Annotated in this window: 56 protein-coding genes, 1 pseudogene and 1 riboswitch; of the genes and pseudogenes, 3 read left to right on the top strand and 54 right to left on the bottom strand. The window is 44.6% G+C overall.

The annotated features are described in order from the left end of the window. The 19 genes and pseudogenes from G590_RS0114240 to G590_RS19700 form a co-directional block, all read right to left on the bottom strand. Positions 1-284 (bottom strand): annotated as a pseudogene (locus G590_RS0114240) (MFS transporter); the annotation flags it as partial. A gap of 132 nt (positions 285-416) precedes the next feature. After that, entirely contained in the window at positions 417-752 is a 336-nt protein-coding gene (locus G590_RS0114235) for a plasmid mobilization protein (RefSeq protein ID WP_022766332.1), read from the bottom strand. Between the two features lies 1 nt (position 753). Next, positions 754-1,515 (bottom strand): helix-turn-helix domain-containing protein, encoded by a 762-nt coding sequence (locus tag G590_RS21860; RefSeq protein ID WP_022766331.1) that lies wholly within the window; start codon positions 1,513-1,515, stop codon positions 754-756. A 7-nt stretch (positions 1,516-1,522) separates the two neighbouring features. After that, positions 1,523-1,936, bottom strand: a complete 414-nt coding sequence (locus G590_RS19725; RefSeq protein ID WP_035763376.1) for a hypothetical protein — start codon at positions 1,934-1,936, stop codon at positions 1,523-1,525. Then, positions 1,936-3,120, bottom strand: coding sequence for an ArdC-like ssDNA-binding domain-containing protein (locus G590_RS19720; RefSeq protein WP_022766330.1), 1,185 nt, complete (start codon positions 3,118-3,120; stop codon positions 1,936-1,938). Before G590_RS19720 ends, G590_RS19725 begins: the two co-directional genes overlap by 1 nt. Positions 3,121-3,248: 128 nt before the next feature. Further along, positions 3,249-4,049 (bottom strand): DUF4366 domain-containing protein, encoded by an 801-nt coding sequence (locus G590_RS19715; protein ID WP_022766328.1) that lies wholly within the window; start codon positions 4,047-4,049, stop codon positions 3,249-3,251. Further along, on the bottom strand, positions 4,036-4,377 hold the full coding sequence (locus G590_RS19710; RefSeq protein WP_022766327.1) for a hypothetical protein: 342 nt from the start codon (positions 4,375-4,377) through the stop codon (positions 4,036-4,038). Before G590_RS19710 ends, G590_RS19715 begins: the two co-directional genes overlap by 14 nt. A 12-nt stretch (positions 4,378-4,389) precedes the next feature. Further along, complete coding sequence (locus tag G590_RS19705; protein WP_022766326.1) at positions 4,390-6,144, bottom strand: C40 family peptidase; 1,755 nt, start codon at positions 6,142-6,144, stop codon at positions 4,390-4,392. Between the two features lie 18 nt (positions 6,145-6,162). Then, the gene (locus tag G590_RS0114195; RefSeq protein WP_026494174.1) at positions 6,163-8,550 is read right to left on the bottom strand and encodes a VirB4-like conjugal transfer ATPase, CD1110 family; all 2,388 of its coding nucleotides are present in this window, start codon (positions 8,548-8,550) and stop codon (positions 6,163-6,165) included. A 16-nt stretch (positions 8,551-8,566) separates the two neighbouring features. Beyond that, the gene (locus tag G590_RS0114190) at positions 8,567-8,956 is read right to left on the bottom strand and encodes a PrgI family protein (RefSeq protein ID WP_022762209.1); all 390 of its coding nucleotides are present in this window, start codon (positions 8,954-8,956) and stop codon (positions 8,567-8,569) included. Positions 8,957-8,974: 18 nt separating this feature from the next. Further along, entirely contained in the window at positions 8,975-9,841 is an 867-nt protein-coding gene (locus tag G590_RS0114185) for a VirB6/TrbL-like conjugal transfer protein, CD1112 family (RefSeq protein WP_022766324.1), read from the bottom strand. Between the two features lie 149 nt (positions 9,842-9,990). After that, positions 9,991-10,203, bottom strand: a complete 213-nt coding sequence (locus G590_RS0114180; protein ID WP_026494173.1) for a Maff2 family mobile element protein — start codon at positions 10,201-10,203, stop codon at positions 9,991-9,993. 228 nt (positions 10,204-10,431) lie between these two features. Then, entirely contained in the window at positions 10,432-12,195 is a 1,764-nt protein-coding gene (locus tag G590_RS0114175; protein WP_022766322.1) for a VirD4-like conjugal transfer protein, CD1115 family, read from the bottom strand. Then, on the bottom strand, positions 12,192-12,671 hold the full coding sequence (locus G590_RS0114170; RefSeq protein WP_022762214.1) for a PcfB family protein: 480 nt from the start codon (positions 12,669-12,671) through the stop codon (positions 12,192-12,194). Before G590_RS0114170 ends, G590_RS0114175 begins: the two co-directional genes overlap by 4 nt. A gap of 11 nt (positions 12,672-12,682) precedes the next feature. Beyond that, on the bottom strand, positions 12,683-13,129 hold the full coding sequence (locus G590_RS0114165) for a hypothetical protein (protein WP_022766321.1): 447 nt from the start codon (positions 13,127-13,129) through the stop codon (positions 12,683-12,685). 2 nt (positions 13,130-13,131) lie between these two features. Then, positions 13,132-13,359, bottom strand: a complete 228-nt coding sequence (locus tag G590_RS0114160) for a hypothetical protein (RefSeq protein WP_022766320.1) — start codon at positions 13,357-13,359, stop codon at positions 13,132-13,134. A 107-nt stretch (positions 13,360-13,466) separates the two neighbouring features. Then, positions 13,467-14,549: a DUF5688 family protein gene (locus G590_RS0114155; protein WP_022766319.1), complete on the bottom strand. Its 1,083-nt coding sequence runs from the start codon at positions 14,547-14,549 to the stop codon at positions 13,467-13,469. Positions 14,550-14,989: 440 nt separating this feature from the next. Continuing rightward, entirely contained in the window at positions 14,990-15,562 is a 573-nt protein-coding gene (locus G590_RS0114150; protein WP_022766318.1) for a hypothetical protein, read from the bottom strand. Positions 15,563-15,666: 104 nt separating this feature from the next. Then, positions 15,667-17,154 carry a radical SAM protein gene (locus G590_RS19700; protein ID WP_022766317.1) on the bottom strand — a complete coding sequence of 496 codons (1,488 nt, stop codon included), beginning with the start codon at positions 17,152-17,154 and terminating at the stop codon, positions 15,667-15,669. Between the two features lie 215 nt (positions 17,155-17,369). On the opposite strand from G590_RS19700, the gene G590_RS0114140 reads away from it, so the two are divergent. Both G590_RS0114140 and G590_RS0114135 read left to right on the top strand, forming a co-directional pair. Beyond that, entirely contained in the window at positions 17,370-17,900 is a 531-nt protein-coding gene (locus G590_RS0114140; protein WP_196802503.1) for a TetR/AcrR family transcriptional regulator, read from the top strand. Positions 17,901-17,986: 86 nt separating this feature from the next. Next, entirely contained in the window at positions 17,987-18,940 is a 954-nt protein-coding gene (locus G590_RS0114135) for a M14 family metallopeptidase (RefSeq protein WP_022766315.1), read from the top strand. 18 nt (positions 18,941-18,958) lie between these two features. Here the strand turns inward: G590_RS0114135 and G590_RS0114130 are convergent, their stop codons facing one another. The 34 genes from G590_RS0114130 to pfkA all read right to left on the bottom strand — a co-directional run bounded on the left by G590_RS0114130 (position 18,959) and on the right by pfkA (position 51,258). After that, positions 18,959-19,699, bottom strand: coding sequence for a DUF4198 domain-containing protein (locus tag G590_RS0114130; RefSeq protein ID WP_022766314.1), 741 nt, complete (start codon positions 19,697-19,699; stop codon positions 18,959-18,961). A 56-nt stretch (positions 19,700-19,755) separates the two neighbouring features. Next, entirely contained in the window at positions 19,756-20,592 is an 837-nt protein-coding gene (locus tag G590_RS0114125) for a class I SAM-dependent methyltransferase (protein WP_255344700.1), read from the bottom strand. A gap of 28 nt (positions 20,593-20,620) precedes the next feature. After that, the gene (locus tag G590_RS0114120; RefSeq protein WP_022766312.1) at positions 20,621-22,252 is read right to left on the bottom strand and encodes an ABC transporter substrate-binding protein; all 1,632 of its coding nucleotides are present in this window, start codon (positions 22,250-22,252) and stop codon (positions 20,621-20,623) included. 32 nt (positions 22,253-22,284) lie between these two features. Beyond that, a complete protein-coding gene (locus G590_RS0114115) occupies positions 22,285-23,049 on the bottom strand; it encodes an ABC transporter ATP-binding protein (RefSeq protein WP_022766311.1) in 765 nt (254 codons plus the stop codon). Next, positions 23,050-23,835, bottom strand: coding sequence for an ABC transporter ATP-binding protein (locus G590_RS0114110; RefSeq protein ID WP_022766310.1), 786 nt, complete (start codon positions 23,833-23,835; stop codon positions 23,050-23,052). It lies immediately after the preceding gene. Then, positions 23,836-24,690 carry a nickel transporter permease gene (nikC, locus tag G590_RS0114105; RefSeq protein WP_022766309.1) on the bottom strand — a complete coding sequence of 285 codons (855 nt, stop codon included), beginning with the start codon at positions 24,688-24,690 and terminating at the stop codon, positions 23,836-23,838. Next, the gene (gene nikB, locus G590_RS0114100) at positions 24,683-25,627 is read right to left on the bottom strand and encodes a nickel ABC transporter permease (RefSeq protein ID WP_022766308.1); all 945 of its coding nucleotides are present in this window, start codon (positions 25,625-25,627) and stop codon (positions 24,683-24,685) included. Before nikB ends, nikC begins: the two co-directional genes overlap by 8 nt. Before the next feature lie 433 nt (positions 25,628-26,060). Continuing rightward, on the bottom strand, positions 26,061-26,198 hold the full coding sequence (locus tag G590_RS0114095; RefSeq protein ID WP_022766307.1) for a helix-turn-helix transcriptional regulator: 138 nt from the start codon (positions 26,196-26,198) through the stop codon (positions 26,061-26,063). Between the two features lie 176 nt (positions 26,199-26,374). After that, a complete protein-coding gene (locus tag G590_RS20835) occupies positions 26,375-26,887 on the bottom strand; it encodes a hypothetical protein (RefSeq protein ID WP_022766306.1) in 513 nt (170 codons plus the stop codon). A gap of 19 nt (positions 26,888-26,906) precedes the next feature. After that, entirely contained in the window at positions 26,907-27,200 is a 294-nt protein-coding gene (locus tag G590_RS0114085) for a hypothetical protein (RefSeq protein WP_022766305.1), read from the bottom strand. A 2-nt stretch (positions 27,201-27,202) separates the two neighbouring features. Further along, entirely contained in the window at positions 27,203-28,252 is a 1,050-nt protein-coding gene (locus tag G590_RS0114080) for a replication initiator protein A (RefSeq protein WP_022766304.1), read from the bottom strand. A gap of 21 nt (positions 28,253-28,273) precedes the next feature. Then, positions 28,274-28,669, bottom strand: coding sequence for a replication initiator protein A (locus G590_RS19690; protein ID WP_022766303.1), 396 nt, complete (start codon positions 28,667-28,669; stop codon positions 28,274-28,276). Continuing rightward, positions 28,659-29,579, bottom strand: a complete 921-nt coding sequence (locus G590_RS0114070; protein ID WP_022766302.1) for a ParB/RepB/Spo0J family partition protein — start codon at positions 29,577-29,579, stop codon at positions 28,659-28,661. Before G590_RS0114070 ends, G590_RS19690 begins: the two co-directional genes overlap by 11 nt. Positions 29,580-29,594: 15 nt before the next feature. After that, complete coding sequence (locus G590_RS0114065; RefSeq protein WP_022766301.1) at positions 29,595-30,377, bottom strand: ParA family protein; 783 nt, start codon at positions 30,375-30,377, stop codon at positions 29,595-29,597. Further along, positions 30,365-30,616: a DUF6462 family protein gene (locus tag G590_RS0114060; protein WP_022762244.1), complete on the bottom strand. Its 252-nt coding sequence runs from the start codon at positions 30,614-30,616 to the stop codon at positions 30,365-30,367. The genes G590_RS0114065 and G590_RS0114060 overlap by 13 nt, the downstream gene beginning before the upstream one ends. A gap of 2 nt (positions 30,617-30,618) precedes the next feature. Next, on the bottom strand, positions 30,619-30,984 hold the full coding sequence (locus G590_RS19685) for a DUF6462 family protein (protein WP_022766300.1): 366 nt from the start codon (positions 30,982-30,984) through the stop codon (positions 30,619-30,621). A gap of 255 nt (positions 30,985-31,239) precedes the next feature. After that, positions 31,240-32,808 (bottom strand): lysine--tRNA ligase, encoded by a 1,569-nt coding sequence (gene lysS / locus G590_RS0114050; protein WP_022766299.1) that lies wholly within the window; start codon positions 32,806-32,808, stop codon positions 31,240-31,242. 87 nt (positions 32,809-32,895) lie between these two features. Further along, the gene (gene greA, locus G590_RS0114045) at positions 32,896-33,381 is read right to left on the bottom strand and encodes a transcription elongation factor GreA (RefSeq protein WP_022766298.1); all 486 of its coding nucleotides are present in this window, start codon (positions 33,379-33,381) and stop codon (positions 32,896-32,898) included. 88 nt (positions 33,382-33,469) lie between these two features. After that, positions 33,470-34,462 (bottom strand): tRNA dihydrouridine synthase DusB, encoded by a 993-nt coding sequence (gene dusB, locus G590_RS0114040; protein WP_022766297.1) that lies wholly within the window; start codon positions 34,460-34,462, stop codon positions 33,470-33,472. Positions 34,463-34,475: 13 nt separating this feature from the next. Next, positions 34,476-34,946 (bottom strand): DUF6145 family protein, encoded by a 471-nt coding sequence (locus G590_RS0114035; RefSeq protein WP_022766296.1) that lies wholly within the window; start codon positions 34,944-34,946, stop codon positions 34,476-34,478. Between the two features lie 11 nt (positions 34,947-34,957). Continuing rightward, positions 34,958-35,773, bottom strand: coding sequence for a type III pantothenate kinase (locus tag G590_RS0114030; protein WP_022766295.1), 816 nt, complete (start codon positions 35,771-35,773; stop codon positions 34,958-34,960). 16 nt (positions 35,774-35,789) lie between these two features. Next, positions 35,790-36,665 carry a biotin--[acetyl-CoA-carboxylase] ligase gene (locus G590_RS19680; protein ID WP_022766294.1) on the bottom strand — a complete coding sequence of 292 codons (876 nt, stop codon included), beginning with the start codon at positions 36,663-36,665 and terminating at the stop codon, positions 35,790-35,792. Continuing rightward, positions 36,665-37,654 (bottom strand): ornithine carbamoyltransferase, encoded by a 990-nt coding sequence (gene argF, locus G590_RS0114020; RefSeq protein WP_022766293.1) that lies wholly within the window; start codon positions 37,652-37,654, stop codon positions 36,665-36,667. The genes G590_RS19680 and argF overlap by 1 nt, the downstream gene beginning before the upstream one ends. Before the next feature lie 133 nt (positions 37,655-37,787). Next, entirely contained in the window at positions 37,788-38,903 is a 1,116-nt protein-coding gene (locus G590_RS0114015) for a cell wall hydrolase (protein WP_022766292.1), read from the bottom strand. Positions 38,904-39,045: 142 nt separating this feature from the next. Continuing rightward, the gene (gene proC, locus G590_RS0114010) at positions 39,046-39,840 is read right to left on the bottom strand and encodes a pyrroline-5-carboxylate reductase (RefSeq protein WP_022766291.1); all 795 of its coding nucleotides are present in this window, start codon (positions 39,838-39,840) and stop codon (positions 39,046-39,048) included. Between the two features lie 5 nt (positions 39,841-39,845). Further along, positions 39,846-40,661: a TrmH family RNA methyltransferase gene (locus G590_RS0114005; RefSeq protein WP_022766290.1), complete on the bottom strand. Its 816-nt coding sequence runs from the start codon at positions 40,659-40,661 to the stop codon at positions 39,846-39,848. A 108-nt stretch (positions 40,662-40,769) separates the two neighbouring features. Then, positions 40,770-41,963, bottom strand: a complete 1,194-nt coding sequence (gene mmsB, locus G590_RS0114000) for a multiple monosaccharide ABC transporter permease (protein WP_035763368.1) — start codon at positions 41,961-41,963, stop codon at positions 40,770-40,772. Continuing rightward, positions 41,953-43,506: a multiple monosaccharide ABC transporter ATP-binding protein gene (gene mmsA / locus G590_RS0113995; protein WP_022766288.1), complete on the bottom strand. Its 1,554-nt coding sequence runs from the start codon at positions 43,504-43,506 to the stop codon at positions 41,953-41,955. Before mmsA ends, mmsB begins: the two co-directional genes overlap by 11 nt. 113 nt (positions 43,507-43,619) lie before the next feature. Next, complete coding sequence (gene chvE, locus G590_RS0113990) at positions 43,620-44,774, bottom strand: multiple monosaccharide ABC transporter substrate-binding protein (protein WP_022766287.1); 1,155 nt, start codon at positions 44,772-44,774, stop codon at positions 43,620-43,622. 216 nt (positions 44,775-44,990) lie between these two features. Further along, a complete protein-coding gene (locus tag G590_RS0113985; protein ID WP_022766286.1) occupies positions 44,991-46,046 on the bottom strand; it encodes a sugar ABC transporter substrate-binding protein in 1,056 nt (351 codons plus the stop codon). Further along, a complete protein-coding gene (locus G590_RS0113980; RefSeq protein WP_022766285.1) occupies positions 46,030-47,640 on the bottom strand; it encodes a helix-turn-helix domain-containing protein in 1,611 nt (536 codons plus the stop codon). The genes G590_RS0113985 and G590_RS0113980 overlap by 17 nt, the downstream gene beginning before the upstream one ends. Then, positions 47,628-49,115, bottom strand: coding sequence for a sensor histidine kinase (locus G590_RS0113975; RefSeq protein ID WP_022766284.1), 1,488 nt, complete (start codon positions 49,113-49,115; stop codon positions 47,628-47,630). Before G590_RS0113975 ends, G590_RS0113980 begins: the two co-directional genes overlap by 13 nt. Then, positions 49,108-50,193 carry a sugar ABC transporter substrate-binding protein gene (locus tag G590_RS0113970; RefSeq protein ID WP_081641099.1) on the bottom strand — a complete coding sequence of 362 codons (1,086 nt, stop codon included), beginning with the start codon at positions 50,191-50,193 and terminating at the stop codon, positions 49,108-49,110. Before G590_RS0113970 ends, G590_RS0113975 begins: the two co-directional genes overlap by 8 nt. A gap of 96 nt (positions 50,194-50,289) precedes the next feature. Beyond that, complete coding sequence (gene pfkA / locus G590_RS0113965; protein ID WP_022766282.1) at positions 50,290-51,258, bottom strand: 6-phosphofructokinase; 969 nt, start codon at positions 51,256-51,258, stop codon at positions 50,290-50,292. A 179-nt stretch (positions 51,259-51,437) separates the two neighbouring features. On the opposite strand from pfkA, the gene G590_RS0113960 reads away from it, so the two are divergent. Further along, a complete protein-coding gene (locus G590_RS0113960) occupies positions 51,438-54,977 on the top strand; it encodes a DNA polymerase III subunit alpha (protein WP_022766281.1) in 3,540 nt (1,179 codons plus the stop codon). Positions 54,978-55,054: 77 nt separating this feature from the next. Here the strand turns inward: G590_RS0113960 and metK are convergent, their stop codons facing one another. Beyond that, positions 55,055-56,245, bottom strand: a complete 1,191-nt coding sequence (gene metK / locus G590_RS0113955) for a methionine adenosyltransferase (protein ID WP_022766280.1) — start codon at positions 56,243-56,245, stop codon at positions 55,055-55,057. A 120-nt stretch (positions 56,246-56,365) separates the two neighbouring features. After that, positions 56,366-56,497: riboswitch (SAM riboswitch) on the bottom strand. Positions 56,498-56,662 lie beyond the last annotated feature (165 nt).

Below are 56,662 nucleotides of genomic sequence, written 5' to 3'. Positions count from 1 at the left end.
AGTGCAGGAATCGCCAGAGCCTGTATTACATAGCCTGTGATAACAAATGTCCAGTATTTCTTCGTTTTATCTGCTATAAATCCGGATATGAGCCTTAGTGAATACCCGCACAATTCTCCTATACCGGACACAAATCCGATGGTTGTAGCGGATGCCCCTGCGAGGTTCAGATATTCGCCCAATATGCTTCTGGCGCCTTCATGAGTCATGTCCGAAAACAGACTTACGATTCCCATCAGGGTTATAAATATTATGGCGCCAGACAAAGCCCTTTTTTTATCCATGTTCTACTCCACTAATCCCGATTTGCTTATTTCATTATCTGGAATATAAATTCATCCACCATTATACCATCAAACAGAATCAGAAAAGCGGCCACGAGAAAAGAAATAATTCCTTTCCCATGGCCGCATAACTCAGCTTATGTTCGCCAATCTTTCAAGTATTCCTCTTACCGCTTCCCAGATTTCATCAAGCTGCGACTGGACTTCTTTAATATCATACTGATATATGTTTCCGGTTTCATTAGCTTTCTTTGCAATCTGGTTTATATTATTGCTGTTGATACGAAGGAGTCTGATTACCTCTTTTATATCCGAGAGATCCAGGTTGATGATATATCCATCCCTTGCCATCTTTCTGATATAAGCGCTCCGGTTCTTAATCCCAGCCAGTTCCATCTTGGCTTCTATGGCCTTGATGTCTTCAGGAGTCATTTTGATAAGGATGCTCTCGCCATAACTTACTGCCATGTCACAGTACCAGTTCGGGATGCAATGATCTGTGAGAACGTTCCGAAGGTTCTGGTTTCAGCTCATGAAGCTGATCCAGAAGAGATTTTTTCTCGGCATTCACGCTAACAGATTCCATTTTTTGTTGTTCATGCAGTCCCTCAATCTTTGCATCGAGTGCTTCAATTTCTTGCCTCATTGCAATGATATCATCAACCATGCCATCAGAATAATCACTTTCTCCACCTCTACTGAGCATATACATATCGACACTACTTTCATATTCGTATAGCTCTTTTGTGAGGTTGTCGCGCTCAGCTTCAAGTTCTTCTATGGATTTCTCTTGTTCATCAGGAATTCCGTTGGCATTGTCATCCTTCATATTCTCCACAGGATTCTGAGGAGCAACATTGTTGATCACACCATCACCGATCATATTGTCGTTCTGCTCCAGCTGATCCTCAAGACCTCTTCTGACATTACCGATTGTGTTAGGATCAAGTTCCTGCGGAACTCTTAAGCCAAACTCAGCAGTAACCTTATACTCGATGAGAGCGAAAACATAGTTTGGCATGGTACGCGCATCACGTTCCCAGTCCTGCATTGTTCTGTAAGGAATACCGAGATAATCTGCAAACTCTGTTCTGTTCATACCTGTACTCTCACGAAGCTGTATAAACCTCTCGCCCTGTGACAGGTCATTTACAGAAACAGCGGTTGCATCTGTAGTCTTACCATTAACATCATCCCACTTTTCAATGGGTGTTCCTGTTCTTCTTTCCATAACGATATCACTCCCTTCTGCGCCCGCCTTTGGGAAATCGGATCTCGAAATGAGCTTTTCCCTCCTCGTCAGTTGTAAGATCAACATAGCAGCTAAATATATTTCCTGTTCTCTGAGACCTACAGTCAACGAGCTTGACTGTTCCACCATTCACAAGGTCATCCGCAACTTCTCTGGTCATCTCCTTGCCTATAGCCTGGAAAAATCTGTTATTCTTCCAGAGTGCAAAGTTGCAGTCCATATTGTTACAGAAGAATCCCTTTTCACGTTCTACAACATGCGTACCACACACAGGGCAGTTACCGACAATATCATCGGCTTCATAAGCCTGTGTTGTACCACTGCCATCTTCAAAATTACCGAAAGGAAGCTCATCTGCAAAATCGGATGCATCCTTCCAGCCATCATCTACTGTTCCCATCAACACACCTCCCTATCTTTTTTTACCGGCTTAGCCGCAGGATCATTTTTTATCTGGTTCTTCCGAAGGCTTAGATTATCAAGAAGCGACTGCTTCATGCCTCCCCATCCATCCGGCAAGATCCTTACAGTTCCAAGTATTCGCCTCTCGGCAACTACCTTTTCCGGATTTTCCACAGGCTCTCTCAAAGGAGTATCCTTTGCTGTTTTCACCGCCTTACTATCCGCAACTTTCACAGGCTCATTATCAGCTACAATCTCAGGATTTCTCTCCTTGTAGATCTCTCCCAGCTTATCCTCAATCTTCTTGATGATCCTAGATGAAGTCTGTCTGATTGTTCCAAGCGAAGCCTTGAGTTCTTTCATATCCGCATCGGATGTATATCCACAAAGATACGGATAACTGTAATCATCTGTGTTATAGCCCATGAAAGATAACACAATACTTGCTGTGCCTTCAGCCTCAAGTTCCTTGCGGTTCTTGCTGATATTCTCAGTTGTATCTCCGTGAAGCATCGCATGAGTTATCTCATGAATACAGGTCTTAAGAGTCTGCAGCTCACTCATTCCCTGCTGAACCGCGATCCTCTTATCTTTTATGTGATAATATCCCTTAGCTCCACTCCTGATATCCTCAAAACCGATTGGAACAGGACTTATATCCTTAAGAACTCCCATAAGGAACTCATACTTATCAATGCTGCCCTTAAGCTCATCAACTCCGACTCTCGGAAGCTCTTTTCCTTCCGTCTGTGAAATATCAAAGGTTGTCTCTGCCTTGAATCCCATGAGATTGAGTTCCTTTGTCTGTTTCACAGGCTCCCCGTCCTGATCAAGAACAGGGCGACCTTTTGAATCCAGCACATCCACTTCCTTTTGGATTGTATAAGGGCTTGGCGCTATGACCTTTATGCCTTTCTCGCCTTTTCTTACATAGCGCCCCATCTTTTTCCAGGCATTATAGCCCTGACATAAAGTAGCATCGGGCTTCTGCATCGCTATGAGCATGCAGTTGTTCAGGGAATAATGCGGAAACTTTGCCATTGTTGCAAGCAGCTTTTTGTATTCTGTACTGTCACGGACTGCCTTTACACCATCCTGTAACTTGTCCGTCAGCTCTTTCAGCTTTTCTTCATTGGATGGGCGCTGGTATTCATTGCCGTTTTTTGCATTTTTTTCATCCATAAGCTTCTCCTCTTACTTTCTTTCGCCCTTAACTCCAGCAGGAGCCTTTACCGGCTCCTGCTTCTTTACACCTTTCACGCCGCCTTTTGCTTTCTTTGCATATGCAACATATCTTGACTTTCTTGCCATCACTCATCACCTCCGTCACCTGAAGACTCATCAGCCTGCTCACTATCAAGCTGGATCTCATCATCGTCATCATCTGAACTCATGCTCTTAAGATAGTCCTCGTCTTCATAGTCCTGATCCGGATCCTCACCGCTGGACTTCTTCTTTGAATTCTTTGTTGATGTGTAATACATGAATCCACCTACACCACCAAGTGCAATAATAAGGATGATCGCCATGATTCCTGTTACATTCACAGGCTCTTTCTCTGGCTTTTCTTCAACTGGTTCAGGTTCCGGCTCAGGTTCGGGCTGTGGTTCGGGTTTAACAACCTCAGGCTCTTTTTCCTCTTCCTTACCTATTCCTGTAACTTTGATATATTCACTGACCTGGTCATCATCCATCAGAGATAAAAGATCTGACTCATCAACCATGTTGAGGAAGTGAACCTTCTCATTACCGTCATCATCACGGTCAATAATGATGTAAAAGTAGTTGCCGTTCTTGGTCATAACAGTAATGAACTGCTTGCCACCGGCTTCAAGACTTCCGTAATCATCAACAAGTTCCATGTTTCCATCCGGAGTAAGTGGTCCCCACTTTTCCTCTATCTCAGGCTCCTTGCCCTCGCAGTTACGATAGTCCTGCTTGCAAAGTTTGCAGTTTTCATCAACATGATCCTCAGTACACTTGGTCTCACAGGTGCAGTCATATCCACCTGCAAATGCAGTTACCGGTGTAAAACAAAAAAGTGACCCCATAAGAGCCACTGAGCAGCCAAGTACCTTTGCCTTGGCAGTTATTAACTTAAAAGCTTTCATTTAAGATATCCTCCATAATTCCATCATTTTCAGTATCACGAGCATCTGTATCATCTGTAAAAGGCAGTGGCTCGGCATCTTCATCCTTCGTAGGCTTTGCTTCTTTTTTCTTACTCTTGGATGAAGCAGTCTTTTCCTTATCAGCTACGCCAAGGTGCTCTGCAAGCTGTTCCGGTGTGAAGTCTTTTCGTGCAACCACATCAAGTATGCTTGTAGCCAGCTCTGCATTTAGCTTTTCTTCTGTTTCCTCATACTTTGCCTTGGCTTCTTCTAACCTTGCCTTGGCCTTTTCATGCTCAGTTCTTAGTTTATTCAGTTTCTCAAACATATCTGTCCTCCCTTAACCGCCAATCCTGCCAAATTCAAGGAAATGGCTCTGCCAATATGGCGTGTTGATTGATGAGTATTTCACAGGATTACCTGCATGGATCATCATTCCGTTGCCGACATATATTCCGACATGACTCGCCCCGGCTGTATCATATGTGCCCTGGAAAAAGATAAGATCTCCTGGCTTTGCTTCTGAAGCTGGAACATAGTCTGTTCTTGCCCTGAGTCCGTTTGCAGTAAGTCTTCCAAAGTTCCATCCGTTACCACAGTGATTTATTACCCAGCTCACAAATCCTGAGCAGTCAAATCCCGAAGGACTGTAACCGCCCCAGACATAAGGTGTTCCAAGATGACTCTCAGCTTCATGGAGCATCCTTGCAAACTGCTCATCTGTAAGGTATTCCCCCGGCACATGATAGTCGTCTCTGTCTCCGGGATGATCATCGGGGATGTTGTAATAATCTTCCTCGCCAAAGAGATACTTCTTGTTACCATAGGTCTCAAGCAGCACTTCGTAACGTGCCATCTCATCATCAGTGAAGCCAAGCTCTTCAACCACTTCATCAAGGGTGTGATTTACAAGATAGACATTCAGGATGTAGTACTCATATTCTTCGGTATAGGTATACTCTTCCCAATAGCCGCCGTCTTCGTAGGAATCATCCTCAACCCACCTTACGTCTTCGACCTCTCTTTCTCTGGTCTCAACAACTTCTTCCGTAGTGATCTCATACTGAAGTTCAAAGATTTCCTGTAGTTTAGCCTGGACCTCATCCCTTGTATAAGCCTCAAAAATCACAGTAAGTATCGCTGCAAGCTGATATGGATTGTGCCCTACTTCATCAAGATAGTAATTAACTTCGTCATATCCATCCGTATCAATCTCATCTATCTCGTCTTGAAGCCCTGCTTCCAGTTCCTTGTAATCATCCTCTACAGCTAAGATATCCTCATCCTTTGCAGTATAAGAGGTTACTATGGTCACATCGCCCACTCCGGATCCGATTGCTGCACAGGAATTAAGAAATCCAGCGCATACAAGCACTACAAGAAGTATCAGAACCACGATTATGCTGATCACGGGATGCTCTTCGGCAAAGTTCTTCATCCACTCACCGATTGCACTTACTACATCTCTGGCTTTTTCTCCTACCTTTTCACCAAACTTGGCACCGCCTTCTGCAGCCTTGGCCTGCTTCTGTATCATTTTCCTCTGAAGTTCTTTCCTTGCTCTTTCCTTTGCAGCATCTGTACTTCCGCCTGAAAGTTCTCTTTTCCCATGTACTTTCTTGCTGTACTTACCGCTTTTTACCTTCGAAGTAACGTGACTGACTGCACCGCTGGCAACATATCCGCCAATATCAAAAACTTCCTCGGCAACAGCACTCTCTCCTTTGCCATCATCCGTAGAGTTCACAACATCTGACATGACTCCGACTCCAGCTGCGGTTTTCGATGCTGCATCCGAAAGATTTCCCGAGCTTTTACTCACATTTCGGTCCTTCTTTTTTGCTTCCTCTGCTTTCCTTGTCTTCTCGACCTCTGCAGCCTTCTTCTGTGTCTGTTTCTTTATTTTGTCCCTGTGCTGTTTCTCCTCAGGTGTCATGCTGTTATCAGCTTTACCGGTACGGAGCTTCTGTTCGTAATATCTTCTGGCAGAATCCTTATTCTTTAATTTGTTTCCATGCACTCTCGGAGCCTTATCCTCCGGAGATGCAGAATCCTCCTCACCCGGAGGATTCCTTGTGTATAATCCTTCTTCCATAACTCATCTCCTGTCTGTTTAAGCAGCTTTATCCTCAGAAGATTCTGAGAACTTGGTGGAAATCGCCTTATAGATCTTGGTGTCCTTAGGGAACCTGTCTATAAATGGCAGAATGACATTTCCATAAAAAATAAGTCCTTCACCTTCTCCCGAATGTGTTACATACGAAAGCTGGTGTGGACTTATGTTGAGCTGCTTGGCAAGAAGTTGTCTGTCACCAATGGCCTGATTAAGCATGATTATGAAGTCTGAGTTCTCGAAAATGTTGGAAACTTCAGCACTTGCGAGAAAGTCTTTGACGTTCTGTGTAACGCCTGTCGGGATACCTCCCCACTTACGGAACCTCTTCCAGATTTCCACTGTGTAGGCTGCAGTCTGTTCCTCACGTAATAACAAGTGCATCTCATCCATGATGTACCTTGTGGATCTTCCCATTTCTCTGTTGGCTGAGACCCTGCCCCATACCTGGTCCTGAATAATAAGCATTCCTATCTTCTTAAGCTGCTTACCAAGATCCTTGATGTCGTAGCAAACGAGTCTGCTATTGATGTCAACGTTTGTTCTGTGGTTGAACACGCTAAGCGAACCACTTACATAGATTTCAAGAGCAGTTGCAACATACTTGGCTTCAGGCTCATCCTGTTTTAAAAGCTCATTGTAAAGATCTTCCAATATCGGGATGTTCTCAGGCACAGGATTTTCAAGATATTTCCTGTAAACCGCCCTTGTACATCTGTCGATGACTGTTCTTTCCGTAGGCTGCAGACCATCCCTTGAACCCATGATAAGCTCCATGAGTGAAAGGATGAAATCTACCTTCAGCATGACCGGGTTATCATCATCAGAATAGTTCATGTTGATATCCATGGGATTTACATACTGCGTGGATGTAGGACTGATCCTTATCACCTGACCGCCAAGGTAATCCACCAGAGCTTTGTACTCCTGCTCAGGATCCGAAATGATGATGTCATCGTCTGTTACAAGGAAAGAATTTACAATCTCCCTCTTTGCAGCGAAAGACTTACCGGAACCTGGTGTACCAAGGATAAGTCCGTTAGGATTCTTAAGCATCTTTCTGTCTACCATGATAAGGTTGTTTGAAAGTGCATTAAGTCCATAATACAGAGCACCCCTGTGATCCTGGAATAGCTCCTGTGTAGTGAAAGGCACGAAAATAGCTGTGCTTGAAGTTGTCATACCACGCTGGATATCCACTTCGTTATATGCAAGCGGCAGTGTGCTTACAAAGCCCTGCTCCTGCTGGAAATCAAGTCTTATCAGATTACAGGAATGCTTCTGTGCTATGGATGAAGCCTGGAATAAGTTATTATCCAGCTCTTCCTTTGTCTTTCCTGTATTCATGATAAGGAAAGTCAGAAGGAACATTCTCTCATTCTGTGACTGCAATTCCTTAAGAAGTGCCTTTGCATCCTTGCCATAAGTCGCAAGATCACTTGGTATGATCTCCATATCATATCCGGCTCTTACTGCCTTTTTCTGTTCCTCAATCTTGCTTCTGTCAAGCTCGGTGATTGTATGCTTTACAGTCTTAATAGCCTCGTTCTGGTCTACTGACTTAAGATGCATTGTGACGATCTGACTGGATTCCATTCCAAGAAAATCTGCAAGCATCCTGTCGCTCACATCGGAAGCATCGATTGAAAGAAAGCTCATGGCACACCATGTATCTCCCATCTTGAAATATCTTCCATTAGGGAACTCAAATGAGCTTGGTGCCACAAAGTCTTTTACTGAAAGACCGCTGCCAGCAAGATACTTCCAGTCGAAATGGAACTTTGCATTATCTCCCATATGAGTCTGTCTGTGCATGAGTTCAAGTCGCTGTGCTCCGTTAAGAGTCTCAGCTATTACTCCCAGACGTTTGAAATTGTTAAGGATATCCATTTCAATATGGATCAGCCTTGGTTTAGCGGACTTCATTGAATCCGCATGGATACCGAAAGTAATATACTTTACTTTTGTAAGTCCGTTATTACCTGCCTGCATGTTCTTTAAGAGTATTCCAGAATACTCATCCCTTACATCGTTGAACCCGTCTTCCTGATGGGGAATTGCTATCTTTTTCTCAAAATCCCCTATCTCTGTTGCGAAGTTCATGAATGAAAGCTGGAACTGAACCGAACTGTCAAAGAAGTTCAGAAATCCACACCATTCCTCAAATATCTCTGTTTTATCCTCCTGCTGTGCAAGCTGGTAGTTGATGTCCTGGAACTGTATCGTCTTTGTGTAGAAATCCCCTCCTACTCTGCAGATACCATCCGGGAACATTCTCTCAAAAGGAAGTGTCTGCTGGGCTGATCTTGGAGTCCCATCGTCCTTCCTTGCATTTTTTATGATTACTTTTACTTCTTCCTGTTGTTTTCGTGATAATCCTTCGGGCATTTTAAATTCCCTGGAATTATCTTTTTTCTTCCATGGAAGCACGAACAATTTTCTCCACCTCCTTCTGCGTAGCAGCACATCTCTCCAGTGCTGCATAATAGTTATCCGTCTTGTACGGACGTTTCTTTGGCCTTATGAAAACGGCCTGTATAAAATGGCCAAGATAAACTTCCAAAGGTCTTCCGTTCTTTTCATACATGGCAAAAAAGAATATCGGCATCATAAGTACCATCATTCCCATTACTGCCACATTGACCGCAGCCACGCTCTTAATAAGAAAAAATGACGGTACTCCTATGAGTGCCGCCACTGTAAAACATATGAGCTGTCTTTTGGTCAGATTCAAGAACACCTTGCTTTTGACCTTCGTTAAGTCTCTTGGCACGCTTATGTACGAAGCTGCCATATCTGTTACTCCTTTCCCTTAAATACACTGTAATACCGACTTTGCAACTGTGCTTGTCTTAAATAGGGACAATGCAAGCAGAAGCGTATAGCCCACAACTCCCCAGAGGGATCCGACTATATCTCCTGTAAATGCTATGGACTGTATGAGCACCGCATAGATGCCTACACAAATCATGATGAGAAATCCCTGGAAACCAAGGGCAAATAGACTCTTCACGTAGTTCATTCCCATAGCACTCTGCTCCCTGTTACCGAATGTTGCAAATGGGATTGGAGCCATGGAAACGTACATATAGATCTCTATCATCCTCACATAAATGATCACAAATATTATCTTGGATAATATAAGGGTTGTTATGAAGATGATGGATACCTGAAAATACAGTCCGAAAAGTTCAAAAATATTCATGGCTTCAAGCGTTGACTGCAGTGATGAAAGTGCCGAGGAATCTATTGCTGTGGAAGCAGCTATGACTCCACCCGCGCTTGATATCACATGATTAGCCACATCAAATACTGCCATTGCAAAATCAAATGTATGTGTAATGATTTCCACCGCAATAGCTGTCTTGAATATCCACTTAAAAATAAACCATGTCTCGAAGTTCGCCAGATTGTTGTAACTGATGATAAGCTGTATCAGCTCATAACACGCAACAAATGTCAGTATTATGCCCGCAATCGGCATTATCACATTTTCTGAAACATTCCTTACCATGCCAAAGACCGATGGCGAAAAAGCCGATGGTGTCATTGCAACATCAGAAGCAATACCACTGACTTCATCATTCACATATCCAAACATGGTCTGGAACAGCGTCATAAGGGAAGGGATTATGTACTCTTTGAGATGTTCTTCCAGTTCCTGCCATACTCTTTCCAAAATATCCCTCCTGTTTCTTCTGCCAGCTTACCGCTGGACTTTTAGTTGTTTGTTGAATCAAAAAAGGACTGGCTATGGGATTTCCCATATGACCAGTCCACAAAAGTTACTTTCCAATATTCAGTTGTAATTATCCTGCAGGATCTAAATCAAAGAAGTCCTGCAAGAAGAGGAACTACTGTTGTTCCGATAAGAGCAACACCGCCACCAGCCATCAGCTGCTTCATTCCCTGTGACTTAGCCCCGGGATTGTCATTTCCATAACCTTCAAGAAGGTTAATACCGCCCCATACTCCAAGGCCTGCGCCAAGGGCAATTACGATTGTCTGCAATGTTGTGATTGAACTCTGAAAAAATGCCATGATTTTGAAAACCAAAAACGCAGCATAGCTTTATATTACTGCGTTTTTGGCATCCTCCTTCCAATATTTTTTGTTGGTTAGCGACACTCTCCTTTTTGAGTGCCGGTTGATAGTTGCTGCAGAAAATCCGTCGACTGATTTCCTGCGTGTGGCCACACCTGCCTGTTTAAAGGCTTTTATAGGAAAAGACCTTTAGAGCCATGCCCTTTATCGACATAGCAATGGATCTTAGTCCTCATCAGTTACCTCGATGACTTCATATTCATCATCAGGTTTAAGAACTACTCTGTGGCTAAGGAACTTCTCCACATCAAACCAGTTCTTTTTATCTGCATCCGCTGTGTACTTGTAGTTCGGATGCTGCGTAAGATCATATTTGTCTGACAGGAAAGGTCTTATGCCCCTTACCTGCACAATACATTTTGAGCCATCCATTACAGAAAGCTCATCAATGCTCATAAGGTCATGACCAAGTTTCTGGTAATTCATGTTGTAGCTTGGCTGACTTCCCCTGGACTCACCTGTGTTATACATATCAATGGTCTCTTTTCCGAGAGTAGCGTTTATATCTTTAAGCGTTGACTGCTCGGATCCGCCAAGGAATATCTGCGAATCGCAGTTTGCACAGATGGTCTCTGCATTATCCTTGTATATCGCCTTCAGCTGTGACTTTGCCTGCAGAACCAGCGCGGCTGATATCTCACGGCTTCGTATGGTAGCCATGAGCTTCTCCAGGTTAGGTATCTGGCCGATGTTCGCCGCCTCATCAATGAGGCAGCGTACATGCACAGGGAGCTTTCCACCGTACACATCATCGGCCTTTTCACAAAGAAGGTTGAACAATTGGCTGTAGATGATACTGATAAGAAAATTAAAAGTACTGTCCGTATCTGACATGATAAGGAACAGTATCGTCTTCTTATCCCCAAGCGTATCAAGCTCCAGCTCGTCATAACTCATCACTTCACGAACCTGCTCAATGTCAAAGCAGGCAAGCCTTGCACCGCATGAAACCAAAATAGATTTCGCAGTCTTTCCGGCAGCTAATTTGTATTTGTTATACTGCCTCACTGCGAAGTGATCAGGATTCTTTTTCTCAAGCCTTGAAAACAGGATATCCACTGCATTCTGGAATGATTCATCATCCTCTCTTACCTCCATGGAATTGATCATTTCAACAAGTGTATTAAAATTTCTCTCTTCCTCAGGAGCCTCATAATAGATCATGCCGATAAGTGCTGTATAAAGCAGCTTCTCGGCTTTCTCCCAGAAAGGATCTCCGGGAGTGCCCTCACCCTTGGTATTTGCCATGAGTGTTGTTACAAGCTTCAATATGTCAGACTCCGAATGGATATATTGGAACGGATTGAAATGCATGCTCTTCTTGAAATTCACAGTATTAAATATCTTTATCCTGTAGCCAGCCTGCACAAAAGCATTTCCTACTTCATTGATTACAGTTCCCTTGGGATCAGTCAATACATAGGAACTGTGGAACTGTAAGAGATTCGGTTTTATGAAAAACCTTGTCTTACCGGAACCAGAACCACCTACCACAAGGACGTTCTTATTCCTTGCAAGTTTGGGATCCTTTGGCCGGTTGTTCATGGTAATGCGTTCTGTCTGTGACAGTATCACATTATTTGCAAACACCGGGTCCTCAAATGGCTCTATGTCCTCCTGTTTCCCCCAGCGTGCTGATCCATACTCTTTTCCGTGACGAAAGTTTTTGGCATTCTTGCTTTTGATATAGACTGCAAGCCGCAACCCTGCTCCAAAAGCTATGCCAACGCAAAGGTCAAACGGATGAAGACTTGGAAGCATATTTGCAAATGCCTTACTTAATCCGCCATACAGGACAAGTCCCTGGACTTTCTCAGACATATTGCTTCCCCATGCTATTCTCCATGCTTCACCAAGGTTGGTACAGAAAAGTCCCACAGCAACATACGGGATATTAAGGATAATTTTCTTCTTCAGCTTTCTGTTCATCTGACTTTCTCCTTATATCTCGTCTTTTCCTTGCGGGGCTTCTTTGAGATTTCTTCCTTAAGCTTACGGAGCTGCTGCACAAGACTGGGTTTTTCTTTCTTCTGTCCTCTTTTCACAATCTCTGCAGAATACTCTTTTACCACAGCTGTAATGGCATCCATGTCCTTAGCCTTGAAAAAACACATATAACGAGGCGGATCCGCTGTTTTGTCTTTTACAATCGCAAAATCCACTCCGTATTTATTAGCAATCTTCTTGAAAGTACCGATGCTCTCACCGCTTACTTCCATGCTTGAAGCACCCTGCCCCTGTTTAATAAGTTCCTTTACCGTCTGCTTACCTTCTTTCGGAGCATTATGTCTCTTTTCATGGTTCCTCATATAGATCTTTATTCCCTTTATGAGGCCACTCCCGGAAACTCTGGCAACATTTATCACAAACCTTATGGCTTCCTTTGAAGTCTCACCATTATTCATAGGCAGTTACCTCATGCAGCTTCGCCATAGTCATGTTCAAGCGGAAATGCTTTAAAGCTGACTGATGCGCAGCTCAGCTTTACAAGACTCCTCTCAAACAGAGTTCTTATCGCCTTTATGTCCAAATCTGAAAGTTCCTTTATCCTGGAATCTCTGCCCGTCTTCATAAACACGGCACTTCCCACAAGGTAGTTTCCAAACTCCGTATATACTATGGCTTTGCTTGAAAATACCATTGCATAATCATCACAAAGCGAATATGCCAATCCATCATCACCCAGAGCCTCCAGCATCCTGTCCAACTCTCTGGTACTCACTGTACGAAAATTACTGTCCGTTCCTACCACAAGAGCCATTGGATTACTGATATCGCTCTTTATTTTTCTTGCGTTCCCCGGAAACTGGATTATCTTGTCATTGACCGGATCCAGCTCTATCTGTATTTTTAGCTCTTCCATCTTTAAGCCGCCTTTCTTGAGTTTCTGTGTTCGTCCATGATCTTAGCCATGCATGGATAGCAGAATGGTTTTCCTGTTCCATAGGAACAAGGCGTTTTACAATTCTGCGGCTTGATCCCTCCCTGCGGAATTGGATTCAAATCCCTGCAGCTAAACCTTGAACAGTTCAGCGCTTTTCGCTCCTGAGCCTTCCTTTTGTTGGCTCTCTGACGTTCTCTGCCTTTACTCATCCTCTTCTCTCCCCGTTCTTAGAAAATGTCTTTAAAAACAGCGCCAGGCTTAGTGTGCACATCAGCCCGGCGCCGTTATCTTATTCCCATATTAGTGAAGGGTTTTATCAGAGTGTTGCTTCACCCTTTGTCTTAGTGCCGATCTCAGCAGCATCCTTGTGAGGTGTCTTTGCCGCCTCATCCTTGGCTGCCTTAAGGTCTCCAAGAAGTGACTTCTTCTCAGAAGCTTCGTGAATCTTTGTCTCCTTTTCAGCCTGACGCTCTACAAACTTCTCACCAAGCTCAAATACCTTGTCCTGAGCATCGTAGTGATATACGTTGTCTGTGAGCTGGTCTGCAGGATCCACAGTTGTGGCATTTACCTCTTTTACCATGTTCTCAAGGCTCTTGAGGTCAAAGTTGCCATTGTCAGGGATGATCAAAAGCTCATGTATAGAGCTGGGTAAGATGAAGAAGCTCTGACCTCCAACTCTTTCAGAAGCCTTGTCCATGAAATCCTCATAAGCCAGAACTCCGGCTCCGTGAACGTTTCCTTCTACAGATGCAACAAACATCTGCTCCTGCTCAGGTGGAATGTTAAGACCAAGCATCTCAAGGTCCTCAACTCCCATCTGCTTGGCAAGTACTTCTGCCATGCCCTCGATAACAAGAGGTCTGATCTCAGGAGCATTCTTCACAGCATCCTCATGGAGCTGGTCTGCAGTGATTCCGTAATTATCAATCATCTGATTTGTCACAAGGATTGTTCCTGTACCCTGGGCTGTATCTCCGATCACGAAGCGATAAACCACTGACATGTCCTCAATATCCTTATGAGGAACAGTCTCAAGCAGGTCCGCATTTCTGTCTTTGGAAACAACCTCCATGGCAAGTGAATCCTTCATCTTGCTGTAATCACTGAATGCATCCACATCAAACTCAGGTCTGGACTTAAGAGCGTTGTCCGCCATATCAGCAGCTCCCTCTACAATAGAATCGTAAGATCTTCCGTCCTCATACTCCTTGTAAAGAGCTGTTGCGTTAAGATTTACTCCGATGATGCTGTCCTCCGGCTTTACAGTGATTGCCTCGTAGGTCTCGTTCATCTTATCTACAGTTCTGGTCTCTACCAGTGTGTCTCCACCGTTTCTTGCATCAAGCGCTTCCTTAACGTCCCTTACCAGATTCTCTTTAAATGTTTCAAAATCCATGTTGTTTTCCTCTCTCTTTTCAAATAATTATTGGCACGAAAAAAGCACCGGTCATGACGTATTCATCACAACACAGTGCCAGAACAAAAAAATATTCTTTTGCAAAAGAAAAACGCCTCATGGTTCGGACTTCATTTCTGCAATCCGTATCACTTGGCGCATTATAATAATATCATGCCTAAAATCGATTGAAAAGTGACGAGAGGGGTAAACTTGGGGTAAAGTCGAGGTAATGTTGGGGTAAAGTCAGGGTAAACTTTTTCAAATTACTCCAAATCTAGATTTGTGTTCCTAATCTATCGTGAAATATAAAGTATATTCCAGTAGTTTTTACCTATCCAGCACAAACTCGGCCTTCTCCTGATTCCATGTGCCATTACCATTTAGAGTCAGATGCATAATAACATAGCCAAGAGTAGCGTATAGCTGCTCCTCCCTTTTTATTTACAGCAACAGATAAGTAAGGCTACAACATATGCAACAATGCCCCCAAATAAAACTATTCCGTTTTGAGGTAACCGAGCCAGTTCATAGACAACCAAAAGGCCTTGAACAATCATTCCCAAGATTCCCGAAAAACACACTATTTTACGCAACTTAGCTTGTGTTATTTGTGAATGGTCCCCATCTTTAACACCTGCAAATGCGCTAAAATCTCCGGTCGCGTTAGCAACTTTCCATGTGAACAGCATAGACGCATAACACAGACATATTACAGCACATACAATGAGGAGAGCTAACCACTTTCTTTCAGTTATCTTATATGTTGTCACTCCGACAAATATCGATAGAGCCATATTCAATGAGAGCATCATTGCAAGCCCTCTGTTTCTCTCTATTTTCCGCTGATATTCTACAACATCAATCACATTTGCAATTGCATCTGATGCATTTTCTTTAGAAACATCAGGTGTTACGGCTTTCTCCGATTGCATTATTTCCAGAATACTGACCCCCAACGCCTCTGATAAAGGTTCTATCAGCTTTATGTCCGGGAATCCCACGCCATTCAACAGCCGTTCCGCTCATGCCTGCGATACTGTATCGCATTATTCCATATAAAGTTTTGCTACTCTTTTTGTGTAAGGTTTTATTATTTACCAAATACATGATATTTTTACGCTCTTTTATGTATAGACCATTGATGTCTGGGTCTGTGCCTAAACGCAACGATATTTAGAGGCTTTTCGTCCTTTTTAGCATAATTCTCATACGCCTTCTTATAGTGTTTCTGACCAGCCCAGATATCATCTGCAACAGCCCCCCACTCTTTAGCGTAATTATCGCATTTAGCACAAAGATGTTCAACGGTTTCCTCTGATTCTTCGTTTGTGCCATGGGCACCGGATCTTTCAACCATCTCCCTTAAAAGCTTAGGGTTTTCAAGCATAGGGCAAGGTCTTAAATGGTTCTTATTAAACGGCTGACCTTTGTGATACTCCATGAAAAGAGGGCTTTGAAGTATCCCAAGTATTGAATGAGTATGTATATTTGCATTGGAGAAGTGGATAAATACGCAAGGCTCAGCATCTCCATTTGAATTGATATGGAAGTAGTTTCTTCCTCCGGCTATGCAGCCGCCAACAGCTTCCCCATCGTTCTGGAAGTCCATAGGGAAGAAGCCAATGTCACACTTATCGCTTCTAAGGAATCGTATCTGATCCACCATTTTCCTTCTCTGTTCTACAGTAGGCATAAGCTCAGGAACAGCGTTATTTCCAACCGGCATATAGTGGAAGAAGAATCCGAATCTTGCACCTTTTTCGGATATAAACTTTATAAACTCAGGATCTGTGACTGCTTCAATATTCTGTCTTGTGTAGCAGATAGAAGTTCCATAGACAATTCCATACTTCTTGAACAGATCCATGGCATTCATTACAGCATCATAATGTCCCAGACCACGCCTTGCGTCATTAGTCTCAGGAGTTCCCTCAATAGAAAGCTGGAATGTGAGATTTCCAAGTCTTACAACTTCTTTACAGAAATCCTCGTCAACAAGTGTTGAGTTGGTATAGATAGAAAACTCAACATCATTGTGCTTTTCAGCCAGTTTCAATATATCTTTCTTCCTTACAAGAGGCTCTCCTCCTGTCATCATGTAAAGATATATTCCCAACTCTTTTCCCTGAGTAACGATCTTGTCCATATCTTCAAAAGACAGATTGTGCTTAGGGCCATAAGTACCTGACCAACATCCGGCACAGTGCATGTTACAAGCACTTGTAGGGTCAAAGAGAATAAGCCAGGGGATATTACATCCGTACTTTTCCCTATTCGCTCTGATCATTTTTGTACCTCTGAAAAATGCCTCATAGCCGAGATTGAGCATCATCATCTTTGCAACATGAGGATCTGTCTCATCTATTACTTGGTTCAGGAATTTCACCCATCTGTTATCAGGATTCTTAAATGCATTCCTTACCTTATCAAGGCTTTCTTTCCTGGCTCCATCTTTTCCCCAGAATTTTTCTGCCTGATCTACCAGTTTTAGATAAGTTGCTGTTCTGTTCTCTGATTTATCGAGGTTTGCAAGAAACTTGTCTATAAGCATACTGAACGCCTGCCTTTGTACTTTGTGAGAAATGTTTTTTGCCAATTCCATACTTGTTATACCTCCTCATGTGATGTTATAATTGTTCTGTTGTTACAAGTGTAACACCACAGTATAAAAGCTACAATGCCCATAGCATCGGACATTACAATAATACGTTTACGTGAAATGATGTTACATACTTGTTTTTTTTGTAACGTCAAAGGGGGAAAGTGAAAAATTCAAAAGATTTATTAACAGAAATGCAGAAAAAAGAAGTTCTGAGAATGAATAACAAAGAGTCCAATCAGCTGACAAGAGAGTGTCTGCAGCTTTCACTTATGCATCTCATGAGTGAGCATCCGTACGAAAAGATTACAGTCAGTGATATCGTGCGCCGTGCCGGAGTATCCAGAACGGCATTCTATCGCAACTATACTGATAAACAAGATATTTTACATGAGCTTGGCGATAAAATGATAAGGCGCATAGCAGACATTAGTTCAAAACCGGAATTGCATGCGAACCCACACCAGTGGTTTGAAGATGTATTCCGTACTGTCCGCGAGGATAAGGATATACTCGCCCTGTTTGACCAGGCCGGAATCCTGCAGAGTGAGCTTTTTTCCGGCAAATCAATTTCAAAGCTTCTTTATCCTACAGCGGATACGGAGATCAATTATATCAGAATCGCCTCCGAAGCTGCATTTTTCCAAATACTAATCAGCTGGTTCAGGGATGGGATGAAGGAGGATGAAAAACAAATGGCTGATATCTGTGTGGATTTCTTTGAGAACAACATGAACAGGCTGCCATAAATAGTTTCCGCACTCAAATATCCCCCCTAGGGGCTTGTGAAGAGGTCTTTGTCATGCTAACCTTGCCAATGAAAAGAGGTATCAGCATGAATAACATTACCATCGCCGGCCATACTCTTGAGCCGGGCAAAACCATAAAGGACCACATTCACGTTGTCGGGACAGAGATACATATCCCCCACGTCATAATCTGCGGTGAAAAACCGGGTAAGACGGTCCTTATTACCGCCGGGATACACAATGCTGAATACGTAGGGATACAGGCAGCCATAGAGCTCTCCAATGAGATAGCTCCTGCTGACCTTACCGGCAATGTGATCATAATCCCCCTGGCCAACAGGTCCGGGTTCGAGAACAGAACCATGTCTTTAGTATTTGAAGATGGCAAGAACCTGAACAGGGTTTTCCCGGGAGACAAGGAAGGTACTGAAGCAGATCGCCTTGCTCATCTTCTGTTTGAGACTTTTATCAAGAATGTGGATGCCTACATTGACCTCCACAGCGGAGACGGATACGAGGCTCTCATCCCCTACGCATACTATGTCGGAGAAGCTCCTGCACATAAAGTGTCAAAAGAGATGATAGACTGTATCAACACTTCCTACTATGTAAGATCCACCTGTACTACCGGTGGTGCCTACAACCTGGCTTCCATGGCAGGAATCCCCAGCGTGCTTATAGAGCGTGGGCAGCTCAGTCTTTGCCCTCCCGAAGAAGTCCAGGCCGACAAAGAGGATGTTTACAATATTCTGAGATGCTTAGGATTACTTGAAGGAGAATATAAGACATACCCAAAGACAGAGCTTCGGGAATTAAGCGACATCGCCCCATGTACCGGCTGCTGGTATCCTTACAAAAAAGTTGGCGATAAGTTTAAAAAGGGAGAAAAGCTCGGAGAAATCCGGGACTATTTTGGAAAGACGATCCACACTGCCATCGCGGAAAACGACGGTGTTCTTACCTATCAGACAGCATCCTTAAGCATCATCAAGGATGGTCCGATGGTAACATACGGTGTAATACAAAAGGATGCAGGCTGACTGCATCCTTTTAGATTTTTACCTTTTTACATAAGTGAAGGTTGAGGCAACTCCCTTGCCCTCGTAAATACCTTCGATACCTTCATCAAGATCTTTTCTTGTTACTGCCATGTAGATTCCCTTTTTCTCAACGTTAAAGAAGATCTTTCCATTCTCATCAGTATTCAAAAATCTTTCAAAATACTCTTTTCCATCGTAGTGGACTACGATGCAGGAAGCACTCTTAACAGGGAACTTGTCAAAGATCAGTGTGAGATGAAGCACATCTGTGTCGCTCTCCCAGGGGTCAGGAATGAAGCTCACTCTGGACTCGTGGATGAAATCTATTGTGCCGCTCTTCTCTCCTACAGTGATGCAGGTCTCGTAAATCTGTGGATAGTTCTTGGCTTCAAGGATGTCAGGGTATGTTCGCCTGTCGCCTTCAAAATACTCGTCCTTCTCATTCCTTACATAGTTGTTGTCGTAGATGCACATCAGAGTATAAATCCCCGTAGATGTGGGAGTAAAACGAAGCTCATAGTAATCTCCCTGCTCATCAACCGGGCCCTTTACAGGGGTGATAGCAATCCTGTTGCCCTTTTCATCTGTGGCAAAGGCCCTTATCTCATCAAGGCGGAAGAACCCGTCAGGTCTCATATTGTGGCCCCACCTCATTATTCCGCAGACTTCTTCTCCCAGCTCATATACTGATTTATCTGTTACGATCCAGGCCTCATGCCCGTATACCATCATATCTGTTGTATCTATTCCGCGTCTCATATCTATATACCTCTTCCGATTTTAATATTCATCCATGCCATTTAGCACAGGCAATATCAATTCTCCCCAGACTTCTGTGCCTTTATAAGGAACATCCGATCCGGCATATAGAACTCATCCTTCTCGCCGTAGAGCCTGTCCCCTGCGCCAAGGTCAGTTTCTATATTCTCGAAACCAAGCCCTGCAAGAACTTCCTTATCCCACTGTGGTCTGTCCAGTGAACTGATAGTGAGCATGTGATAGATCTCATGGCACTCTCTGTCCATTGATTCGCTGACCTTTTTGTGGGCCAGGTTATCCTCCTGATTGTAATGATGGAACCCCTTGGCATATTCCGCGTCATAAATCAGCAAAATTCCCCCGGGCTTTAGAACCCTCTGCCATTCCTTATAAGCTTCTATCGGATGTGGCAGAGTCCAGGTGAGATTCCTGCTGACTACTACGTCAAAGCTCTCATCCGGAAAATCAGGGTGTTCCGCGTCCATGACCATGAGTTTAGCGCTAGAGTCATGCCTTTTCAAAAGATCCCTGCCCCGTTCTATCATGTCCGGAGTAAGGTCAATCCCTGTCACCTGGCAGGCAAAATCAGACAGAACCATTTCAAAATATCCTGTTCCGCAACCCACATCCAAGACAGAAAGCTTGTCCTCTTTAGAAAAGTATCTCAAAAACTCCGCCTGCCAGAGCTGCCTCTTATAGCTGTGGATCTCGTCATGCCTCTGCTCCGAAAAGCTCTCAGACCTTTTTGTCCAATATGATATTACTTTATCCTTGATCTCCTCTGATTCTTCTTCAAAAGAGATTTTTTCTAATTCACTCATATATACAGTTTCCTGTCTATCACAAATCGCATAAACATTGCAAATTTTAATAGAAAAAACAGAGGATGGCAAATGCTATCCCCTGTTTTTCAAACCATCATTAGTTAATATCAAGGTCTGCTGTTACTTCATAGTAGTCACATGCATGTGCTGTCCATCCTGTAACGTTTGACTTGGATATCATGTTCATCTGAAGGAATGAGCAGAATACATAAGCATTTTCGTCAAGAATTGCCTGCTGAAGATCAATTGCAAGCTGAGCACGCTTCGCAGTATCAAACTCTGTTGAAAGCTCTTCGATCATAGCACTTACTTCTTTATTCTCATATGCACCGAAATTATAGCTCATTTCCGGCAGGCAGCTTGTTGTAAAGAAGTACTGAGGATCTCCTGAAGGTGCTGTTACAAGTGCAGATGCGTAGATATCCCAGCTTGTCATATCTGCAAGGAATTCACGCCTGTTCGCTGTACAGTTGATATCAACCTCTATTCCAATATCCTTAAGAGAAGCCTGTGCTGACTCTGCAAGAAGCGGAAGCTCCTGGCGGCTAGGATATGTGAGCCATCTAATAGTAAGCTTTGTACCATTCTTTTCACGAATGCCATCTCCGTCAGAATCAACCCAGCCGGCTTTCTCAAGCACAGCTTTTGCTCCTTCTGGATCATAATCTTCTGTTGTGATCTTATCACCACCGAAGGTTGAGAAACCATCAGGGAAAGCACCATGGCCTACAACACCGTGTCCGTCAAGCAGATTGTCAACAAAGCCCTGCTTGTTGATGCCCATTGCGATTGCTTTTCTTACCGCATCATCCTTTATAATGTCACTTGTCATGTTCATTGAGCCAAAGAAAGCTCTTGATGTCTGGATACTTGAGAACTGATAATTACCATTTTCGAAATTAGGATATGCCTCATAAGCCATACCATAAGCAGCATCAATATCACCTGCCTGAAGAGCTGCAGAAAGTGTGTCACCATCTGAAAGAGTACGGATGGTAAGCTGACTGAGCTTAGGCGTTCCATTCCAATAATACTGGTTGGGTTCAAGTGTGAGGTGATCATCTGTTACCATATCCACAGCAACATAAGGGCCGGTTCCAACAGCCACTCCGGCATCAAAATCAGAAGCATCAACATCAATGATACATCCGTAAGGATCACCAAGATAGTTCATAAGTGCAGGATTAGGTTCTGATGTTGTGATTGTAAGAATCTGTCCCTCTGCCTTAATGTCAGCGATCTTTGTATCACTGGGTGCACGATCGTGGTTCTCAAGAAGGTGTTCAAAGCACTGCTTTACAGCTTCTGCATCCATATCACGTCCACTGGAAAACTTTACTCCATCCCTGAGTGTGATGGTCCAGGTGAGATTTCCATCGTTTTCCCATGCAGTAGCAAGCCAGGGCTCAAGCTCCATGGTATCGGTATAGTGTACCAGTGTCTCGCCTACACCATAACGAATGCATGGCCATCCATTGTAGGTCCTGTGAGGATCTATCGTCTCCTCCCAGTTCTCAGCGTTAAATGTTGTGTCACCTATGACCATAGTCTTGGCAACATCAGATGTCGTCTCTGAAGTGTTTGCAGAGGTATCTGCTGCCACCTCTGTCTGAGCATTTGTGTCAGTGGAAGTAGTGCTCTCCACAGCCGTTGGGGTGCTCTTGCCACAGCCAATGAGCATTGTCATAGTCAGTGTCAGTGTCAAAAACACAGATAAAGTTTTTTTCATCCTTTCTTCCTTTCTTCACTTTTTCATAATATTTACAAAACGCTATCAATAAGTCGTCTTGTATACGCATCCTTCGGGTTCCGGATTATCTCATCCGGCGTTCCCTGCTCTACTAACCTTCCCTTGTAAAAAACAAGTACCCTGTCGCAGAATTGCTGAACCAGCGCAATATCATGACAGATAAATAAAATAGAAAGCTCCTCCCCGTGCTCCATTCTGAGCTTATTCAAAAGCTCAAGTATTTCTTTTTGTATAGTTACATCAAGAGCTGATGTAGCTTCATCGCATATAAGCAGACTCGGCTTTATTGCAAGAGCTCTTGCTATTGCAGCCCTCTGACACTGTCCACCGCTGACCTGATGTGGATAACGGTCCGCAAACTCCTCGGACAGGCCACACTCAGAAAGTAGTTCAATAACTCTTTTTCTGGCATCCCTTTTGGAAAAGTCGTTATTTCTGAGGCTCTCACCTATGCCATCACCAAGTCTGCATCTTGGGTCGAAGGACTCTTGCGGGGTCTGAAAAACCATCTGCATCTTTTTATAAACCTTCCGCAGCTCTCTTCCTGACGCCTTTGTAATATCCTCGTTATCAAGAATAATGGTGCCCTCCGTCGGATCGAGAAGTCTTGATATCATATTTACGATAGTTGTCTTTCCGCTACCACTCTCACCGATTATTCCAAGGCACTCGCCTCTCATGAGCTCAAAGCTGGCATGATCAACTGCCACAAAATCGTCTTTCCCATTGCCGGAAAAAACTTTGGTGAGATTATCAACCTTTAGAATAGGATCCATCTATGCTCTCCTCAACCTGGGTACTGCATCCATCAATTTTCTTGTATATTCTTCCTTTGGATCTGTGATGACCTGTGAGGTATCTCCGTATTCCACCATTTTTCCATCCTTCATAACAAGAACCTTGTCGGCCATAGCTCCTATAACACCGATATTATGTGTCACCAGCACAATCGTTGTTCCAAAGTTATTCCGAGCCATAAGCATTTCGTCAACAACCTGCTTCTGAACAGACACGTCAAGAGCAGAGGTTGGCTCGTCAGCAAAAATAATACCGGGATTTGAAAGCAGGGCAACTGCGATCCCGACACGCTGCTGCATACCACCCGACAATTCAAAAGGATAACTTTCCAGTATCCTGTCTCCATCCTCAAATCCTATCTTGCTGAATACATTGATAGCTCTTTTCCTGAATTCTTCCTTAGTTATGCTCTTGTGTTCAGTCATACTCTCATACAACTGAGCTCCTACTGTTCTGATTGGGCAAAAAGCACTTCCTGAGTTTTGGAATATCATCCCCAGTTCCTGACCATTTAGCTTGCGTATTTCAGCCTGAGAAAGATCTGCCAGATTTATATCCTTATAATAGATATCTCCACGGGTAACAAGGCCTGCATCTCCCAATAGTCCCATAGCCGCTTTGATCAGTGTAGACTTGCCTGAGCCGCTTTCTCCTACAATACCAAGAATCTCTCCCTGATTCACAGAAAAGCTGATATCACTTACAGCCTGCATGCCGTTATAAGAAATATCCACATGTTCGTATCTTAAGATCGGATCACTCATTTATCTACCTCCCCTGCTTCTGGGGTCTGCATAATCTCTGATGGTATCACCAAGAAGATTGAAGACCATAACGGAGATAAAAATAGCAAATCCGGGTGATAGAGTAACCCATGGGGCTGTTGTCAGAAGGCTTCTGGTATCGCTCATCATACTACCCCATTCAGCTGTAGGAGGCTTCGCTCCAAGTCCCAAAAAGCTTAGTCCTGCAAGCTCCATCATCATTGTTCCTATATCAAGCATGGAGGTTACAAGTATGGGACCGATAATATTGGGCAAAATATGTTTAAAGATTATCTTTACGGTACTGCTTCCTGACAGCTTGGCCGCCTTAAGGTATGGCGTTTCTTTTTGCGCCAGCGTCTGGCTCCTGGCTATTCTGGCATACTTAGGCCACGATATCGCAGCAAGGGCAATAATGGCATTTTGCAGACCACCGCCAAGTACACCTGCAACAGCAAGTGCAAAAACCAGTCCCGGAAATGCCAGGAACATATCAGAAATACGCATGAGCACAACATCAATAAATTTGCCATGCCAACCACAGAAAACTCCAACGCAGGTTCCAATGGCTGTTATGATGGCAACCAAAAGAAGTGTTGAATAAATGCTGGCTCTGCTCCCGACGATAACTCTTGAAAGCATATCTCTTCCATAACGGTCAGTTCCAAATAAATGCGCAGGAGTGGGTGCTGCCTTGGCATTGTTAAGATCCTGAATGTATGGATCATAAGGAGTCAGATACTCTGCGAAAATGGAAGCAAGCAATAGAAGTAATGCCAGCACGCCAAATATGATCAGGCGGGTTCGCACTGAGTTTTTTCTGATTTTCTGTTTTCTTACTGTTACTTCAGGCATCTTCACTCACCCCCAGTCTTATACGTGGATCAAGGGCATGATAGAGAAGATCCGTAATAAGGTTTACGCAAACATAAATAATTGCCATCCAGACAACATAAGCCTGAATCAGCGGGTAATCACGCATTGTAATGGAGTCAACTGCCAGCTTTCCAACTCCGTCCCACATGAAAATGCTCTCTATTATTGCAGTACCTCCAAGAAGACTGCCTATAGAAAGTGCCAGAAGCGTAATGATTGTAAGCATCGATGATTTAATGACGCTCTTCCAAAGGATTACATGATTTCTTACACCACGGGCTTTGGCTCCCGTAACGTAGTCTTTGTTCAGTTCCTCAAGAACCGTTGCCCTTACCTGCCTCATATACTTGGCGGACATAGCTATGGCCAGTGTCAGCGTCGGCATGATGGCGCTTCTTAAGGTAGTGCCGTTGGATATAACAGGAAGCCATCCCAGTTTAATCGAAAGCAGCTGCATAAGCAGTAACGCCACAAAGAAATTGGGAAGTGAATTACCTATAAAACTTAAGAATCTGAGAATATAATCAACTATTCTGTCATGATTGACCGCTGCCAATACTCCCAGCGGAATGGAAATAAGAATTGTAGCAATAATTGACAGTAACGTTAAAAGAAGCGTTGCCGGAAGCTTGGCTACAAAAGTGTCAAACACGTTCTTTCCGGACACGTAACTGACACCCATATCTCCCCTAAGCATTCCGGTAAGCCACGAGAAATACTGCTCAATAAAGGGCCTGTCCAGTCCCAGTTCAGCCCTCTTTGCATCGATGATCTCCTGCGCAACCGCGCCTTTATCGCCATACAATTCAGTTATTGCATCGCTTCCTGCAATTCTCATCATAGCGAAGGAAAGCAGAGTAATACCAAACAACACAGGTATAAGTTGAATCAATCGATGAATCACGTATTTTTTCACTATATAATCTCCCTCTGACCATAAATAATCAGCCCATTATGATTATATAATCTCAAAACACTAGCTGTAACCCCGTAGGGGGGTTTTATTGTATTAACAAAATATTAACTTAACATAAACGATATATTATTCCTTAACACATCGCAGAACAAATTAAGTTTGCTGTAATCTTCTCACTCTCAGTCAGCGGTTTAAATGTTCAATTAGCATAAAGCTTGTCCATTACCATCATCGGTATCTTTTCGGATAAGAATCATTCATAATCCGCCATGACCAGATTAGTGCCAGCTTAATACCCCTTAACATATTATTCATTTCATCCTCTAGTAAGGATACAGATTTTTCAGAATGCCAGCTGAAAAATCACGTTGATTGTCACCATTAAGAGAATACCCAAGCATATTGCTGTAAGTGTGGGCTGTAGTCTGCATCTTTAACTATGTGAAACTCCCTTCTCCCACCGGGACACAGCCTTGTTAGTTACTCCCAGCAAATCTCCTAATTCAGTTTGTGTATAACCCTTTCGGATCCGAGCCTCTTTAATGAGCTTTCCAGTTTTCTCTTTGTCCACAGATTAGCCCTCCTATAACAAAGATGCTATATTTCTCTTAAAAGCGCAATCTATTGTAGCGAGAATCCACATTTTAAGCATGATTGGTGTGTTAGATTTAACTCAACAATTCATTAAATATATGCTATCATTTTCGATTTGCGTTTGGTGCAAATTTTATAAATATCCTGTAAATTTTATGCTGCCATTGGCACCTGCCTCTTATGGACGAGCTCATACAGTTCAAATGCCAGCGCCTCTGCAGCCTTGAAGTCCTTTATCTTCTGTCCTCTGACCTGCCATAATCTATAATTGTCACAATATATCCCCCAGCTGTCATATCTCCCTCTCACAAGAGTAATGTATGTCCCCTTGTATTTTTTGCTGTATGTGCCCTTTGCCGGATTATATTTCCAGGGCTTTTTCAGAAAATTCTTCTTGCGAAGAAGCTTGTTCTTAAGGGCATTTTCATTTTTCCTTGGGCTCTCATAATCTCCAGACATCTTCTCCGCACATACACAGCCCACCCTAAGTTCTCTGAAATAACTTTCATGCCTCATGATGTGAACATACCGGATTTTCTCATTTCCGCACATTTCACACTGCTCATAATCAATTTCATCGCTGGACGAAGCTCCATCCCCAACATCAATTACTCCTTCACACTTCCAGCCACTGTGCGGTACTCCCTTAACATCCCATAAATTCATCGCTATCTCCCCCTCTTCTTCAAGACGCTAGTATATTGCTGAGTTTGTCTGTAATATCCTCAATCGCAACACCCACTGCAACCGCGCCAAAAGTCACAAGGAATGCCGCAAAAGAGAATGCAACTCCCATAAACACTGCATCCCACATTTTCATACTAATGTACATCACGATTATTCCCAGCATCAGCAAGTAAAACAGACCAAGAATCAAACAGCCGATCTTGGACAGAACACCTACCCAACTCTTGATAAAGCACATGATCAAAAATACCGGAAACAATGCAATTTTCAGTAAAAGCTTTAAGATAAGCATAATCAACCCTCCATCAATTCTTGATTTTCAGTTACGCCGAAGCCATATCTCATACCATGATTGACTTCAGCAGTTATCTGTGCAACGTGTGTTGTAGACACGTTATACAGCATCGTCAGCAAATATGCTCTCGGATTCTTTGGCACCTCAGTAAGGTTTTTCCAGCTTGCTACAACATCCTCGATGAGCATGTTGTCAAGCTTCATGAATCTCCCCTTTACCGAGTTGGTTTCCCTTTCTTCACTTCCAACCCATATCTTTGGGCGGTTTGAAGTGAGAACGTCAACCAAAAGGTCCTCTATGCCCCTTATTATCCCTTCATCGTCAGGGAATCTCTCACACAGTACATCAGTCCCAATATCCTCTCTGACATAAGCTCTTGTTGCCTTTTCTTCATCCTCTGATTCCATCCCATCCATCTGCGAAGCCATACTGTTACTGGGATAGATACGGATAAGATTATTATTATAATTATTTTTATTAATATTATTTTTATTAATATTATTTTTATTACGTCCCAATTCCTGGTACTCTGGAGAACCAAGACCAGTGACTTCCAAGTCCCGGTTCTGACCTCGGCGGTTCAATTCCTGGTATTCAGAAACATCCTCTTTTTGGCTTGAATCACAAATTGTGAACTTATGGGCTTTTTCCAATTTTTGGTTTTCAGACTCATTTGCATCCACGTTATGTTCTGCTTCAACTATTCTCATGACATAAATACGTGATGGCTTTCCCTGTCCCATCTTCACACGCTCTATCAAACCAATCCCTTTTTCAGAATCCAGTTCGTCAAAAAGCTTATATACTGTATTCTTACTTAATCCCGTTGCCTCATGAACATCTTCCCAATCGTAGAAAACATAGGTTTTTCCTTCCTTATCCACCATGTTATTGATTGCAGAAAGCTTCATTCTGTCCAATAGTAACGCATACAGATATCTTGCATTGACCGATACCTTGTTCAGCACAGGATCACTGTGAAAACATTTGGGAATTGCCATATAGCTGTTTGATATCGGTTCCCTCCCATTAAAATACTCAAATTTCATTTTATTTATTCTCCCCCTTCCCTATTCCAGAGATGCAATTTTTGCACCTCTGGAACAGCTTTCATCATCCTTGTAAATAAAGTTCTTCACGTAGTACAGATTAGGTTTTCCCTGACCTCTTATACAGATATCAATAATTCCGATATCTTCCAATTGCTTCAGTGCTGTGCTGATTGTTCTTGTTGAAAGTCCAATATCTTTATGCATCTGTTCAAGTGGATATACCACGTAAAGCCTACCTTCTTCATCCCGCCAGCCGTTTCTATTTGCCAGCCTTATCCTTTGTAGTAGGATTCCATATACAACCTTTGCTTCTATAGACAGTGGTTCAAACGCATCGTCAATAAACATAAGCAGTGGAATTTCTACCATGGCATACTGAAATGCCTGTCGTCCATAATGATAATCAAGTTTCATCTGCCATTTCCTCCTGTTCTTCCTTCCATTTTGCAAGAAGCTCAAGGATAACCTTTTCACGCTCCCTTGAAGACATATGGGAAGGGAAATACTTATTTAATTTTCTTTCTGACAATGAGACCTTTCCGTTTGTTTTAGGCTCAGGCAACGCACTGTTCAAAACCTGTATAACTGGGTACTGTTGCATATTTTCAAGATTCTTCTGCGCCTTAAGCGCTTCTATCTGTTCTGGTCTGAGAATGCCATTTTCTTTTCGGTATTCATAGATCCACTTCTGGACTTCCTTATCAAAGAAAGAAATATCATATCCCATTCCTATTGAAATTACTTTTTCATCAACCATCTGCATCAGTTCAGGAATCAGATCTGTGAGCTTTACATATTTTCTGACCTGCCTATCTCTAAGACCAAATTCTTCACCGACGGCATCGCCAGTCAACTTTCGGCACTCAGTACCAGAAGTATCTTCGAGGTCAGTTCTTCTTCCCTGTCGCTTAACAACATCCATCTTCATTTTCAGTGAGTATGCTCTCTCACTAGGCAAAATCTCTTCTCTTTGTACATTGGAATCAACCATAACTATTACCGATTCATCATCTGTCATTTCCTTTACAATTGCCGGCACAACCTCAAGCCCCACTAATTTAGCAGCATGCATCCTTCTGTGACCTGAAACCATTTCATAACCGCCCTGGTTGTCCGGTCTTACAAGAACCGGAGACAAAATACCATTAGCCTTGATACTCTCTACAAGTTCCGCCATCTTATCATCATCAACCACCTTAAAAGGGTGATCTTTAAATGGATGTATCTTTTCAATCCTTATTTCTTCTGTACCATCTTTAATTGAAGGAGCTCCAAGAAGCTCATCTACTGATTCAAAATGTATCTTTTCTCTTTTAGCAGCCATATCTGATTACCCCCTTCATGAATTATCTGCGACAAACTCTGTAAGTTCACTATAGGCACTTGCCACCTTGCCTTTTGGATCATATTCATATATGCTTTTACTCATAGCAGATGTTTCACTTGCTCTGATTGATAGCGGAATCTCCGTAGGAAGGACTCGGAGGCTTTTTCCATATACTTCATTAACCTCTGCAATAATTTCCTTAGCATAGTTGGTTCTCTTATCAACCATAGTTAATAGAATTCCTTCAATCTCAAGCTTTGAATTAAGTCTGCGCTTTACTGTATAGATGGTCTTAAGCAGTGCCTGAAGACCCTTTACAGGAAGAAACGCTGCGGCACAGGGTATGAGGCAAGTGTCAGCGCAAGCAAGAGCATTTACGGTCATAACACCCAGAGATGGCATGCAATCAATGATGATGTATGAATACTGGTCCTTTATCTGTTCCACATAATCCCTAAGTACCAGCTCTCTGCTCATTACGTTTACAAGTGATACCTCTGCAGCGGATAATCCGATATTTGAAGGAAGAAGATCTACGTTCTCACTGTGGTGCATGATAGCGAAACCTTCCGGAATATCTTCCTCATTAACAATCTTCTCGATAACATCAACGATAGTGAGTTCAAGGCTGTCCGGATCCTTATATCCCATGCAGATAGAAAGGCTCCCTTGTGGATCGTTATCAATTAAAAGTACCTTATGCCCCTTGTTTGCAAGTCCTATTCCAAGATTCATAGCAGTTGTGGTTTTAGCTACGCCACCTTTCTGATTTGCGATTGCGATTACTTTGCACATACTTTTTTCCTCCCATCTTTTCCATTTTTTCTTAAGTAGTCCTCAAAGATTGCCCTGTTTATGAGAACCTTTTTATGAAGTTTGTAAAAGGCACCGGACCTGTCTGCCACACGAGTAACTGCCCTGTAGCTCATCTTGTAGTAATCAATGGCCATGTTGTAGGTGATAAAACTTCTCTGGGCAAACAGAATATCTTCATCATCAATCTGATCCGAGAACATCCATATTGTTCCGAACATATTCAGCCCTCCCTCTCTTCCAAAACTTTTTTCTCCCGATTACCATTTGTTTGATACATTCCCGCAGGCTGGTGGAATCTCTCAAGATACTCATCAAAGATGTCTCTGTTGATCAGAACGGTTCCTTCTCTTCTGTAAATCGCTCCTGCCTGGTCTGCCATCTCAAGAATTTTCTTATGCTCAAGGCTGTAAACAATTTCTGCATCCCTATATCTGAGCCACTTTTTCCTCAAGGTACGCATCACTACTTTTTCCTGGACTATAACTTCCCGGTTAAATGGACTGTTTTTCTCATTCTCATTTTCAAGTTCGCCAACGTAATCACGGTTATCATCAAAATACGGTCTGTCTTCTTTTTTTCTTTTCATGTATGATGTCCTCCTTATTTTTTATGTGCTGAAGAACCATCCATGAATCAGCCAACAAAAAGAGCTACTTCTTAGAATTTTGTTTTCTAAAAAGTAGCTCTTATAACCTTTTGTAAAGTTATCGAAAAAAAGTTTTCTGTTTTTAACGGTGCGCCTCTGAGCGCATCTACAAACCTCTAAATTCATCTCCCGTTTGTCAGGAGTTTGTCAAAATGCCATTCCTTATCTCAAAAACCCTCATGAATACTGGGCTTATCACTTCATGGACTTAAGTGTCGGGAAGAGCAAAACATCTCTTATGGTTGCACTGTCAGTTAACAGCATGCAGAGTCTGTCGATACCGTATCCGATACCACCTGTAGGAGCCATACCAACTTCGAGGGCGTTGAGGAAGTCCTCGTCTGTGTGCTCAGCCTCTTCGTCGCCGGCTGCTGCGTTGGCATCCTGAGCTGCGAAACGCTCACGCTGATCGATAGGATCGTTGAGCTCTGAGTATGCGTTGCACATCTCCCATGTGTTGATGAAGAGCTCGAAACGCTCAACCTTCTCAGGATCTGTAGGCTTCTTCTTGGTAAGAGGTGAAATTGCAAGAGGGTGATCCATGATGAATGTAGGCTGGATCAGGTTCTTCTCGCAGAACTCCTCGAAGAAGAGGTTGATGATGTCGCCCTTGGTGTGACGATCTTCAAATTCGATGTGGTGCTCCTTGGCAAGAGCCTTAGCTTCCTCATCGGTCTTAACTGCATCGAAATCGATGCCTGCGTACTTCTTGATGGCATCATTCATTGTAAGACGCTCGAAAGGCTTGCCGAGGTCGATCTCGTTGTCGCCGTACTTGATAAGTGTTGTACCGCAAACCTTCTCAGCCAGGTAACGGAACATGGACTCTGTGAGTTCCATCATTCCCTCATAATCTGTATATGCCTGGTAGAGCTCCATAAGTGTGAACTCTGGGTTGTGTCTTGTATCTACACCCTCATTTCTGAATACACGTCCGATCTCGTATACTCTCTCGAGACCGCCGACGATAAGTCTCTTAAGGTAAAGCTCAAGAGAGATACGAAGCTTACGCTCCTCATCCAGGGCATTGTAGTGTGTGATGAATGGTCTTGCAGCTGCTCCGCCTGCGTTCTCAACAAGCATAGGAGTCTCAACTTCAAGGAAGTCACGCTCTGCAAGGAAGTTACGGATCTCGCGAAGGATAGCACTTCTCTTCTTGAAAGTCTCCTTAACCTCTTCATTCATGATAAGGTCAACGTAACGCTGTCTGTATCTGATCTCTGTATCTGTAAGTCCGTGGAACTTCTCAGGAAGTGGCATAAGAGACTTGGATAAAAGAGTCAGCTCTTTTACATGAACTGAAATCTCACCGGTCTTGGTTCTGAAAGCAAAGCCCTTAACACCGATGATGTCACCGATATCCATCTTCTTGAAATCAGCATAAGCCTCGTCTCCAAGATCGTTTCTTGAAACGTAGAGCTGCATGCGTCCGTCTCTGTCCTGAAGGTTAGCAAAAGATGCCTTACCCATTACACGCTTGCTCATCATACGACCTGCAAGGGATACAAGCTTGTCTGCAGGGATATCTGACATAGGAACTACTACTGCCTTACCCTCTTCGTCTACAGGAGCTACAAACTCGAGAGCCTCGAAGTTATCTCTTACCTGCTGTGTGTGATGTGTCTGGTCGTATTTTACGATCTGGAAAGGATCTCTTCCCTGAGCCTGAAGCTCGGAGAGCTTATCTCTTCTTACCTGGCGAAGACGTCCAACGTCCTCTGCAGGTGCATTCTGCTGATTGTTCTGCTGATTATTCTCTGCCACCTTTTTTCCTCCGTAATATATGTCTTTCATATTGTACAAAGAGCCGACGAATTGCTATCGCCGGCTCGTGTTATCTAAAGTCTCTTATCAGACCTCTGATCTCTGAATGCCAAGTACCTTATACTTGAAGACACCAGCCTGTGTCTCTACAGAAACTGTCTGTCCCTTCTTAGCACCGATGAGTGCCTTACCAACAGGTGACTCGTTTGAGATCTTGCCCTTAAGGCTGTTTGCCTCTGATGAACCTACGATCTTGTATTCAATCTCCTCGTCGAACTCAAGATCTTTAAGCTTAACTGTGCATCCGATGCTGATCTTGTTAATGTCAACATCTGAATCATCTATAACCTCTGCGTTCTTGAGGATCTTCTCGATAACTTCAATTCTTGCTGCGATATCACGCTGCTCGTCTTTAGCTGCGTCGTACTCGGCATTCTCAGAAAGGTCGCCCTGCTCTCTTGCTTCCTTAAGTTTCTCAGCAACCTCTTTGAGCTTGACTGTCTTGAGCTCGTGGAGCTCTTCCTCGTACTTGGCAAGTCCTTCTTTTGTTAAAATGTTCTTCTTAGCTTCCATAACAATCTGCCCTACCCTTCATAATAATATATATCTGAAATTCAGTTAATTTCATTTTTTTAACTTTGCTATTATACTGTGAATAAATTTATGTGTCAACTGTGGGCGGAAGCATTATTTTGCCGCATGCTTCTTTGAGTGTATCCATGTCGGTCATCTGATTTATCTCGTTCCTGAACTTAGCACTGCCGGGCATTCCGAAGGTGTACCATGACACATGCTTTCTCATCTCGCGGATTCCGATGTATTCACCCTTGTATTTCAGCTGCATATCGGCATGTCTGATGACTGTGTCGTAAACTTCCTTGCGGCTTGGCCTTTCGCAGGTCTTGCCTTCTTCAAAAAAGCTCTTTATCTCCCTGAAGATGAACGGATTACCCTGGGCAGCCCTTGCCACCATTACTCCGTCGCACCCTGTCTGCTCAAACATAGCCTTGGCACTTGGACCGTCAACCACGTCGCCGTTACCTATCACAGGGATCTTCACAGCCTCTTTTACCTGCCTGATGATCTCCCAGTCAGCTTTGCCCGAATAGAACTGCTCTCTTGTCCTTCCGTGAACCGCCACAGCTGCTGCCCCTCCGGCCTCAGCCGCCAGAGCACATTCCACAGCGTTAATACTGTTATCGGTAAAACCCTTTCGAATCTTAACCGTTACAGGCCTGTCTGAAACCTGAACCAACGCCGAAACTATTCTTTCAATAAGAGCCGGATCCTTCATTAGGGCAGAACCCTCTCCGTTACTCACAACCTTTGGCACGGGGCATCCCATGTTTACATCCAGAATGTCGTAGGGCCTGTCTTTTATCATCTCTACTGCCTGCTGCATTATCTCAGGCTCAGAGCCAAAGAGCTGGAGCGATACCGGATGCTCATCAGGATGGATCTCAAGCAGCATATTTGTGTTTCTGTTCTTATAAATAATAGCCTTGGCGCTGACCATCTCCATACACACAAGGCCGGCTCCCATCTCGCTGCAGAGCACACGAAAAGGCAGGTCTGAAACACCTGCCATCGGTCCTAAGATTATGTTGTTATCAAGTGTTACGCTTCCTATTTGAAGCTTACCGTATCCTGCCATAAAGTCTTTCTAATTAAAACGCGCCGTTTTCTTCTTCCTCATCCAATGCATCTGCAGCCTTCTCACCCAGCACGTAAATCTTATAGTAAATTCCCAGAGCCTCAAACAGGTCCTGTCTCTTTCTGCGAACTTCACTCACCAGTAGCCCCGCTGTGATCTCATCGTAGGTAATGTCCTCTTCATCAGCATTAGTCTCAATTGAAACACTTCCGTCTTCCTCAAAGACAATGGTAAATATACCGCCTGCCTCCTGGGTAAAGAGAACGCTGATGATATTAAGTTCCTTCTTGATGCTGTCCGGGATCTGCTTGAAAAGCGGGTTAAAGTAATACTTCTGCTCGTAAGCATTGGCTCCGCACAGAACTATCCTTCCGCCTGCTGCGTTCTCAAACACACGACCCTTATTGGTCTTTTGCATCTCATCTATATGAAGGTCTTCTTCAAACTCTTTGTTGTACTCTTCTTCAAATTCCTTGGCACCCATTATATAACTCCTTATTCAGGCTGATTCTGGTCATCAAAATCCTTGTTCTGTGGCTTGTTGCGACGGTTCTTTTCATATAATATCTGAAGTCCTCTGAGCGTGAGGATGGGATCGTAGATATCAATCTCCTCTGTGAGCTCAGAAATAAGCCTTCCGAGACCGCCTGTGGCAACTACCTTCATGTCCGGCAGGCCGGATTCTCTTTTCATCTCACTGATAATATACTTGGACTGGCCGATCTGTCCATAGATAAGTCCTGCCTGCATACTGGAGATGGTCTCCCTGGCAAGGATCGAATCGGGCTTTTTGATCTCGATCTCAGGAAGCTTGGCTGTACCTTCCCAGAGGGCCTTAGCTGAAATCCTGATGCCCGGTGAAACAACTCCCGCAAAAAACTCACCCTTTTCATTAATAGGAACATATGTGGTTGCTGTTCCGTAGTCCACAACCAGCACCGGTCCGCCGTAGATCTCAAAAGCTGCAACAGCATCTACTATAAGGTCGGGGCCGATCTCCCTGGGGTTATCCGTAACGATCTTGATGCCGGTCTTGATGCCGGGGCCTACGATATATGGCTTCTTGCCGATGTATTTTACTATTGCATTTACCAGAGCATGCATGACCTGAGGCACAACGCTGGCGATCATAACGCCTTCGATATCACCCTTGTCTATGCCATTATGTCCCAGCATCCCAAGAAGTTGAATCCCGTACTCATCGGATGTGTGATCGATCTTGCTCATCATACGGAACGAGCTCTTTAGCTCCTCTTTGTCAAACACACCGAAAGTAATATTGGTATTTCCTACATCAACGACTAAGATCATCTCTTAATCCTCCCTGTTATACGTATCCGTAAAGTCCTCTGACAGAAACATCGCCGGAGGTTACTTCTTTTATCTCGCCGTCGTCCATCCTGACTATCAGCTCGCCCTTATCGGTGATTCCGAGGGCTGTTCCCTGAGCCTCTCCGGACTTAACAAACTTCTCTTCCACGTCTTCGCTGCCTCTTACCTCAGCAGGCTTTTTTGTATCAAGAAGCATCACTCTCTGGTCCTTATTAACCAGTCTCTTTTCATACTGGTCCTTAAGCAGCGATAGGTCATGGCTCTTTTCAAATTTCTCATAGTTCTGCTCAAACCTCTCCATAACCCGGGCCACCACCAGACTCCTGTCTATTCTGTGTCCGCATCCTGTCAAAAGAGATCCTGCCACATCCTTAATTTCTTCCGGAAAATGCGCCATATTGACGTTAATTCCGACTCCGATGACAACGTCAGAAATACCGCCTTCCGGGGCCATATGAAGCTCTGTCAGTATTCCGCAGATCTTCCTGTCCGCCAGGATAACGTCATTGGGCCACTTTATATTGCAGGTAAAAGAGCTGTCTGAAATGCTCTCATTTATGGCCTGTTCAGCGCCTTCTGCAACCGACAGTCCCATAACCAGGGTGAGCATGGAAATGCTCTCTATGGGGACCTTAGGCCTCACAATAAGGCTCATGGCAATATTGGCACCGGCCGGAGTCTCCCATGACCTTCCTCTTGAACCGCGCCCCGTTTCCTGTTTATCTGCCACCACCAGCATTCCGTGAGGTGCTCCTTCTTCTGCGAGGCGCCCTGCGTCATCGTTGGTGGAACCTGTTACGTCTTTATACCAAATGTTGCAAGCTGCCCATTTCGTGTGCAGCTGCTCACTTATATGTTCTTTACTAAGCATTATTTCTTGAGCGTCGCATACATTACTGCCTTGATGGTGTGCATGCGGTTCTCGGCCTCCTCAAATACAATAGAACGCTCTGACTCAAATACTTCATCTGTAACTTCCATCTCATCAAGACCATATTTCTTCTTGATGTCTTTTCCGATTCCTGTATTGAGATCGTGGAAGGATGGCAGGCAATGCATGAATACGCATCCGTCTCCTGCGTTCTTCATGATGTCCATAGTTACGCGGTAAGGCTCGAGGTCTTTTATCCTCTCCTCCCATACGCTGTCGGGCTCGCCCATGGATACCCAGATATCGGTGTAGATTACGTCTGCACCCTTGGTTCCCTCGATGGCATCCTCAGAGAAATCAATCTTTGCACCTGTCTGTGCTGCAATTTCCTGACAAGTCTTAACAAGGTCTTCTGAAGGGAAGTACTTCTTGTTGGATACTGCAGTAAAGTGCATTCCCAGCTTAGCGCACAGAACCATCAGGGAGTTACCTGTGTTGTACCTTGCATCGCCCATGTAAACAAGGTGGATACCTTTAAGGCGGCCAAAGTGCTCCTTTATTGTAAGGGCATCAGCAAGCATCTGTGTGGGATGGAACTCGTTGGTAAGACCGTTCCATACCGGCACCTTGCTGTGCTCTGCTATTGTCTCAACTATCTCCTGCTCAAAGCCTCTGTACTCGATTCCGTCATACATGCTGGCAAGAACACGCGCTGTGTCTGCGATGCTCTCCTTCTTGCCGATCTGGGAATCTGTAGGATTAAGGTAGGTTGAACCCATTCCGAGGTCATGTGCAGCAACTTCAAAGGAACATCTTGTTCTAGTGCTGGTCTTCTCAAAAATAAGAGCTATGTTCCTGCCCTTAAGCTCGTCATGAAGAATACCGTTTTTCTTCTTGTCCTTGAGCTCTGCGGCCAGGTCAATGAGGTACTCTATCTCTTCAGTGGTAAAATCCAGCAGTTTCAGAAAATCTCTTCCGTATAAATTCATGATGCTCCTCCTCCAAACTAAAAAATGGTCCCTTGACTCCGTCCCTGGGGACCATTTTGGAGTCAAAAAGGGGACTGCCAAACTAGCAATCCCCTACATTCTATCATATATGCTTTATTTCGTGCACCCCAAATTACCAGAATACATGAGCTCCGATGACGATTCCCTCTCTTCCGTTTACACGTCTGAAGTGAAGGGCTGATCCAACGGTTGTCTCTCCGTTGATGGCTGCCTGAGCTGCCTGATAATTGGAATCGCTGATCTTGCCTGAGTTGTATACTCTTGCAACGGTTCCGTTAAGAGCTGGTGTGAACTGACCTGATGCGTAGATTACACCGTAGATACTGCTCGGGTAACCACCTGACTTAACACGGTTCATAACTACCGCACCGACTGCAACCTTACCTTCATATGGCTGGTTGCCTGCCTCACACTGGATAAGTGCTGCAAGGAGCTTGACCTCATCAGCATCTGCGCTGACTGCTCCGCGGTTCTTGGTAAGTGCTGCCTTCTTCTCAGCTTCCTCACGAAGCTTGATGGCTGCTATGGTCTCGCCGGAGTCGATCTTGAAGGTTGATGTAACATAATCAGCCTGTACATATCCGGTTTCATCATTATAATCAACAGCGATCCATCCGTCGCCTGTGTCCTCAATAAGATCAACGAAGGTGTTCTCTGCCAGAACTCCGACAACCTCGGCATCAGAAGAAGCTTCAGCTCTGATATTAAGAGCTGTACCGTTGCTGGTAACTATCTGCTTACCAACGTCCTGAGCAAGTGCCTCAGCATCCTCATCAAACAGAAGATACTCGTCCTTGGCCCAGCCGATAAGATCTCCGGACTGTACCTTGGTCCAGCCGTCCTGTCTGTCTAATATCTTACCGCCGCAGTCCTTGTAAAGAACTCCGACCTTATTGCTTTCTTCGTTGGGTTCTTCCCTGACATTCATCACCCGGCTGACATTGGCCATCACGAGATTTGACGTTTCGCTCTCTGAATCACTTGTACTGCTGCTATCGGATGTTGACTTCTCTGCATTCTCTGCTGCCTTAACTTCCGGTGCGTCATTGTCAATTCCAAGCGGAGCGATGGGACTGATGATATTTGTAATTCCTGTAGCAAGTTCTAAATAGTTCGAAGTGCGTCTTGCCTCTACTGTTAAACTCTGGGTAAGTGATAAAACCACTATCAGGCCAAGTGCAGCCACAGTCTTAACGACCCCGGAGAATAACTTTGATGTAGTATCCATACAGATTGCTATCCTCTTTTTATTTAAATTTGTTACAAGTATGTTGCAACATATTAAGATTTAAACAATTCGGAGGTAATAATAGCAAAGATGCAGCCATTTGTCAAATTTCTATTAAATTTTCGTCAAAAAAGTGTGAAAATTACAGGCTTTTGCTCTTGTCGATACATGCAGTTACAGCATCTATCACGGTTCCCCTAAAACCCTCTTCCTCAAGGACTCTTACTGCCTCAATTGTAGTTCCTGAAGGTGAGCAAACCATGTCTTTTAATTCGCCTGGGTGCTTGCCTGTCTCCAAAACCATCTTGGCACTTCCAAGCACTGACTGAGCTGCGAATTCATAGGCCTGCTTTCTCGGCATTCCGCCTGCTACAGCAGCATCTGCCATCGCTTCGATGAATAAAAAGACATATGCCGGAGAAGATCCGCTCACACCTACCACTACATCCATCAGTGACTCAGGTACTGTATATGCCTTACCAAAGCTCTCCAGAAGCTCTTTTACAAAGTGATATGAGTTGTCATCCACAAGATCGTTCCTGCATACTGCTGAACATCCCTCGCCAACAAGAGCCGGTGTGTTAGGCATTACTCTGATGATCTTGGTTGGCTTTTCAAACTCATTCTCTATCCATGCAATGGTCTTGCCTGCTGCTATGCTGACAATTACCTTGTTCTCGTCGATGCTGTCCATGATGTCAGCGATGACAACCTTGAGATACTGAGGCTTAACCGCCAGAACTATGATGTCTGCCTCCTTGGCAACAGCTGCGTTTGAGTTTCTGGTCTGAATGCCGTACTTGTTGGCAACCTTAAGGCAGGTCTCCTCTGTGTTGGCTGAGCCTATGATCTCATTCGGTCCCATCAGACCTTTCTGCAGGATACCGCCGATCATGGCCTTTGCCATGTTTCCTAAACCGATAAATCCTATGGTCATTTTCTTTACCCCCTCCTTTGTCTTGAAGCTTCAAATGTGAGTATAGCTGATGATGTCGCAGCGTTCATGGACTCGACCTCGCCCTTCATCGGGATGAGGACGTAGTTCTCTGCCGCATCAGCAGTCTCTTTTGTCAGTCCGTTTCCTTCATTGCCTATAAGAAAAGCTGTTGGCTGAGTATAGTCAAATTCATCGTAATTCCTGGTTCCTTTAAGGTGAGCAGCATAGGTGTGTACACCCTTTGCTGAGAGCTCCTGTACCATAGAAGGAACGTCTTCTACATATATAAACGGCATCCTGAAAATGGAGCCCATGGTTGATCTTATTACCTTTGGATTGTAGATGTCTGCACAGCCCTTGCTGAGAATGACACCTGTGACACCTGCTCCCTCTCCCGAACGGAGCATGGTTCCGAGATTGCCGGGATCCTGGATGTTTTCAAGGACCAGAAGGAGTGGTGCGCTATCTTTCCCTGAATCGCGCATCTCCTGATTGTAGCCCACAAGAACCTCATCAAGATCGTAGTCATACTGCCTGATAACAGCAAGGACGCCCTGCGGAGTCTGAGTGTCGCTCATCTTCTTCATGACTTCCTCGGAGACCTCCTCAGCGCCATATCTCCAGAGAATTTCTTTGTCCTCTTCTCCGGCGCCAGAGACGAACTTCTCGGTTACATATACCTCAGCCACCTGAAGTACCGGGGCTTCCCTCAGCATCTTCATTCCTTCTATTACAAAGACTCCGTCCTCGCGACGGGCTTTGCTCTTTTCCACGTAACTTACGACCTTCTTGACGCGGTCGTTAGATGTACTTGTGATCATGGTGATACCTCTTTTGAAACATTTGGGTAGTAGACTATAGTATAACACAAAAACCGGGGCAAAAACTGCCCCGGTTTGATATACCCTATAGAAATACCTCTTCTAAAATCAGTTCTTTACAACGAACTTTCCGCCACGCTTTGATACTACGTCGAAGATAACGGCTGCAAGAAGAACGATACCCTTTACAACCTTCTGCATGTTGGCATCAACGCCCATAAGTGACATACCAAGGTTGATAACACCCATGAGAACCGCACCAACGATAACGCCGGGAACAGTTCCGATTCCACCGTAAGCAGATGCTCCACCGATGAAGCAGGATCCGATAGCGTCCATCTCGTAGTTCTGGCCGTATGTAGGCTGAGCTGATGTAAGACGAGCGATTGTGATCATACCTGCAAGAGCTGCAAGGAATCCCATGTTTGTGTAAGCAAGGAAGTAAACCTTGTTTGTATCGATACCTGAAAGCTTTGTAGCCTTCTCGTTACCACCAACTGCATAGAAGTAACGTCCGATTGTTGTGTTGCTTGTAATGTATCCGTAAACAAATACTACGATGAGTACCCAGATAAGAACTGAAGGAATACCCTTGTGCTGAGCAAGTCTGTAAGCAAATGCTACAAGTACTGCTGCAAGAACTGCTGTCTTAATGGTAAATGTTACGATGTTCTCAAGCTCATAACCGGAGTTCTTTTTCTTGATACGTCCCGATACCTGAAGGATAACGTAGATTGTTGCACCAAGAATTCCGGCAAAGAGACATGTAAGGTTGAGTGATCCGCCGCCCAGGAAATCAGGGATATAGCAGTTAGCACCGCCACCGAACAGATTTACAAAGCTTGTCTGATCCTTGATTGAAACTGTAAGACCATTAAGTACTACGTTTGAAAGTCCTCTGTAAATAAGCATACCTGCAAGTGTTACGATGAAAGGAGGAATACGAACAAACGCGATCCAGAAGCCCTGGAATGCACCGATTGCTGTTCCGATACCGATCATGATGATGATTGCAAGCCATACAGGAACACCGAGGTTCATCATAAGTGTTGCACCAACGGCACCTACGAAACACACTACTGAACCAACTGACAGGTCGATGTTACCACCGGTCAGGATACAGAGCAGCATACCTGTTGCAAGAACGAATACGTATGCATTCTGTGAAATAAGGTTACTTACATTCATGGGAAGCAGGATTGCTCCGCCGGTCATAAATGAAAAGAACGCTAAAACTATTACAAGAACGAACACCATGGTGTTCTTTTTCAAAAATCCTAAAACTTGATCTTTATTCATGATTCTCCTCCTCGTTTCCAGATGACTGTAAGATATAAGTCATAATTTTTTCCTGGGTTGCATCCTTTGCATCAAGCTCCCCGACCATTTTTCCTTCGTTCATAACATAGATTCTGTCGCACATACCAAGGATTTCAGGAAGCTCTGAAGAAATCATGATGACTGATTTACCTTCAGCTACCAGCTGGTTGATAATGCAGTAGATCTCGTACTTGGCACCTACGTCGATACCTCTTGTGGGCTCGTCCAGGATAAGGATTTCAGGATCTGCAAACATCCATTTTGCCAAAAGAACTTTCTGCTGATTTCCACCGCTTAAGTTTCCGACATTCTGTTCAACTGTAGGACATTTTGTCTTAAGCTTTTCCTTATACTCTACTGCTACTGAATATTCCTTGTGCTTATCAATAACCTTTCTATTACTTACTTCGTCAAGGTTAGCCAAGGTTGTATTGATCTTTATGGGATTAGACAGGATCAGTCCATTTCCCTTTCTGTCTTCTGTAACATATGCAAGTCCGTTCTTAATTGCCTGACTTACGGTATTAAGATGAACTTCTTTTCCATCAATAAAAGTCTGTCCGGTAATGTTTTCCCCATAGCTTTTCCCAAATACGCTCATGGCAAGCTCTGTTCTGCCAGCTCCCATAAGACCTGAGATTCCGAGAACCTCGCCCTTTTTAACATATAAGTTAACATTGTCAACGACTTTTCTTTCTTTATAAAGAGGATGATAAACGTTCCAGTTCTTTATCTCCATCTTTACATCTCCGATGTGAGGCTCTCTCTTAGGGAATCTGTCTGAAAGTTCACGACCAACCATTCCCTTGATGATCCTTGCTTCGGAGAAATCATCCACACCCTTTGTAAGAGTTTCGATTGTTGAACCGTCACGGATAACTGTGATCTTGTCGGCAACGTATGAAACCTCGTTAAGTTTGTGGGAAATAATAATAGAGGTAAGACCTCTTTCTGCCTTCAGCTTAAGGAGCAGGTCAAGAAGTGCCTTTGAATCTGTCTCGTTAAGTGAAGATGTGGGCTCGTCAAGGATAAGAAGTCTTGCATCCTTTGAAAGAGCCTTTGCAATTTCTACAAGCTGCTGTTTACCAACACCAATATCCTTGATAAGAGTCTGTGTTCCCTCTCTAAGACCTACGATGTCGAGATACTTTCTGGCGAGCTCATTGGTCTCATGCCAGTTGATCTTAACTTTTGTTCCTCTCTCGTTTCCAAGGAACATGTTCTCAGCGATTGTCATATAAGGGATAAGAGCCAGCTCCTGATGGATGATAACTATACCCTTTGACTCACTGTCTTTAATCTGATTAAATTGACAAACCTCTCCGTCATAAACTATATCACCCTCATATGATCCGAAGGGATAAACTCCACTAAGGACATTCATAAGAGTGGACTTTCCAGCACCGTTCTCTCCAACCAGCGCGTGGATTTCACCTTCTTCTACCTGAAGGTTTACGTTATCTAAGGCCTTTACGCCAGGGAAGGTTTTGGTGATATTCTTCATTTCCAGTAATATCTTTGCCACGATGCCCTCCTCCATTTCCGTGCAATCATTTTAGGGCGAACATAAGGCGGGTCATTTACGGCCCGCCTATGTTCAATTTGGGAAAACGTAATTGTTAAATTACCAAAGTTGAATTATTTGAGCTGATCCTCTGTGTAGTAACCGGAATCGATGAGGAGCTCTTTGTAGTTGTTAACGTCTGCGAATACAGGCTCGCAAAGGTATGAAGGAATGATACCTGTTCCGTTGTCATATGTCTTTGTATCGTTTACAGGAGCGTCTGTTCCCTTCATGATAGCGTCAACCATCTCTACAGTCTTAGCTGCAAGAGTTCTTGTATCCTTGAAGATAGACATTGACTGCTTTCCAGCGATCATGTTCTTAACGTTTGCAACGTCACAGTCCTGACCTGTGATGATTGGCCACTCGCCTGTGTAGTTAGCTTCAAGAGAGTTTGTAACACCAAGAGCTGTTGAGTCGTTTGAGCAAAGAACTGCATCAAGCTTTGTGCCATCAGCGTAGTTAGCTGAGATGATAGCATCCATTCTTGACTGAGCGTTCTCTGTTGCCCAGTTAGCTGTAGCAACCTTATCAAAGTCAACCTGACCTGACTTAACTACGATCTTGCCCTCGTCGATGTAAGGCTTAAGAACGTCAATAGCTCCGCCGTAGAAGAATCTAGCGTTGTTGTCACCAGGGTCACCAGTGAAGATTTCCATGTTGAAAGGACCTGCTGCATTCTTGAGGTCGAGCTGCTGCTCGATGTACTCACCCTGCTTTGTTCCTACCATGTAGTTATCGAATGTTGCGTAGTAAGAAACAGCGTCTGAATTCATGATAAGACGGTCATAAGCGATAACTTTGATGCCGGCTTCCTTAGCCTGTGCAAGTACTGTGCCGAGTGAATCACCATCGATAGATGCGATAACAAGTACCTGTGCGCCGGATGAGATCATGTTCTCGATCTGAGAAACCTGAGTTGCGATGTCGTTAGAAGCGTACTGAAGGTCAACTTCATATCCTGCTGCCTTAAGCTGCTCTTCCATGTTGGCACCGTCCTGGTTCCATCTCTGAAGATCCTTAGTAGGCATTGCTACACCAACTTTTCCGCCGCCGGCTGCTGCAGGTTCTGCTGCAGGCTCTGCTGCGGGCTCAGCTGCAGGTGCTTCTGTTGCTGCAGGCTCTGCTGCAGGAGTCTCAGTTGTTGTCTGTGCAGCCTGTCCACATCCTGCAAGGAGTGAAGCTGCCATAACAGCTGAAAGGATACCACTTAAAATCTTTTTCTTCATTGCAATAATCCTCCCTATAAGGTTTGAATAGTTTATGCAGACCAAGGTCTGCTCTTTACAATAGACAATTTACCATAGATATCATAGGAATAAATTGCGACATCAAGCATATTTTTAACCTGGAACAAGACAAAAAAATAACCGTGCTAGCATTATTTTGCTAACACGGTTTTATCTGAAACAAAATTGTGCTATTAATAGCACCAAAATGAAATTTTATCCCTTGACATTGAGATATACGTCTTCTCTTAAGTGGAATCCGCTGTTTATGATGACTTCATCGATATTGTCCTTGGTAACTCCGATAGGCTCTATCTTAAGATACGGGATGCTTTCGCTTCCGTCATTGATCTCAGAAAGACCCTCGTCCTCTATCTCTTTTCCCTTAGCAAGAGCAACTGCTGCCTCTGCCGCCTTCTGGGCAAGCTTCTCGATCGGCTTGTACACAGTCATTATCTGAGTTCCCTCAACAATTCTCTGACATGCTTCAAGATCCGCATCCTGTCCGCATACCAGCTTCTTACCGGCGAGTCTCATTTCAGCCAGGGCAAAAACAACCCTGCTTGCCAGATCGTCATTACCACACATAATGCCGTCAGCTTCCTTAACCAACTCCGGATAACTATACACATATCCGCTTGCAAGTTCGGCTTTCCAGCCGTCGCAGTAGTACTCATCAAGAATCTCCACGTTATTCTTTTTCATAACGTCCATGAAGCCTTCTCTTACCATAGGTACATTCTGATCCTTGGTAGATCCGTTGATCATCAGGACCTTGCCACCGGAAAGACCGGCCTTGACCATTTCTTCACCCATGAGTTCTCCGACTTTTTCATTGTCAAAAGACACATAGAGATCCACACCGGCATTTGGAATAGGTCTGTCGTATGCAATCACCTTGATCCCCGCATCGTGTGCCTTTTTGATGCTGTCCACAAGCTCAGTGGGATCAATGCAGATGATAACGATGACATCTACATCCTTCTTAATAAAGTAATCAATCTGGCTCTTTTGCTGCTCAACATCTCCGTTTGCATTCTGAACGTTGACCTCAGCCCCCAGCTCTTTGGCCGCAGAAACAAAGACATCGCGGTCCCTCTGCCATCTCTCGATGACAAAGGAATCAAAGCACATTCCTATCTCAATCTTGTCCTGCTGCACCGTGTTGGAAGAATCACCTCCGGTGGTGGTTGCTCCGCATCCGCACAGCATCATCCCCATGATCACCACCAAAAGCGCTCTCCCCCAAAAACGCTTAACCCTTTTGTTCATACAACTTCTCCTTGTACTCAGTAGGAGTTACCCCCACGTTCTTTTTAAAACTCCTGCTGAAATAGTTGGGATCCGTATAACCACAGGAAACACAGATCTCCTTGATTGACAGACTGCTGTTTTCCAACAGCTCTTTTGCCTTATCGATCCTGATGTTGGTCAGGTATTCTATGAAATTAAGTCCGCACTCTTCCTTGAAGACCTTGCTGAAATAATAGGGCGAGATATTTACCACCCTTGATACATCGTCAAGTGAAATATCTTTGTCGAAATGATCCTCAATGTACTTACGTGCAGTCTTTATAATATCTCCGCTTCTCTCCTGGCGCTTGCTCACAACGTTTCTGCAGGCATTCATCACCTTGTCGGTGAACCAGTCCCTTATATCGTCCGGTGTCTGAAGCTCCATGATCTGAGGAAGATAGTCTTTTCTCCCTGAATAATGATAGGTCTGACCACCGTTCTGATAAGCAAGATGCTCAGCGTAAAGCGCAAACTCCAGCGCCTTGAGCCTCATGGACATCAGATCTCCGTCCATAGCTCTCTGGCACATCCAGCCTGCGTACTTCTCAGTCATTACACGAGCTTCATTGAGATCGCCCTTGGAAATGGCTTCGAAAAGAGGCTTCTCCATGCTCTTGGGATAATCCTCCTCGTAGTCGCAGTTTATTACAAGGTCATCCACATGGGCAACAGAACCTGTCGTAGCAATAAGCGCATTCAGCGCTTCTCTGTAGGAATCCCCAAGTTCTCTAAGAGGCTTAACTCCGCCAATACCGATTCTGAAGCTGATATCGGTCTTTTTGCGAAGGTATCTTGCAAGCTCCCTCGCCCTGTCAATGAGTTCGGTTCTCTCATTGTATTCAAGCTTGGGCTCTTCACACGGTATGAGAACGGCAATCTTGTTGGCCATTACGTTTCCGACCTTGGCTTTGAAAAGAGATTTCACTCCCTCCCGAATCTCGTGGTAGCGGCCGGAAATCCTGACAGAACTGCCGACAGCATTGGTCATACGGTTGCCCACCTGGGAATCACCGCAGACAAGAGCCAGCATATATCCGTAGTTCTCTGTTATGCCGAGGATTGTCCTGTAGCTCTCAATATCCTCCTCGAAGTGCTCCTGCAGAAGAATGTCGTATATAAGTCCGTTTTCGATGATAGGCTCAACGGTCTCAAGCTTCTCTTTTATAAGAAGATCGTTGCTGCGCTTTTCTCTGTCGCCGTCAATCTGAGCCATAGCTCTTTTGAGCACGGACACAACCTTCATCTTCTCCATGGGTTTGGTTATGTACTCCATAACTCCCAGGGCGATGGCCTCCTTAGCATAATCGAACTTGTCATAGGCGCTCATTACGATGAACACTGTGTTTGGGCAAAAGACCTTCATCTCCTTGATGGCATCTATACCGTTGATACCGGGCATATGAATGTCAATCACTGCTATGTCGGGTCTGAAGTTCTCTGCCAGCTCGATCACGCTTCTTCCGCTCTTGGCGCAGGCAACCTCACAGGTGTTTCCGAACTCTTTTTCTATTATGAATTTCATGGAATCGATAACGATACCCTCGTCATCACAAACCATCACTCTATACATTCTTCGCCTCCCATGGGAAGTGTTATTACAACTTCGCAGCCCTTGTTCTCGCCATGGCTGATGATATCAATGGCATCGTCATAGCCTGCAAAGATCCTTACTCTTGATATTACGTTGTCCATACCGATTCCGTTGTTGTCGTAACTGTCCTCGATATGGCTGAAGCTTCCTGTAAGAAGCTGATCGATCGTCTCCTGGCTGATGCCCTTGCCGTTGTCGCTGATACTGATGCAGACGCTGTCATCCCTTCTGTATACCTTGAGGGTTATGCGCCCTGCTCCTGCCATCTCTCTTATGCCATGGTTAACTGCATTCTCAACGATAGGCTGCAGGATCATACTCGGCATTACAAGGTCAAGAAGTCTTTCATCAACCTGCTTCTCATATCCGATATCTCCGGAAAATCTTACGTTCAGGATCTGGATATAGTTGTCCACCAGCGTAACTTCATCTCTGATGGTAACATCTCTCTTCTGACTCTGCACGTTATATCTGAAAAAGTCCGCTACGGTCTGAACATATTCGTAGGTTCTGTCAGCACCCTCCATCATGGCCAGCTGTGCGCCGGCATTTAAGGTGTTAAAGAGGAAGTGAGGATTGATCTGAGCCTGAAGATACTTGAGCTGTGCATCCTTAAGATTGGCCTCCATGATAAGCTCTTTTTCCTGCATGTATCTCTCGTTGGCCATACTCTCTTTTAACTTCTCAATATAATCCTTGATGCTGACCACCATCTTGCTGAAGGCATTGATAACTATGCCGACCTCATCGTGGTACACTGCCTGAGGAAGATTGGCCTCGAAGTTACCTTCGGAGACCTCATCCGCTGAATCAGCCAGATCCTTGAGAGGCATGATCATGGTCTTCACAAAGCTTGTGATAATAAGTACGTTTCCTATCATAACCAGAGTCATGACGGTTACACCCACTATCTCAAATCTCCTGAAGGTCTTTAACAGATTCATGTAATTTGCTGAGTTTACCGCAAAAAGCTCGATGTTAAGACTGGTGATGTATTCGTCAATATCCTCATAGAGCCTTGTACTGCTCTCGTAGTAGGTCCTGTATTTCTCAACGTTTCGTCCGCGCTTGGCCTCGATGGTCTGCGCAACTTCATCAAGATAGTTCTGCGACATGTTGCGGATGTTGCGCTCCATGCGGCTGAAGGTCAGATCTGTAACAGTATTATCAAGTGCCTGTGTGAGATCCGAAAAGCTCTGAGCCTCACGGTAGTATTCCTCCAGAGATTCACTGGTCTTAGAGCTGAGGTACTCGGTCATGGAATCCTGAACCTTGGTAAGAGCCCCGGACAAGCGGTTCAGCGAGAGGTTGTCCTGATATACCATCTCCATATCCTGCGACATGCTGTTGATTCCCAGTATCAAAAAGATATTTACCAGGAATATGATCAGGTTGGCAAAGACGCAGACACTGATGATCTTAAACTGAAGGGGGCGGTTAAGGAATTTAGTCATCGCCTTCCTCCTTCTTGAACTGTTCCACGTTGTCCTGATTTATCAGGGTTACGTCTGCCAGATAGTATTCACTTATGTTTCCGAAATCATGATAATCGGTCAGAGCTGTTACACTGTACTCACCCATCTGGGCTGCATCGATGGATATTGTTGCATAGACACCGCCTCTTTCGATGGCACTTACTATGGCCTCAGAATCATAATATCCCAGTATGCTCACTTCTCCTACCATATTAAAGTCAACCACAGCCTGATACGTGCAGACTGTGCTGAGCTCATTAAGGCACACTATTACATCAGGAATCTCTTCACCCAAAAAGATATCCCTGATCGACTCCTCAACGGAGAAACTGTTGGTGTTGTCAACAGTAACGATAGAAACTGCAAACTCTGAATTCGTTACATTGTCCTGATTTATTGTGTCCTGGATACTGGAGATGATGATATTCTGTCCGCTATCCTGAGTGTCTGCGTTGGCAAGCACTGTGATCTTGATCTGGCTTCGATCTTCTATGGTCTCTGATTCGATGAGCTCCTCACGTCTCTTTTCCTTGATGATATCGATGATCTGACCACCATAAACCTTTCCTATACTATAGCTGCCGACACCGATAAAGCTGAGCCTGTCAGATCTGGTACAGTCTCCGTAAAGAGTCACCACCGGTATCCCGGCATCCACAGCCTTGTTGATCACTCTCGACATCTCAAGGGTCTCATTGGCGTAAACTATGATGCCGTCAACCTTGGACGCAATGGCAATCTCCATGAGTTCCTCCACCGAGTAGTCCTTATTGAACTGCTCTCCGAACAGATCCACATAGATATTGCTCTCCTTGGCTTTCTCAAAAGCTCCCTTGTATACAGACTGCCAGAAATCCGATTTGTAGTTGTCGGTTATCATGACAAAATACTTATCATAAACATTGGATTCTGCCTGAGAAACCAGGTCTGATCTGTAGAATTTAAAAAACAGACTTCCTGCAACCAGGGTAACAAGCATGAATACAAGGGTCAAAATAAGCAGCAGGTACTGCCTTACTATTTTTTTCTCGTAACTGACTTCGTTTTGATTTTTCATAAGCAGATTTTAGCAGATGCGCACAAATAGAAAAAGTGGACTTTTTTGTTTTGTCCTACACAAACACAAAAAAGTCCACTTAAGTTTCAGTTTATATCAGATTGTTCTTGCGATCTCGTACATGTACTCGTTGATGTTCTTGGTCATTGCAAGAGCCTCATCGATATCGTAATCAACAAACTGTCCGTTTCTGTATCCTACTACTCTGTTGGTCTTGCCTGCTGCAAGGATATCTGCTGCGTAGCATCCCATCATTGAAGCATATACACGGTCCTTACATGTCGGGCTACCACCACGCTGCATGTAACCAAGGATTGAAGCTCTTGTCTCAAGTCCTGTAGCAGCCTCGATACGACGTGCCATTGATGTTGAATGGCCGATACCCTCTGCATTAACGATGATGTGGTGAGTCTTACCTTTCTTACGGTTGTCGATGATGTTATCGATAATCCTCTGCTCGTTGTAGTCATACTTCTCAGGGAGAAGGATGTCATCAGCGCCGTTGGCGATTGAGCACCACAGTGCGATATATCCTGCATGACGTCCCATAACCTCAACGATTGAAACTCTCTCGTGTGATGATGATGTATCACGGATCTTATCAATAGCATCCATAGCTGTGTTGATAGCTGTGTCAAATCCGATTGTATAATCTGTGCAAGCGATATCAAGGTCGATGGTTCCGGGAATACCTACTGTATTGATGCCCTGCGCTGAAAGCTTCTGAGCTCCGCGGTAAGATCCGTCTCCTCCGATAACTACCATTCCGTCAATGCCGTGCTTGCGGCAGATTTCTGCGCCCTTAGCCTGGCCCTCAGGTGTTGTGAACTCCATGCAACGAGCTGTTCCAAGAATTGTACCACCTCTCTGGATGATATCTGAAACGCTACGTCTGTCCATCTCAATGATCTCTTCATTTAAAAGACCCTGGTAGCCCTTCTTGATTCCGACAACCTTAAGTCCGTTTGCGAGAGACTTACGAACAACCGCACGAATCGCTGCGTTCATTCCCGGTGCGTCGCCACCGCTTGTAAGTACACCGATAGTCTTGATCTGCTTAGCCATATTAGTATCCTCTGTATTTCCTCTAAATTAACTGTTTCGTTACTTTATTAACATTTCCTAATCTATTATACTACCGCAGCGTGATAAATTCTGCAATGGAAATGTTTCCGATTTACTTTATTTTAACATTTTGTGCAGAAAATGTTATAATTTCTCTATCATTTTGGGGGAGATATACAATGTCATTTACGCATCTGCACGTCCACACGGAATACTCTCTTTTGGACGGTTCCAATAAGATAAAAGAATATGTGAAGCGCCTTAAGGATCTTGGCATGAACGCCGGAGCCATCACCGACCATGGCGTTATGTACGGAGTAATAGACTATTACAAGGCATGCAAGGATGCGGGGATAAACCCGATTCTTGGATGTGAGGTTTATGTCGCCCCCGGTTCGCGCTTTGATAAGGAGACTTCAGTCAGCGACGACAGGTATTATCACCTGGTACTTCTGGCCGAGAACAATGTTGGATATGCCAACCTCTCCCACATCGTAAGCCGCGGTTTTACTGAAGGTTACTATTATAAGCCGCGTGTTGATATGGAGATCCTCGAGCAGTACCACGAGGGAATTATCGCTCTGTCCGCCTGTCTTGCCGGCGAGATCCCAAGGAATATTCTGAAGGGAACTCCGGAAAAAGCCAAGGAAGCAGCCATAAGGCTTGATAACATCTTCGGACACGGCAATTTCTTTTTGGAGCTCCAGGACCACGGGATCCCCGAACAGCGTCAGGTAAACAATGTCCTGCTCGCACTGTCCCAGCAGCTTGATATCCCGCTGGTAGCCACCAACGACTGTCACTACACCTACGCCGAGGACGCCGAGGCACATGACCTGCTCCTTTGCATCCAGACCGGCAAAAAGGTTTCAGATGAAGACCGCATGCGCTATGAAGGCGGTCAGTACTACGTCAAGAGTGAAGAGGAGATGAGAGCTCTTTTCCCATATGCTCTTGAAGCCATTGATAATACGCAGAAGATCGCAGACAGATGTCATGTCGAGATTGAGTTCGGCGTCACCAAGCTCCCTCACTACGAGGTTCCTGAAGGGTATGACTCCTGGACCTACCTCAACAAGCTCTGTCTTGATGGTCTGCATGAAAGATATCCCGATGATGACGGCCGGTTAAAAGAGCGCCTGGACTACGAGCTGGGTGTCATCAGCCGCATGGGTTATGTCGATTACTTCCTTATAGTATGGGACTACATCAACTACTGCAGAGAGAACGGAATCGCTGTAGGTCCCGGAAGAGGCTCTGCTGCCGGAAGTATCGTCTCCTACTGCATGCACATAACCAACATCGATCCCATCAAGTACGATCTGCTCTTTGAGAGATTCCTCAATCCCGAGCGTGTATCCATGCCCGATATCGACGTGGATTTCGAGTACGAGCGCAGACAGGATGTTATTGATTATGTAACCGAGAAATACGGTGCAGACAAGGTTGTACAGATCATCACCTTCGGTACCCTTGCTGCCAAGGGTGTTATCAGAGACGTTGCCAGAGTCATGGATCTGCCTTACAGCTTTGGCGACCAGATTTCCAAGATGATACCAAACGAACTGAACATCACTCTGGATCTTGCTCTTAAGATGAACCCCGAGCTGCGCACCCAGTACGAGTCTGACCCGACAGTGCACAAGCTCATCGACATGTGCAAGAAGCTTGAAGGCCTCCCGAGGCACACATCAATCCATGCTGCCGGAGTAGTTATCTGTCAGGCTCCTGCCGAGGACCTGGTTCCTTTGTCGCGCTCGGCAGAAGGAAACATAACTACACAGTTCACCATGACTACCATCGAAGAACTCGGTCTTCTTAAGATGGACTTCCTGGGGCTTCGCACACTGACGGTTATAAAAGACGCCACGAACTTCGCCAACAGATCTTTGGGGGCGAGGCCCGGCGATGCCAATTACATTAATATAGATGAGATTGACTACAACGATCCGGCTGTTCTGGCTTCCATAGGTTCAGGACACTGCGACGGCGTATTCCAGCTGGAGTCTGCGGGAATGCAGTCTTTCATGAAAGAGCTTAAGCCTCAGTCTCTTGAGGATATCATCGCCGGAGTTTCGCTTTATCGTCCGGGCCCGATGGACTTTATCCCCAAATATATCGCAGGCAAAAATGATGCCGGCGCCATCAGCTACGCTGCTCCCGAACTGGAGCCAATCTTAAAGCCCACCTACGGCTGCATTGTCTACCAGGAGCAGGTTATGCAGATCGTTCAACAGCTGGGTGGATATACGCTTGGTCGTGCGGACCTGGTTCGCCGTGCCATGAGTAAGAAAAAGCAGCATGTAATGGAGGTCGAAAGGGAGAACTTCGTAAACGGTAACGCGGCTGAAGGTGTTCCCGGTTGCGCATCCAAGGGAATTCCTGCAGATGTCGCCAACAGCATCTACGACTCCATGATGGATTTCGCCAAGTATGCCTTCAACAAGTCCCACGCTGCCTGCTACGCAGTTGTTGCTCTTCAGACAGCATGGCTTAAATACTACTACCCCGTTGAGTTCATGGCAGCTCTCATGACTTCTGTCATCGATAACCCCGGCAAAGTTTCCGGCTATATCATGAGCTGCAGAAATATGCATATATCTCTTTTACCACCTGATATCAACCAGGGCTATGACGGATTCTCCGTGGCGGAAGTTGACGCTTCCGAGGGCGACAAGCAGATCCCGGGCGCTGTTGTGACCTGTGCTCCGGGCAGGAAGAAAGCTATCCTCTACGCGCTGACTGCTATCAAAGGCGTAGGAAGGCCCGTCATTCATGCTATTGTAAAAGAGCGTAATGCCCGCGGTCCCTTCAAGGACCTCAACGACTTCCTGACCAGAATGGATTCTTCCGATACCGATGTGAACAAGCGCGCCGTGGAGAACTTCATCAAGGCCGGAGCTCTGGACTGCTTCCCGGGCACTCGTAAACAGAAGATGCACATCTACGGCCAGATAATGGACAAGCTCCACAACTCAGGCAAGAACTCAATGGCAGGACAGATGTCGCTCTTTGACATCGCAGGCGAAGAGAACAAGAGTCAGTATCAGATACCGATGCCGGATGTAGGCGAGTTCGACAAAGAGCTGATGCTTGAATTTGAAAAAGAAGTTCTCGGCTTTTATGTCAGCGGACATCCCCTTGAGGAATACGCCGACATGTGGCGCAAAAAGATAACCAATACCACTACAGATTTCTATCTCGACGAAGAGACCGGAGTTCCGGCAGTTCACGATGGGGCAAGAGCTACCATCGGCGGACTGATCGCAGAGAAGAAAATCAAGTACACCAAAAATGACCAGGTTATGGCCTTTATCACTCTTGAAGATATGGTAGGCGCAACGGAGGTCATCGTCTTCCCCAAAGCCTATGAAGCTAACGCTCCAAGACTGAACGAGGATGCCAAGGTATTCATCGAAGGCCGTGTATCTGTGGAAGATGAAAGAGATGCCAAGCTCATCGCGGACAAGATCATCTCTTTTGACGAAGTTCCAAAGACCGTCTGGATCAGATTTGCTGATATGGAAAGCTATCAGCAGGCAGCCGGAAAGATAGACGAGATAATCGCGGGAAGCGACGGAAACGACGAGGTTGCTGTATTCCTGACCGGCACCAAACAGGTGAAAAAATACGGCAGAGCCAATACGGTCAAGGCGGACAAGCTTTTGATAGATGCACTGGGCAGTGCATTCGGCTCAGAAAACATTAAGGTGCAATAAAAAATGGAGGCCACTTAATACAGTGGTCTCCATTTTGATTATTTAGATTGTTCCTAAAGGTCTTTTGCCGGATCAGATTACTGAACGGCTGCCTTAAGCTCTTCAACCTTATCAAGCTTCTCCCAAGGGAGGTTGAGGTCGTTGCGGCCGAAGTGACCGTATGCTGCTGTCTGCTTGTAGATAGGACGACGAAGGTCGAGCATCTTGATGATTCCTGCAGGACGAAGATCGAATACCTTACGAACTGCCTCTGTAAGCTTCTCATCAGAAACCTTACCTGTTCCGAATGTATCTACAAGAATTGATGTAGGCTGTGCTACACCGATTGCATATGAAAGCTGGATCTCAGCCTTGTCTGCAAGTCCTGCTGCTACGATGTTCTTGGCAACATATCTTGCTGCGTAAGCACCTGAACGGTCAACCTTGGTGCAGTCCTTACCTGAGAAAGCTCCGCCGCCGTGACGAGCTGCTCCGCCGTAAGTATCAACGATGATCTTACGTCCTGTAAGTCCGGCATCACCCTGAGGTCCACCGATTACGAAACGTCCTGTAGGATTGATGTAGATCTTGGTATTAGCATCAACGAGTGCAGCATCAACGATAGGATCGATTACGTGCTTTCTGATGTCCTCGTGGATCTGCTCCTGTGTAACCTTCTCATCATGCTGAGTTGAGATAACGATGGCCTCAAGTCTCTTAACCTTGCCGTTCTCATCGTACTCAACTGAAACCTGGCTCTTACCATCAGCACGAAGGTAAGGAAGTGTTCCGTTCTTACGAACGTCTGTAAGTCTCTTTGTGAGCTTGTGAGCAAGGCTGATTGCGTAAGGCATGTACTCCTCTGTCTCGTTTGTAGCATAACCAAACATCATACCCTGATCGCCGGCACCGATAGCCTCGATCTGCTCATCTGTCATCTGGTTCTCTCTTGCCTCAAGAGCCTTGTCAACACCCATAGCGATATCAGCTGACTGCTGATCAAGTGCTACAAGCACTGCACATGTGTTGCCATCAAAACCCTTCTCTGAAGAATCATAACCGATCTCGCAAACTGTCTCTCTTGCGATCTTAGCATAGTCAACTACTGCCTTTGTTGTGATCTCACCTGTGATGAGAACGAAACCTGTGCATGCTGTTGTCTCGCAGGCAACACGGCTCATAGGATCCTGTGCCATGCAGGCATCAAGGATTGCGTCTGAAATGTTATCGCAAATTTTGTCGGGATGTCCCTCTGTTACTGACTCGGATGTGAAAATAAATTTATCCATTCTTTTTCCTTTCTGGCGTTCTGCGCCTTGGCGATATGGCAATGCCATATCAGAACATAAGAAAACCGCTTGTTTGGTGCGTGCATGACACAAACAAGCGGAACTGATTAGTTTCAGATCCTCTTATTGCTCGTTGTATCTCGGCCTTGCGGCCTCGAAAGTTGCACGCTCAGGTTGGCACCTTCCTGATCTATGTCAAGGGGTTGCCGTGGCTTCACAGGTCCTATGTACCTCCACCACTCTGAATAAGAGAACATTTAAAAATATGTAGTTACCGTGACATCGATATTTCGTGTCCGTTAAGCAATAATACATTAATGGCTTGATAAAATCAATAGTAGATTTTGAAATTATTTCTTAATTTACCATTAACACAGGTTACAAGGAGCTTTTCCCGGCTTGGCCCGGCTATTCTTT

Source organism: Butyrivibrio sp. XPD2006, from assembly GCF_000420865.1.
Taxonomy (GTDB): Bacteria; Bacillota; Clostridia; order Lachnospirales; family Lachnospiraceae; genus Butyrivibrio.
This window is presented reverse-complemented; position numbering and strand designations above follow the sequence as displayed.

Excerpts from the sequence above, each read along its gene's own strand:
- G590_RS0114235 (WP_022766332.1), bottom strand. The coding sequence starts at position 752 with ATGGCAGTAAGTTATGGCGAGAGCATCCTTATCAAAATGACTCCTGAA.
- G590_RS21860 (WP_022766331.1), bottom strand. The coding sequence starts at position 1,515 with ATGGAAAGAAGAACAGGAACACCCATTGAAAAGTGGGATGATGTTAAT.
- G590_RS19725 (WP_035763376.1), bottom strand. The coding sequence starts at position 1,936 with ATGGGAACAGTAGATGATGGCTGGAAGGATGCATCCGATTTTGCAGAT.
- G590_RS19720 (WP_022766330.1), bottom strand. The coding sequence starts at position 3,120 with ATGGATGAAAAAAATGCAAAAAACGGCAATGAATACCAGCGCCCATCC.
- G590_RS19715 (WP_022766328.1), bottom strand. The coding sequence starts at position 4,049 with ATGAAAGCTTTTAAGTTAATAACTGCCAAGGCAAAGGTACTTGGCTGC.
- G590_RS19710 (WP_022766327.1), bottom strand. The coding sequence starts at position 4,377 with ATGTTTGAGAAACTGAATAAACTAAGAACTGAGCATGAAAAGGCCAAG.
- G590_RS19705 (WP_022766326.1), bottom strand. The coding sequence starts at position 6,144 with ATGGAAGAAGGATTATACACAAGGAATCCTCCGGGTGAGGAGGATTCT.
- G590_RS0114195 (WP_026494174.1), bottom strand. The coding sequence starts at position 8,550 with ATGCCCGAAGGATTATCACGAAAACAACAGGAAGAAGTAAAAGTAATC.
- G590_RS0114190 (WP_022762209.1), bottom strand. The coding sequence starts at position 8,956 with ATGGCAGCTTCGTACATAAGCGTGCCAAGAGACTTAACGAAGGTCAAA.
- G590_RS0114180 (WP_026494173.1), bottom strand. The coding sequence starts at position 10,203 with ATGGCATTTTTTCAGAGTTCAATCACAACATTGCAGACAATCGTAATT.
- G590_RS0114175 (WP_022766322.1), bottom strand. The coding sequence starts at position 12,195 with ATGAACAGAAAGCTGAAGAAGAAAATTATCCTTAATATCCCGTATGTT.
- G590_RS0114170 (WP_022762214.1), bottom strand. The coding sequence starts at position 12,671 with ATGAATAATGGTGAGACTTCAAAGGAAGCCATAAGGTTTGTGATAAAT.
- G590_RS0114165 (WP_022766321.1), bottom strand. The coding sequence starts at position 13,129 with ATGGAAGAGCTAAAAATACAGATAGAGCTGGATCCGGTCAATGACAAG.
- G590_RS0114160 (WP_022766320.1), bottom strand. The coding sequence starts at position 13,359 with ATGAGTAAAGGCAGAGAACGTCAGAGAGCCAACAAAAGGAAGGCTCAG.
- G590_RS0114155 (WP_022766319.1), bottom strand. The coding sequence starts at position 14,549 with ATGGATTTTGAAACATTTAAAGAGAATCTGGTAAGGGACGTTAAGGAA.
- G590_RS19700 (WP_022766317.1), bottom strand. The coding sequence starts at position 17,154 with ATGGAATTGGCAAAAAACATTTCTCACAAAGTACAAAGGCAGGCGTTC.
- G590_RS0114140 (WP_196802503.1), top strand. The coding sequence starts at position 17,370 with ATGAATAACAAAGAGTCCAATCAGCTGACAAGAGAGTGTCTGCAGCTT.
- G590_RS0114135 (WP_022766315.1), top strand. The coding sequence starts at position 17,987 with ATGAATAACATTACCATCGCCGGCCATACTCTTGAGCCGGGCAAAACC.
- G590_RS0114130 (WP_022766314.1), bottom strand. The coding sequence starts at position 19,699 with ATGAGACGCGGAATAGATACAACAGATATGATGGTATACGGGCATGAG.
- G590_RS0114120 (WP_022766312.1), bottom strand. The coding sequence starts at position 22,252 with ATGAAAAAAACTTTATCTGTGTTTTTGACACTGACACTGACTATGACA.
- G590_RS0114115 (WP_022766311.1), bottom strand. The coding sequence starts at position 23,049 with ATGGATCCTATTCTAAAGGTTGATAATCTCACCAAAGTTTTTTCCGGC.
- G590_RS0114110 (WP_022766310.1), bottom strand. The coding sequence starts at position 23,835 with ATGAGTGATCCGATCTTAAGATACGAACATGTGGATATTTCTTATAAC.
- nikC (WP_022766309.1), bottom strand. The coding sequence starts at position 24,690 with ATGCCTGAAGTAACAGTAAGAAAACAGAAAATCAGAAAAAACTCAGTG.
- G590_RS20835 (WP_022766306.1), bottom strand. The coding sequence starts at position 26,887 with ATGAATTTATGGGATGTTAAGGGAGTACCGCACAGTGGCTGGAAGTGT.
- G590_RS0114085 (WP_022766305.1), bottom strand. The coding sequence starts at position 27,200 with ATGCTTATCTTAAAGCTTTTACTGAAAATTGCATTGTTTCCGGTATTT.
- G590_RS0114080 (WP_022766304.1), bottom strand. The coding sequence starts at position 28,252 with ATGAAATTTGAGTATTTTAATGGGAGGGAACCGATATCAAACAGCTAT.
- G590_RS19690 (WP_022766303.1), bottom strand. The coding sequence starts at position 28,669 with ATGAAACTTGATTATCATTATGGACGACAGGCATTTCAGTATGCCATG.
- G590_RS0114070 (WP_022766302.1), bottom strand. The coding sequence starts at position 29,579 with ATGGCTGCTAAAAGAGAAAAGATACATTTTGAATCAGTAGATGAGCTT.
- G590_RS0114065 (WP_022766301.1), bottom strand. The coding sequence starts at position 30,377 with ATGTGCAAAGTAATCGCAATCGCAAATCAGAAAGGTGGCGTAGCTAAA.
- G590_RS0114060 (WP_022762244.1), bottom strand. The coding sequence starts at position 30,616 with ATGTTCGGAACAATATGGATGTTCTCGGATCAGATTGATGATGAAGAT.
- G590_RS19685 (WP_022766300.1), bottom strand. The coding sequence starts at position 30,984 with ATGAAAAGAAAAAAAGAAGACAGACCGTATTTTGATGATAACCGTGAT.
- greA (WP_022766298.1), bottom strand. The coding sequence starts at position 33,381 with ATGGAAGCTAAGAAGAACATTTTAACAAAAGAAGGACTTGCCAAGTAC.
- dusB (WP_022766297.1), bottom strand. The coding sequence starts at position 34,462 with ATGGCAGGATACGGTAAGCTTCAAATAGGAAGCGTAACACTTGATAAC.
- G590_RS0114035 (WP_022766296.1), bottom strand. The coding sequence starts at position 34,946 with ATGGGTGCCAAGGAATTTGAAGAAGAGTACAACAAAGAGTTTGAAGAA.
- G590_RS0114030 (WP_022766295.1), bottom strand. The coding sequence starts at position 35,773 with ATGATCTTAGTCGTTGATGTAGGAAATACCAATATTACTTTCGGTGTG.
- G590_RS19680 (WP_022766294.1), bottom strand. The coding sequence starts at position 36,665 with ATGCTTAGTAAAGAACATATAAGTGAGCAGCTGCACACGAAATGGGCA.
- argF (WP_022766293.1), bottom strand. The coding sequence starts at position 37,654 with ATGAATTTATACGGAAGAGATTTTCTGAAACTGCTGGATTTTACCACT.
- G590_RS0114015 (WP_022766292.1), bottom strand. The coding sequence starts at position 38,903 with ATGGATACTACATCAAAGTTATTCTCCGGGGTCGTTAAGACTGTGGCT.
- proC (WP_022766291.1), bottom strand. The coding sequence starts at position 39,840 with ATGACCATAGGATTTATCGGTTTAGGAAACATGGCAAAGGCCATGATC.
- G590_RS0114005 (WP_022766290.1), bottom strand. The coding sequence starts at position 40,661 with ATGATCACAAGTACATCTAACGACCGCGTCAAGAAGGTCGTAAGTTAC.
- chvE (WP_022766287.1), bottom strand. The coding sequence starts at position 44,774 with ATGAAGAAAAAGATTTTAAGTGGTATCCTTTCAGCTGTTATGGCAGCT.
- G590_RS0113985 (WP_022766286.1), bottom strand. The coding sequence starts at position 46,046 with ATGAACAAAAGGGTTAAGCGTTTTTGGGGGAGAGCGCTTTTGGTGGTG.
- G590_RS0113980 (WP_022766285.1), bottom strand. The coding sequence starts at position 47,640 with ATGTATAGAGTGATGGTTTGTGATGACGAGGGTATCGTTATCGATTCC.
- G590_RS0113975 (WP_022766284.1), bottom strand. The coding sequence starts at position 49,115 with ATGACTAAATTCCTTAACCGCCCCCTTCAGTTTAAGATCATCAGTGTC.
- G590_RS0113970 (WP_081641099.1), bottom strand. The coding sequence starts at position 50,193 with ATGAAAAATCAAAACGAAGTCAGTTACGAGAAAAAAATAGTAAGGCAG.
- pfkA (WP_022766282.1), bottom strand. The coding sequence starts at position 51,258 with ATGGCTAAGCAGATCAAGACTATCGGTGTACTTACAAGCGGTGGCGAC.
- G590_RS0113960 (WP_022766281.1), top strand. The coding sequence starts at position 51,438 with ATGTCATTTACGCATCTGCACGTCCACACGGAATACTCTCTTTTGGAC.
- metK (WP_022766280.1), bottom strand. The coding sequence starts at position 56,245 with ATGGATAAATTTATTTTCACATCCGAGTCAGTAACAGAGGGACATCCC.